This window comes from Paenibacillus allorhizosphaerae (assembly GCF_042659105.1).
In the GTDB taxonomy this organism is placed as follows: domain Bacteria; phylum Bacillota; class Bacilli; order Paenibacillales; family NBRC-103111; genus Paenibacillus_G; species Paenibacillus_G allorhizosphaerae.
Genome location: NZ_JBHSRV010000006.1, coordinates 170,516 through 226,388, shown reverse-complemented (window position 1 = coordinate 226,388; position 55,873 = coordinate 170,516). Strand labels below are relative to the sequence as shown.

Below are 55,873 nucleotides of genomic sequence, written 5' to 3'. Positions count from 1 at the left end.
AGAGTATTTCTCCAATACTTTTCTGTGGTTTCCTTTGTTTTGTTTGAGCAGAAGCAGCTCGTGTCTTCTTTTGCCGATGGCCAGAAACAAGGAGAGCAGCATCGTGCAAATGAGAAACCACGGCGTGATCGTAACATGAATGACGAGTCCGCCGGCAATGGCGCGAAGCACGAATCCGGCCGCGATGATCATGATATCGGCAATGACCACATGTTTCAGTTTGAAGGAATAAGCCACATTCAGTATAAAATATGCGGCTAGCAGCCCGGTGAAAAGCGGATTCATGAAATACGATACGATCATCGAAGCGAACAATATTATTCCGCCGCAGGCCAATGCTAACTGAGGGTGAAGCGCACCGGAAGCAATCGGTCGGTACTTTTTCACCGGATGGAACCTGTCCGTTTCCCGGTCCGCATAATCATTTAATATATAGACGCAGCCGGATATCAAACTGAACAGCAAAAATCCGGCAATCGTGTCCGATAGGGTCGAAAGCGATATTTTTTCGAAGGAAAAGAGCAATGCGGCAAAAACGAGCAAATTTTTGGTCCACTGCTTCGGCCGAAGCTGCGTGATCAACAGCTCTATGAAATGGGAGTCCTTCATCCTGATCTCCGGGTGAGCATGGCTAGTTTTCGTAGAATGCAACGGTATGTACCTCCTGCAATAATCTGTATGGCATACTTATGAACAGACGCAATGAAATTTAGGAATGTTGCACCAGATGATGAAAAATAATCCAGGTACAGCTCTCTGTAATCTTATATAATATAAACAGTCTCGTGTCTCAAAAAGTTCATGGCGATCATTAAAGAAATGAGGAATGTTCATGAGAATCGACTCGCATCAGCATTTTTGGCGTTTGGACCGTGGCGACTACGGCTGGATATCGCCTGACATGACGGCGATTTACCGCGATTTTTTGCCGGAAGATTTGGAAGCTCATCTGGATGCGAACGGCATCGACAAATCGATTGTCGTCCAAGCCGCGCCGACGCTGGGCGATATGGAGTTTATGCTCGAGCTGGCGGATCGCTCGGATCGCATTGCCGGCGTCGTCGGATGGATCGACCTTGCCGGGCCGCACTATCGCGAGCAGTTCGAGAAGTTTCGACGGCATCCGAAGTTCGTCGGCTTCCGTGTCATGATACAGGAGATGGAGCGGGCGGAAGACGTGCTGGAACCCGGCATCGTCGAAGCATTGCGCTATTTTGCCGCCGAGGATGTGCCCGTAGATCTGCTGCTGAAATCCAGCCAGCTTCCTGCGGTGCTTCAACTGCTGGAACGGGTGCCCGGACTGCGCGGCGTGATCGACCATATTGCCAAACCGCAAATTGCCCAAGGGCAATGGGAGCCTTGGAGTTCCCAAATGGCGCAGGCGGCGTCGCATCCGAACATCTTCTGCAAGCTGTCGGGTATGGTGACGGAAGCCGATGCGCAAAGCTGGGCGCCGGAACAGTTCGTCCGCTATGTGCGGCATATCGTTCAGGCGTTCGGTACGGATCGCGTCATGTTCGGAAGCGATTGGCCGGTTTGCTTGCTGGCCGCAAGCTACGATCAGGTGGTGGATGTACTCGAGCGGGCGCTTCCCGAAGAGCTGGGTGAAGCCGACAAAGCGAAAATATACGGCGGCAATGCGTTCAAATTTTATAAGCTCGGATGATCCGCTTGTATACAGCTCCAACCGATGATACCGATGATACCGTTGTCCCGTGTGCCGGGAGAGCGGTATTTTTTTTCAACGAGGCATAAACGGAAGTAAACAAAAATAAATATACAAAAACAAAGATAGATGATATGATGAACCTAAGCCATAATCATATAAATCCAACATATCGGGAGGAAACAGAAGTGGTTGCAAATTTGTGGGATAACGAAAAGGCGGCGCAGGCGGGCAAAGGGCTAGGCGAGCTCGTGTACCGTTCCAATCTGCTCGGCACCGACCGTTCCGTCGCAAACTGGGGCGGCGGCAACACATCGATGAAGACGGTGGAGACGGATTTCCGCGGCCGTGAAGTGGAAGTGATGTGGGTGAAGGGGAGCGGCTCCGACCTGGCGACGATGAAAGCCGGCAATTTCACCGGGCTTCGAATGGAAGACATTCGCCCGTTGATCGAGCGCGAATCGATGACCGACGAGGAGATGGTGGCGTATTTGGCCCATTGCATGATCGACGGCAAACATCCGCGCGCTTCCATCGAGACGCTGCTGCATGCTTTTTTGCCGTTCAAGCACGTCGATCACACGCATCCCGACGCGATCATCAGCTTGTGCTGCGCGGATAACGGTAAAGCGCTGGCGAAGGAGATTTACGGCGACCGTTTCGTATGGGTGCCTTACGTGCGTCCCGGCTTTACGCTGTCGAAGATGATCGCCGAAGGCGTGAAGGGCAATCCGAAAGCCGAGCTCGTGCTGATGGAGAAGCACGGTCTTGTCACTTGGGCAGATAACTCGCATGACTGCTACTTGAAGACGCTTGCCATTATCCAGGAGGCGGAATCGTTCATTGAAGCCCGCGTGCAGGAAAGCGCGCTTTACGGCGGCGCGAAATACGAAGCGCTGTCCAAGGATCATCGTCTCGATATTTTGGCGCAAATCATGCCGGCCGCCCGCGGCGCGGTAAGCGAAGGCCGTAAAATGCTCGTTACTTTCGACGATGCGGATGACGTGCTGCAGTTTGTGGGCAGCAAAGATGCGGCCGTTCTGTCGCAGGTCGGCGCCGCTTGTCCGGATCATCTCGTACATACGAAGATGAAGCCGTTGTTCGTGGATTGGAACCCGGCGACGGGGGACGTAGACGCGCTGCTGCAAGCGTTGAGAGAAGGCATCGCTTCCTATAAAGAAGAATACAAAGCATATTTCGAGCGCAACAAAAACGACGGAGACGAAATGTTCGAGGCGTCGCCGCGCGTTATTCTCATTCCGGGAATCGGGATGCTGAACACCGGCAAAAGCCGGGCGATGGCGCAGGTCAGCGGCGAGCTGTATCACCGGGCGATCGCCGTCATGCGCGGAGCGACAACGCTGGGGCAGTTCGTTTCGCTCAGCGAAAATGAATCGTACAACGTCGAGTACTGGCCGCTGGAGCTTTACAAGCTGACGCTCGCACCGGCGGAAGCGGAATTTTCGCGCAAGGTCGCGTTCGTTACCGGCGGAGCGGGCGGCATCGGGAGCGCCACCGTGCAGCAATTCCTGAAAGACGGCGGACATGTCGTCATCGCCGACCTGAACATCGAAGGCGCGCAGAAGCTTGCCGCCGAGTTGAACGCGCAATACAGAGACATGCGGGCGCTGGCGGTCAAGATCGACGTGACGAAGGAAGAAGAAGTCGCTTCGGCGTTCCGCGAAACGGTGCTTGCCTACGGCGGCGTCGATATCGTCGTCAATAACGCGGGATTGGCCACATCCAGCCCATTCGACGAAACGTCGCTGAAGGAATGGAACCTGAACATGAACGTGCTCGGCACCGGTTATTTTCTCGTGGCGCGCGAAGCGTTCCGCATCATGAAGAAGCAGGCCGTCGGCGGCAACATGGTGTTCGTCGGCTCTAAAAATTCCGTGTATGCGGGGAAAAACGCCTCAGCTTACAGCACCGCCAAAGCGGCCGAAGTACATTTGGCCCGCTGCATTGCGGCCGAGGGCGGCGAATACGGCATCCGCGTCAATTCGGTGCTGCCGGATGCGATCCTGCAAGGCTCGCAAATTTGGAATTCCAACTGGCGCAACGAGCGGGCCGCCGCTTACGGGATTCAGCCGGATCAATTGGAAGAATATTACCGCAAACGGACAACGCTGCTTGTCAACATTTACCCGCAGGATATTGCCGATGCGATCGCTTTCTTCGCTTCGTCGAAGTCGGAGAAAACGACAGGCTGCATGCTGACGGTGGACGGCGGCGTACCGGCGGCGTTCACAAGGTAACCTCAAGGAAGGAGCTGCTGCTCAAATGAGCGAATTACAAAAAGGCCACCGCCTATGGTACATTCCGGACGGATATATTCCGCCGGAAAGTACGGGCTCGCTGGAAAGTCATGAATCGATCTGTGTGCTCAACTGCCATCATGAAGACGCTCGTCTATGGATTACGGTATATTTCGAAGACCGCCCCCCGATTGAACGGATCGAGGTGCGGCTGGAAGGCCGGAGAACGAAACATATTCGCACTTCCGAACTTGCGAAGGATGGGGAGCGCATTCCCAAAGGCGTGCCTTATGCCATGGAAGTGGAAAGCAGCATCCCGGTCATCGTGCAGTACAGCCGTTTGGATTCGACGCAGGCAGCCAACGCCTTGATGTCGGTTATGGGCTATCCGCTGGTTCAACAATAAACAAGTAAAGGGTGAAGGATACAATGAGCTATAACGACCGCGCATATGCATTGTTTGAGGAACGTCAAAACGAAAGAGGCGTCCGCCTGGACGAAGTAAAGGCGAAGCTGAAAGCGTTGAAGGTGGAAACGCCCTCCTGGGGATACGGCGATTCCGGCACGCGCTTCAAAGTGTTCAAGCAGGCGGGCGTTCCGCGGAACGCGTTCGAGAAGTTCGAGGATGCGGCCCAGGTGCATAAATTGACCGGCATTTGTCCTTCCGTAGCGATACATATCCCGTGGGATAAAGTTGATGACTACAGCAAGCTGCAAAAGCATGCGGCCGAGCTCGGCGTATCGATCGGCGCAGTGAACCCGAATTTGTTTCAGGAAGACGAGTATATTTTCGGCAGCGTGACGAACTCCGACGCCGCCATTCGCCGCAAAGCGACCGATCATTTGCTCGAGTGCGTGGACATCGCCAAAACCGTCGGATCGCGCGACCTCAGCCTGTGGTTCGCCGACGGCTCGAACTACCCGGGTCAGGTCGATATCCGCAAGCGCAAAGCGTGGATGTTGGAGGCGCTCACGGAAATGTATCAGGCGATGGACGCCAGTATGCGGATGCTGATCGAATACAAGTTTTTCGAGCCTGCCTTTTATCATACCGATCTCGCCGATTGGGGCATGTCGTTCAATATGGCGAACAAGCTGGGACCGCAGGCGCAAGTGCTTGTCGATACGGGGCATCACGCACAGGGCACGAACGTGGAGCATATCGTCGCCTACTTGCTGGATGAGCAAAAGCTCGGCGGCTTCCACTTCAACAGCCGCAAGTATGCCGATGACGATCTGATTGTCGGCGCCCACAACCCGTATGAGCTGTTCCTGATTTTCTACCAAATTCTCGACGCGGCGTCGGATGCGGATGCAGGCGTGCGGTCGACGGCGGATCAAATCGCCTACATGATCGACCAAAGCCATGCCATCGAGCCGAAAATTCCGGCCATGCTGCGTTCGGTGCTGAATGTGCAGACGCAGTATGCCAAGGCGCTGCTGATCAATCTCGATGAAGTTCGGGCTGCACAGGAGAAGCAGGACGTACTCGCTGCCGAGCAAGCGGTCCGCGAGGCGTATGAGCAGGACGTGACGCCGCTGCTGCTTGCGCTGCGGGAGGAAATGGGATTGCCGGCCGATCCGATGAAAGCGTATTTGCAGAGCGGTTACGGCAGCGGCATACTGGCGCGCGGCAAGGGCGGTGCCAGCTGGTGAGCCGGAAGGTACTCGCTTTTGACCTCGGAGCGAGCAGCGGGCGCGCGATCGTAGGCATGCTGGAGCCGGGGGAAGACGGGGGTCTACCGAAGCTGACGGTGGAGGAAATTCACCGGTTCCCGAACGACCCGGTACAGGTGGGCAAACACTTGTACTGGGATATATTGCGCTTGCTGCACGAGATCAAGCAGGGCATCTTGAAGGCGGGTCATCTCGGCCATGCCGTCGAGAGCCTGGCCATCGATTCGTGGGCCGTCGACTTCGGGCTGATCGGCCGAAGCGGCGAGCTGCTCGGCAACCCGTACCATTACCGCGACCATCATACCGACGGCGTCATGGAACAGTTCGGCGAACGGCTTGGACGCGAACGCATTTTTCAAGCGACGGGCATTCAGTTTCTGCCGTTTAATACGATCTATCAGCTGGCGGCGCTGAAGCAAAGCGGCTCCGTGCTGCTGGAGCAGGCGGATAAGCTGCTCATGATCCCGGATTTGCTGCGCTACTTCCTCACTGGAGAAATGCGCAGCGAAGCGACGAACGCATCGACGACGCAGCTGTTGAACCCGCTGACCGGCGAGTGGGATCGCGGGCTGCTTGCGGCACTCGGCATTCCCGAGCGGCTGCTGCTCCCGCCGACGGCGCCAGGCACGCAGGTCGGCCGGTTATCGGCGGACGTCTGCTCCGAGCTAGGCGCGCCGCCGATTCCCGTGATCGCGGTAGGCGAGCACGACACCGCTTCCGCAGTCGTCGCGGTCCCGGCCGATAGCCCGGATTTCGCCTACCTAAGCTGCGGTACGTGGTCGCTGCTCGGCACGGAGCTCCGGCAGCCGGTGCTGACGGAGCAGGCGCTGGCGTGGAACTTCACGAACGAGGGCGGGGTGGACGGCACCCATCGACTGCTCAAGAACATTATGGGGCTATGGCTTGTGCAAGAATGCAAGCGCGCCTGGGACAAAGCGGGACGCAGCTTGTCGTTCCCGCAGCTCGTCGCGGCGGCGGAGCAGGCTGAACCGTTCCACAGCCTGATCGATCCGGACGACGATGCGTTCCTGAATCCGGTCAGCATGCCTGAAGCGATCCGCGACTACTGCGTGCGAACCGGCCAGCCGGCGCCCGAGACCGAAGGACTCATCATCCGCTGTGTCTTGGAAAGCTTGGCCTTGAAATACCGGCTCGTGCTCGAGCGGACGGAGACGCTGTCCGGCAAACGTTTTGCCGGGCTGCACATGGTCGGCGGCGGCATTCACAACGAGCTGCTGTGCCGGTTTACAGCCAATGCGATCGGCCGTCCCGTCTGGGCGGGTCCGGCAGAAGGTAGTGCGCTCGGCAATATTGTTGTACAATATATGGCGCTGGGTTATATTCGGGATGTACAGGAGGCGCGCGGCATCATTAGGCAATCGTTTCCACTTAAGACGTATGGACCGGAGGAAGCGGCGGCATGGCAGAGCGCTTATGAAAGGTTTTGCCGCATAATCGGGGAATAACGCGCTCGGCCGGGAACACAAGAAACAAGGTTCGATTGCCAAATATATCGATTGAATTTCGGAAGCGGGGTAGCTGTATGCTGGTGGCGGAGAGATGGCATAAAATCGTAAGCCTGGTCAATGAACGGGGGAGCATCCGGGTGACGGAGCTGAGCGACATATTCCAGGTGACGGAGGAGACGATCCGGCGGGATTTGGATAAGCTGGAGGGCGAAGGCAAACTGCTGCGCAGCCATGGCGGCGCCATCAGTTTGAAGCCGGACCAGGTGCAGGAAGTTCCTTATCCGGAGCGCGAGACGACGAATATGGAGCAGAAGCGCATCATCGCCGAGGAAGCGGTCCGCCACATTCAGGAGAATGACCGGATTATTCTCGATGCCAGCTCTACCGCGTGGTATATGGCGCAAACGCTGCCCGACGTGCCGCTTACGGTGCTGACCAATTCGATTAAAGTGGCGATGGAACTGAGCGGTAAGGAGAAGGTGCAGGTGATCTCCACCGGGGGCTTGCTTTCCTCACGGTCGTTGTCGTACGTCGGGCCGCTCGCAGAACGGTCGCTGCGCACATATCATGTCGACAAGGCGTTCATCTCCTGCAAAGGGCTTCACGTTCAACGCGGATTGAGCGAGTCCAACGAGATGCAGGCGCTGATCAAGCAAAAAATGATCGAAATCGCAGATCAAGTATTCGTTCTCGCCGACTTCAGCAAGTTCGGACAGCAGTCGTTCGCGCATGTCGGGGACTGGGCGCATATACATGCGGTCATTACGGACGGCGCGGCCGATGAACGCGAACTCGCGCTATTGCGGGAGCAAGCCGTCCGTATCATTCAAGCGGGTTGAAACAACAACAACAATAAAGCCTCCGGTTCCACTTGATGAGAGTGGTTCCGGAGGCTTTTTCGTTTAAGTTTGATACGGGGGAGGGGGAGCAAACGATATGACCGCTGCCTCTTTTCCCCGATGTTGTTGACGGACGGCGCAGTCGGTGTAGTGCAGCAGCTATTTTGTTGCACTAAGCCGCTTTGCTCCGGGCATTCGCAATGTCAATAGGAGCATCAGCACGCCGAGAGCGGCACAGATCCATGCCATGCTGTGCAGGTGCGAAGTGGTGATGTTTTTGCCGAACAAGGCGGCCAGCAGGCTGGACGAGAGGATCGTCCCGATAAAGCGCGATGTCATGAAGAGGCCTGAAGCGATGCCGGTTTCTTCTTTGGATACGAAATCGTACAGTGCGGTTTGCATCCCCAAGTTGTTGAAGCCGTTGGCGATGCCAAGCACGCACAGCACCAGGAAAATCGTTACGACACTCGCTTGATCCCGAATGAGCAACAGCAGCAGCGTTCCGATTACGACAGCCGACGTCCCTACGAGCAGCGAAGGCTTAGAACCGCTTCGGTCAATCCAGCGGCCGACAAGCGGCGTGACAACGACACTGAACCCGGCGATCGACAGCATGACCAGTCCTGTTTGCTGCGGGTCCATCTGCTGCACTCGCTGAAGGTAGGAAGGCATACCGAACATAATCGAATAAAATACCGCATTCGTCAAAATAAATTGTACATAAATGAGCGAGACGTTCGTATTTTTCCGCAAGAACACGACATCGATGAACGGTTTGCTTTTTCCAAGCTCGAACTTGTACAGCCCGACTGACAGCGCGACGCTGACGACAAGCTTCCACCAGCTGATTCCGTCCTCGAACGACAGGAAAAACAGCAGCCACATAAAGATCATGGCCGAGAACAACAGCACGCCCCACCAGTCCATATCCGCGATGCTGCCGTTTTTTTTCGGGTCGCGGGGGAACAGCTTCCAGGCCAGCACGAAAGAACCGGCGATGAACGGGAAATTAAATAGGAAGATCATCGGCCAATCTCCGTAATGCAGCAAAAAACCGCCCAGAGAAGGACCGAACGCGGCCGAGGTGCTGGAAAATATGGATAGTATGCCGAGTGCTCTTGCCTGATTCGATGTAATTTGGTTGCGAATCATTCCCATACCGGAGGGAAATATAGCGGAGCTACCTATCGCTTGGATCATGCGGAAGCCGATGAGCCAGCCGAAGCTCGGAGACAAAGGCGCAAGACAGGAGGAGACGGTAACGAGCAGCAGTCCCAGCATAAACACGCGCTTGCGGCCGAACAGGTCGCTCCATTTGCCCATGACGGGCTGACCTATGGCACTGGCCAAATAATATGTAGAAATCAACCAGGATACATCGGCAAAGGTGAGATGAAAGTCTTCTTGCAGCCTGGTTAAAGCAACGGAAATCATCGTTGTATTAAGCGGATTGAGCAATGTGCCTAATGCTACCGCGGTAATGAGCAGCAATTCTTTTTTTTGGATTCGTGCCGGTTCGTTGCTCAATGATGTCACCTCTTTCAATCAAAAGAGTAACACTATACGGTTAGTATGACAACTATTTATTTATGCTTATTTTTATGTAATAAAAGTCCGCCGTTGGATGGAGTGAATACCAATCGGCGGCGATATGATTCCCTATTTATTCCTGTGTTTCTTCATCGAACACATATGCCGGAATTACCAACGCGGAGGATTGCTCGCCTGCCTTGGTTGCGCCGTTTGCTTCATTCGTTCCGGCGACATAGGCATCGCTCATTTGCTCATGGGTTTCGGCCAAGCCTCGCGACGTTTCGTTTTCGCTTTTATAGTCGGAAATATCGTATCGATTTGCCGTAACTTGTTCGTAGCTGCGCTTCAGTGCTTTAGACGCTTGCTTCCCGCTCATGGAAACGGCCTCCCCTTATAAAAGGTTGTCTGATGATTATTTTATTTCACGCCGATTTCGAATCAGCCCCGTAAGTCCCAGCAAGCCGAGCAGCCCGAGCCATCCCCAGTTGGTGCGGCCTGTAGGTTCGGTGGCATAAGGCGTTACAATCCGATTGCCGTTATACGTGGAGCCGTTCCAATTGTTTTGCGCTCTTAGTGCGTTGCCTCGGGCCGTATTCGTTCCGTAACTTGGAACGGGCACATCGTCATTCGTATTGTACGCTCCAAAAAGGCTGGTGCTTCCATAGCCCGTTGTAGTCGTCGAGCTTGTGAATCCCTGGTTTCCGCTAATGTAGCTCGAAGAGCCTGCATTGATCGATGTCGATCCGGCACTGGTCACTCCGTTTGCTCCCATCGTGGGAGCTTGTGGATTGCCGCTTTCCGCACATACCGGGGCAGCCGCGATTACAGACGATAGGACGAGTGCCGACAATAGCTTGCAGCTAAAATTCATTAGTATTCTTCAACCTCCTTCGATCATTTGAACCGTCTAACGACAGTTTCCCTTCTTGTTTTGACTTTTTTCCGATCAACCTATGCATCCCGGCGCATGGCAGATTGATGATATCAGGGCGGATCTTGCCTCTGATGGATAATGCAGCGCGTTTGCGAGCCGCTTTCGCGCATAGTCAAAGGCCCGGCGTCAAATAATAAAGGTATGGATGCGATCACTAGGAGGGAAGCTATGAAGCGCTTATCGATGATTTGCTTAACGGCACTCTTACTTCTTCTTATAGCGGTACCGGTTCATGCCGATCATCCGATGCCTGTTCAGGGCGGAAATATGGCACCGGCGCCGGCTGCAAATCCCGATGTCGTGCAAGGGCCTTTGTCTGTGCAGCCGGCTCAGGATGGCGTGTATCAGGAAGCCGCTTATCGTTCCGGGCGTCGTCCTTATACGGGAGGAAGAACATCACCTGCACCGGGGGCGGGTGCGAGAACCGGAACACCGGCAGGCAATGTCAGAACGACACCCGGTACCAATCCGGCAAACCCGGCAACCGGCTATCCTAACAGAGGTACCGGCTTAGGAGGGCTATTCGGCGGATTTGCAGCAGGCGCGCTGCTGGGCAGTTTGTTTAATCCGTTCGGTTTATTCGGGGGTGGAGGTTACGGGACAGCTTATGGCGGAGGAATGTCTTTTCTAAGTTTGATTTTTTGGGGAGTGGTCATTTACTTTGTCATTCGGCTGTTTCGAAGAGCCAGAGATAATAAATCGTAAGGCGATGCGCAGCATGCCGTTATCAAACGTACGGAAGGAGTAGGAAGCTATGTCCAGAAGAAGAAGACCGGTCGTACCCGGTGCCGGCCACGGGCTGGATTTGTTCAAAGCGGAAGTGATGAAAAAACAAGGATATGCCACAAACGCGGAAAGACCGGACCAAGTGAAATATGAGGTTGCGCGCACGCTTGGCATTCCGCTTCAAGCTCCAGGCGCGAACGGGAATTTGACGACGGAGCAAGCGGGGAAAGTCGGCGGTCAAATCGGAGGAACAATGGTGCGGGAAATGATTCGCATGGCGCAAGAACAACTTGCTCGCGGAAAGCGGCAAACGTAAGCGATAGGAGACCCCGGAGCCGTGAGCGGCTTGCCGGGGTCTTTTCACATTACAGTTCGGTTTGTTGTGCGTCATACTCGTTCGCATATTCTGAAAGCGATTTGATTTTCCCGTGCGGTCGTTGCGTTTGCTTACGAATTTTCCACGCGTTTTCTTCGCGGCGCTTTGAATGGCTCATCGAGATTGCACTCCTTTTCCGAATGTGAATGGTGTTGCTCCTATAGCATGGCAGCCTTGTTCTTTTTTTATGCCGCAAGCGGCGGCTCCATTTTTTTAATGCACTGATGAACATTCCTCTCAGCTCGAGCCGGCAGCCGTTATATACGATTGGTATAACGTCAGCCATTGTGCCTGTTCCGGTTCGTCTGTATTATGGATAAATGAAGGCGGCCAACCGATCAATGTCACGCGAGGCTGTCAACTGATAATAATGGAGAGGTTAGGCGAATGAAAGCTTTTCTTTGGAACGGATATTTATCGTATTTATTGATCGGTTTGGCGCATGTCATCATGGGGTCGCTGCTGCCGGAAATGCTGGCTTTTTACGGCAAAGATTACAGCTCCGGCGGCCAGCTAGTATCGCTCCAGTTTCTCGGATTCCTGATCGGCGTACTGACTGGACCTTGGTGGTCGGGAAAACTCGGGAAACGCGGCGCCCTGTTTTTGTGCCTGGGATGTTTGAGCGCGGCCGAGCTTGTCTTTTTCATGCTGCCTTCCTGGACGATGGTGCTGGCTGTAGCGCCTTTCGCCGGTTTCGGATTCGGGATGGTGGAGACGATTATCGGAGCGTTGGTCATTCAATTTTTGGAGGGTAGCAGGAAAACGTTCGTGATGACGAGACTCGAGGTGTTTTTTGGCGTTGGCGCGTTGGGGATGCCGCTCGTCTCTTCCTTGTTCATTTCCGGCGGATGGTGGCGGGGCGCATTTCTTGCCCTAGGGTTATTGTCGCTTGCCATGATCGTTTTATGGGCGCTATTACCGCTCGGGCGGATGAATGCGATGATGCAAAAGCCAGCGGACGCCGGTTCCGCATCGGGAAATTCGCGGTCTTTCCGCAATAAGCCGATAGGCATGTTTGCCATATTTATTGCGGTATTCGCCATCTACGTGGGCACTGAAATGAGCATAGCCAATTTCATCCCTTCCATCCTTGTCGCGAGTGTTCAGTTGAAGCCGGAGATTGCCGTGCTCGGAGGAACCTGCTTCTGGGGAGCGATGGCGATTGGCCGATTGTTTGCGGCCGGCTTGGCGGAAAGGCTCGGTTATGTCGTTTACTTGCTGCTCAGCTGTGCCGGCGGCTGCGTCGTATTGGCGTGCTTTGCCATGGTCCAAGGAACGGTAGCCAGTTTTGCGCTCATTGCGCTGCTTGGACTCGTTCTGTCCGGGATGTTTTCCATTGCGCTTATTTATGCGAACAGCTTCTTTAAAGGACTGGAAGAGCGGGTAACCAGCGTATTAATCGCTTCGGGCGGCGTCGGCGGGGCGACCATTCCACTGTTTACAGGCTGGTGTCTCGACCGCTTGACGCTTCAACAATCGATCTGGATGCTGGTTGCGTTGTATGCCTTGATGCTCGTGCTGGTCTATCAGGCTTCACGCTCGCGAAGTGCCAAAGCTATGGCCGCACGTGCGATACCATCGGAAATTTCGGAAACATAGAGTCGTTGAATCGCTTGTCAAAAAGCCTTTTGCAGCCGCATGATCCCATCGCTGCCGAAGGCTTCTTGCACAATCATAAGTAACGTCTATCGATCCAAGTGCAATTCTTCTAACGTATATTGATGATTCCATAAAAATTCCATGTCGTATGCCGTAGAATCGTGAATGATAGCTTCAAGCAAAAACGTGCTGAAGGCAATGGTAATGGAAGCGAAGAGCGTCAGCCACATTAAAAACTCGACAACCATAACACTCGCTCCTTTCGTGTATCTGATGCTATCATTCTATGAATGCGTTCACAGAATGATGATAAGATACGCGAAACAATTTTAAGCGCGAATGGACGGGCGGAAGCCGAGTTGGTCCGAACTAGTCCGTCTCCTTCAAAATTTGTTTGAAAATACGGCTCAGATGCTGGACATCCTCCTCAGACAGCTTGCCGAAATAACTTTCGACCACCTTCTTGCGGTGGGCCCTGAGCGAGGCTAAAATTTCGCGGCCTTTATCGGTAACGCGAAGGTAAACTACGCGGCGGTCTGCTTCCGACCTTGTCCGTTCTGCAAAGCCGCCGGCGATCAGCTTATCTGACAACGAGGTGACGGCACCCGAGGTAACCCACAGCATCTCGGCGATCTGGGATACTTTCAAGGGTCCGTCGCACTCCAACTTCTCCAATATAACCGCTTGAGAGGCGGTTACGCCCTGGTCTTCGAATTTGGACCAGCTGGACTTCACTTTTCGAAACAATTGTCTGAACGTTTCTTCGAATTCATAGATGTCGTCTTCTTGATGCGACATGAAATTCCCCTCCAACTTTTTGGCCATAGTTATTATTACTATTTATTTCGCAATCGGTTTCGCGGTACAACCATTTTTGTTGCGCGAAAAATTGGTAAAATCATTTTCTCCCTATCGAAAAGAGACGGCGGATGACACAATGGGAACGATAACACGCGTAAAAAGAGGGATGCAGCGATGAACTATACGATTCGAAACGTACGGCTGCCGGACGATTACCGATCGATCGCGCGGGTGTTGAATAGTCATCTGTCCGAGCCGACAACGCCCGAGCGGCTGGAGGCCGAGAACGCGAAAATTTCCGCTCAAGGAAAATTGACGAAAGACGATGCAGGGTTTCTGACCGGATTTGACCGCTTGAAGCTGGTCGCGGAGGACAGAGAGGGTCATATCGTCGGCTACGGCATTTCGTGGCGTGCGCCCTGGACGCCGGCAGGGGAGCTTCATCATACGCTTGTCGTAGAGCCGAAGGCTCGAAAACAAGGTGCAGGCGGCATGCTTTACGAGAGGATGGCGCAGTGGGCACTGGAAGTGGGAGCGTCGCAAATCAACTACACCGTGAAAGATAACGATCCGGACGCGCTGCGGTTTGCCGAAACGCGCGGATTTCGCAAGATCCGGTACTCGTTCGAGTCGGTGCTTGATTTGCGAAAGAGGGGGAGCGCTTCTTCGTTGGATGCGGGTGCAAGCTTCCTCGAGGCTCAAGGCATTCGTCTTATGACGCTGAGCCAATTTCCTGGGGAAGCAAGTGAGCAAAAGCTGTATGCGCTGTATTGCAGCACGACACCGGACATACCGGGATACCGGGAATCGACCCCCGTCTTTCGGGAGTGGCGCAAATGGACGCTGGAGCTCCCGGGCGCCGCGCCGGAGCATGTTCTTCTGGCTGTCGCCGGGGATCGGTGGGTCGGCGCTGCCAATCTGTTGTATCAAGAGGAGACGAACAGTTTTTATCACGAATATACCGGTGTGGAAAGGGACTTTCGGGGCAAAGGCGTCGCCACGGCGCTCAAGCGGGAAGCGATTCGGCTTGCCCGTAAAGCCGGGGCCCGCTACTTGCGGACGAATAACGATTCAATGAACGAACCGATGCTGCGCATCAATCGGGATAAGCTCGGGTATGTCTCCGTTCCAGGCTTTTACCGGATGGAAAAAAGGTTGACGCCGCTTGAAACATAAGCGCGTTATGGTAAAATTTGATTTATGCTTACTAAAAGAAAAGGAGACGAGCTGCATTGAATATCGTCGTTCTGGACGGATATACGCTGAATCCCGGCGATTTGAGCTGGTCGGCGCTTGAACAGCTGGGAACCGTCACGTTGCATGACCGCACGCCCGAGCACGAGGTTGTCAGTAGGGCATCGGAAGCCGACATCGTGCTGACGAACAAGACGCCGTTGTCTGCGGCGTCGATCGCGCAGCTGCCAAAGCTGCGCTATATCGGGGTGCTGGCCACCGGCTACAACATTGTCGATATCGAAGCCGCCGCGAAGCGGGGCATCGTGGTTGCCAATGTGCCGTCTTACAGCACCTATTCCGTCGCGCAGCTGGTGTTCGCGCTGCTGCTGGAGCTGTGCCATCGTGTCGGCCGCCACGATGACGCCGTGAAGTCCGGCGCATGGGCCGCTTCGCCGGACTTTTGCTTCACGCGAGCGCCGCTCATCGAGCTCGCGGGCAAAACGATCGGCCTGATCGGCCTCGGCCGGATCGGCCGGCAAACCGCGCGCATCGCCCTGGCGATGGGCATGCGCGTCGTGGCCGTCGGCAGCGGACGCACCGCCCCCACTCCCGAGGAGGGGGTGGAGTGGGTGACGCTGCCGGAGCTGCTGCAGCAGGCGGACGTTGTCAGCCTGCATTGCCCGCTCACGCCCGCTACGCAAGGGCTCATCAACCGCGAACGCATCGCCTGGATGAAGCCGACGGCGATGCTGATCAACACCTCCCGCGGCCCGCTGATCGTCGAGGACGATCTGGCCGCGGCATTGCGCGAGCAGCGCATTCAGGGAGCGGGCCTCGACGTGCTGGCGGCGGAGCCGCCCCGCGCCGATAACCCGCTGCTCGCGCTGCCGAATTGCATCGTCACCCCGCATATCGCGTGGGCGACGAAAGAAGCCCGTGTCCGCTTGATGGACACGGCGGTCGCCAACTTGGCGGCGTTCCTCGCCGGCAAGCCGGTTCATGTGGTCGGCGGCTGAGAGTCCGCCGACGGGACGTTACATAGAAGGAGCGAAGAAATCATATGAAGCATTTTGTCGTGTTTTTACCGATGAAGGACGAAGAGAAAAGCCGGGTTTACCGTCCGGAGCATCTGGCTTATCTGGAGGCGCAGCGCGCCAAAGGGCGTATATTTGCAAATGGCAAGTTTGTCGACGGATGGGGCGGGATGGTCATTTACCGCGCCGAATCGATTGCCGAAGCGCAGCAGTGGGCGGAAGAAGATCCGTTTGTGGTGCAGGGTGCGAGAAGCTTCGAAATCCATGAATGGGATATGGTTCAATAATACAGTAGCGGCGCATCGCGGTCGCAGTCATAAGGCTGATGAGCGGGATTTCGGATTGCGTTCATCAGCCTTATTTGCCGTGTGATCTGTGCCGGTTTTCCTCAAATGGCCATTTCGTTGCCGGGGCGGACTTCTTTTCATTTTTATCCTTGTCGTCGCCGTGCGCGTCTTCTTCTTCCTTGTCTTCTTTATGTTCATGGAATTGCACGGTCTTCTGGCCCGTAATGTAATCGAACGGCGTGTAGCGGCTGTCGGGCACTTCTTTGTTCATGACCGCTTTGATCATAATGTACACGATGAGCACAAACACTGGGACGATGAGTGACAACACGAGAATAGCGGAATAATCCATTCGGGCGGCCCCCTTTGCGATCATTATGCCATGTCGGAACATAAAATGAAAATCATGTTGCACTGCATCGCCACGCGCTGTGTAGCCGAAGCTTCCGGTCGCTTCCGGCTTGATTTGGCAAACCGTACAAAAAACCGTTGAAATAAGTAATATTGTCCTTTAAAGTTGGGAATAGGTTGGAAGCTTGCTAATGAGAAGAGGAGAATCGAAAACGATGGAGCATTATGTTGGCGTAGATATCGGCGGGACCAATATCGTGTGCGGTTTGACGGACGGAACAGGAAACGTGCTGAAGACTTCTAAAATGGCTACGGAATCAGGTAAAGGCAGCGCACATGTCGTGCGCCGGATCGGGGAAGCGATAAGCCAGCTTGCAAAGGAAGCCGGTGTGTCGGTGAAGGCGGTCGGCATCGGTGTGCCCGGGTTCGTCGACCATAAACAGGGGATTTCCGTTTTGGCGGTCAATCTAGGATGGAAAGATCTTCCACTGGCAGACAACGTCAGTCGCGAATTGGACGGTATCCCGGTATTTGTGAACAACGACGTACGCATGTATACATATGGGGAAGCGGTCGCCGGAGCAGGCCGCGGCTATAGCCATGTGCTCGGCATTACGCTCGGGACGGGGCTCGCCGCTGCGATGATTAACGATGGCCAGCTGTATTACGGCGCGGGGGGACGCGCCGGCGAGCTTGGGCATATCGGGATGGAAAACATTCCTTACCGGTGCAATTGCGGGTTGACCGGCTGTCTGGAGACAGCCGTATCGGCGAGCGGCATCGCCCGTCAAGCGAAAGAAGCCGTTGCCCAAGGCAAACAAACGCTGCTCGCGCAGCTATTTCCTGGCGAACAACTGGACCGCCTGACGGCTGCGGACGTATCGCGTGCGTATGATCAGGGAGATGCTGTGGCCCGTGAAATTATGGAGCATACCGGCAAGCTGCTTGGCAAAGGGCTGGCTTCCGCCATCACTTTGTTCAGCCCGGATGTCATTGTAATCGGCGGCGGAGCGGCGCTTGCCGGAGATCGTCTGTTCCGGCCTATGCGAGAGGAACTGGAACGTTCGGCGCTTGATTTTTACTGGAAAGATCTTCACATCAAGGCCGCCGAGCGGAACGAGGATGCCGGCGTTGTCGGCAGCGCGCTTTATGCCAAAGAACGGGCAGAGGGGCAGCAGGCATAACGAACGGAAACACAAAAAGAAATGGAACCGTCACTGTCATGAATCGACCGGTTCCATTTCTTTTTGTGCTTTTGCTCGAGTTTTCGCGTCTTCTCGTGCAGTGTGGGCGTCGTTCGTTCCGCGGGTACAATCCCGTTCCAGCTGCCTCTTTTCCATTCCGGATTCAACTTGCCTTGCCTCTCCGCTTTCATTCTTTGCTTCTTGGACTCACTTCGTGCCATGTCCGGCACCTCCTATTAAAGTATCTCCCTTACTATAGCACGAGACGATTCGTTATGAAAACCGGCGCTTGCATCATATGACAGTTTTCGGACAAGTGTCGCCGCAGCGTTGTGCTGTTTATAGTCTTCATGGTAAGCTAGTGGTTGTGCCGGGGATGTGCCCGGTGCCCGGACAAGCCATTCACGCTTCGGCTGCCCGGAACATGGAATGTAATGGAGTGGTTCGCCTTGACATACGATACAATCTATTGGATGGTTTTGGGGGCATCGTTCGTGCTTACGGGAATCGTAGGCGTGCTCGTGATGCTCAAAACGGAAAAGCTGCTGTTGTCATTCATAGCCGGCTCGCTGATCAACATATTGATTATCGGCGCGGCCTGGTGGTGGTGGTCCACCATGTTCGCAGGAAATGAACAGCAATTTTCGCGACAGTTCGGGCTATTCGGCTTTGGGGTATGCTTCGTAAACAACGAGGTGCTGCTCTTTTTTGCCCAGTTGATTATGAAACGAAAAGTAGCGTTTACGTACAAGCCGGATAATCCGGACGATCTGTAACATAACTGTAATCTGATGTTCATCAGCCATTAATGTTGGAGGGATATAATCATAGTCGACCCCCTTTTTTAATATATATCCCTTGACAGCCTACAATCGACATGATTGTAGGTTTTTTGTTTTGCGATTCGCGCAGTCGCTTGAGGGGGGACAGCACAAAAAGACCGCAGGACTTGTCGAGCCCTGCAGTCTTTGTATCGCAACGGTTACATCAGCCTTGCAGATGTCAGTTGTCGAGTTATGTTTGGAAGGGAAGCTTAGAATTTGGCTGCGACTTGAGCCGTTTGTTTCAATCCTTCGCTTACAATATCCTTCGCACGGTCCGGGAATTGGTTATGTCCTTCGATCACGACGACTTCAGGGTTTTTGATGCCGATAAAGCCCATCATCGTTTTCAAGTAGTTAAGGGACATTTCAACGGAAGCCATCGGGCCTTCGGAATATACGCCGCCGCGAGCGTTCAGCAGGGCGACTTTTTTGTCACCAGCCAGACCAACCGGTCCTGTTTCCGAGTAGCGGAACGTTTTGCCGGATTGCGTAATGTAGAACAAGTAAGTCAGAAGCTGTGCCGGGATCGTAAAGTTCCACAGCGGGAACGCGAACACGACTTTATCAGCGGCGAGGAATTGATCCAAATAACGGTTGGCGAGATCCGCTGCTTTTTGCTCTGCGGCTGTCGTTTCGATGCCTTTGGCTTGCTTGAACAAGCCGGTCATCATCTCGGCGTCGAAGTACGGAAGCTCGGTCTCGAACAAGTCCAGCTCTTGGATTTGATCGTTCGGATTTGCTTCTTTATACGTATGCAGGAATGTTTCATACATTTGAACCGAGACCGCTTGCTCTGCAGGTCGGTTATTCGCTTTTACAAAAAGAACTTGTGACATTTGTAACATCCTCTCAAAATAATTTATTTACTTTATAATAACAACTTACTTTACGTAAGTAATGATATATAACCAACTTACAAAAGTCAAGTGAATATTTTTAAATTACTTAAATGGATTGTATATCAGAAATTCCCATTGCACCAAAGAACACTTTATGACGCTATACATTTCGGATCAACAATGGTTTAAAGGGGGAGGGAGCGGGTCATAACGATTTGACCCACGTGCAAAAAAGCAGGGAACCGGACCCGGAACATGCTACCGGGCAGCTCGCCTGCTTTTATCTTTCCCTTTATTGTCGAAATCGAGAAACTTGATTTCTTTCGCGTCCCAACGGAAATTGGCGATAAAAAAGCCGATACATCCGAATACGAAAAGGCGTATATATAACCATTCCTTCGTAAAGGTTTGTTGGGTTAGCCATTGGATGGCTGTGAACAGTACCGTCAGCGCGATCCCCCACAGCAGCACGCCGGATAAAAATACGTATCTGCCCTTGCCCTTCTTTCTCGTCTCCCGCCATTTGGCCGCTTGCACTTCAGTCATCGCACTCATTCGAAAGCCGATCCTCCCGTGGTTGTTGTAAGTCAATCCATTCAAGAACGTGTCCGCCATTTCCTGCTTGTTCGGAAATTGTTCACAAATATAAACGGTTCGCGGTCAACATGGCGAATATCGGATAGTGATATAGTAGTGGAAAACGTGCTTCGGCACAAACGGCAGCCGCAGCATGGGCAGGGCATTCGCATCGCTGACAGAATATTTTTCCAATTGTGACTGTTTCGCCGGATTTGGCTAATTATGGTACAATCTTTATGAATATCGGGAAAGGAATGAAGGCGGGTCATGAGCAAACTTATTTTGTTTCCCCTTCTATGGTGGATTACGGGGAATCCTTTTATCGCATTGGTTGTCTTATTGATCATTTTTTACGTGTTCGAGCGCCGGTTCATCGGGCTGACGCCAAGTGTGCTCAAACCGCTGCAGCGTGGCAGGCGGCTAGCAAGACTCAAAGAAGAGCTGCGGATGAATCCGCACCATACGACAACGAAGCTGGACATCGCGAGAATTTATATGGAGCAAAAAAAGTACGCCGCCGCGCTTGAATTGCTGCAGGAAGTGGCGGCCGTAATGGAAGAATCGGCGGAAGTTTTGTGCGAGCTCGGCATTTGCGAATTGCGGCTCGGCCGTCTTACGGAAGGAGAAACGTATCTTCTTGAAGCGCTGAATCGAAATCCGAGAGTGAAATACGGAGAGCCGTATTTGCGGCTTGGCGAAGCTTATGCCGCCACCGATCCGGAAAAAGCGATTCGTTACCTGGAGCAGTTCCGCGAGGTGCACTCCTCTTCCTGCGAGGCTTACTACCGCCTGGGACTGCTGTATCGGCAGTTGGGACGATACGAAGAAGCCCGCCGGGCGTTCCGTGAAACGGTGGAACTGTACCGGGGGCTTCCGAAATATAAGCGGCGTCACGAGCGCAGATGGGCGCTGCTCGCCAAATTCAAATCGTAGCGGTCGCCGCTTTGAGCACTCGGGATGGCGCATAAGGCGCCAAGTCCAGAAACGGCTGCTCGCTAAGCGCAAGCTGCTTCACGATGCGGCCGGTCACGGGCGCCAGCAAGATGCCGTTGCGGTATTGGCCGGTCGCGAACACGAGCCCGGGCGCTTCGTCCCATACGCCAAGGAAAGGCAGCGCATCCCGGGTTCCGGGCCGCAATCCTGCCCAAGTGCGGACGAACTCGGCTTCCGCCATCCGCGGAAGCAGCTCGACCGCTTTGGCATGCAGCTCGGCGATGGTCTGCACGTGGATGCGTTTGTCAAAGCCGGCCTCAAGCTGCGACGCTCCGATAATATAGCTGCCGTCCAGCTTTGGCACAATGTAGCAGCCTTTCGTGAACACGGTGGAGCGGATCAGCGGGGCATCGGTTCGAACCGAGATGCACTGGCCCTTTACCGGGAACATCGGAAGGGAGAGACCGATCGGTTCCGTTAAAGCAGGCGTCCAGGCGCCCGCAGCCAGGACGGTCAAGTCTGCATACAGCGGGCCTTCCGACGTTTGGACGCCGGTAACGCGTCCCGTACCCGGTTCCGAGAGCAGCCGGATCGCCGGGGTCCATTCGCGAATGCGGCAGCCTTGGTTCACGAGTGCCGCTTTCAGCGCTTCGGCGAGCCACACAGGCTGAACTTGATGGTCGGCAGGCAAATGCAGCCCGCCATGAATATCGGGCGATAATTCCGATTCCAGCCGCAGCATCTCGGACGGCTCCAGCCACTCCGCCTCCCGAATCCACGCCAATCGGCTGCGCAGCTCCTGTTCATCTTCTGCGGTCAGCGCTGCGCGCAATATTCCCTCCGCTCTGTATTGCACGGAAATTCCGCTCGCTTGTTCCAGTTCGTCCGTCCATTCGGTGTACATCCGCTGGCTGGCGCGGCACATTTCATAGAACGGCCCCGGCTGATGCGTTTCCACCTGTGCGCCGAGCATTCCCGCCGCTGCGGTAGAAGCTTCCTGAGCCAGGCCGCCTTTGTCGAGCACCGTGCAGCGGAAGCCCGCTTTACCGAGCTCGTAAGCGGCGGCGCAGCCGATCACCCCGCCGCCGATGATCAATGCCGAAGGCTGCGCGCCTGCGGCGGTTGTTTGATTCTTCTGTATCGTCATGGAAATTCTCTCCTTGGTCCGTTCGTTCGAGCCCGGCTGCCGCCGATCGTTCAATGGGCGGCAAGCCGAGCGTTGTCGAGCGCTTCGCGGAACGCGGCGATTTGTCCGGCCGGCTCGGCGTGACGCAGCACCGAGGACAATACGGCGATGCCGGCAGCCCCGGCGGAAATCACCGCCTGAACGCGCTTCGGTTCGATGCCGCCGATCGCAATGACCGGAACGGGCGACGCCTTTGCCGCTGCCGCTAGCTCGTCAAGGCCGCGCGGGGCAAGGCCGGGCTTCGAGCCCGTCGCGAATACGTGGCCGAAAATCACGTAGTCGGCGCCTTGCCGGGCGGCCTCCGCCGCTTCTTCGGCCGAGTGCACCGAGCAGCCGACAGCCATGCCGGGCGGCGCGATTCGCCGCGCTTGTGCGGCCGACAAGCTGCCGCCGGTCAGCTGCACGCCGTCGGCGTTCGCCGCCAGCGCCGCATCGAGGCGGTCGTTCAACACGACCGCCGTTTGCGGCAGCAGCGGCTTGAGCCTCGCGTGCCAGTCGACAAGCTCCCGCGCGCTGCGATGCTTCTCGCGCACATGCAGCACGTCGATGAGCGCGCCGGGGCAGCGCTCGAGAATTGCTGCGACCGCATCCAGCTCCTGCTGTCCGGTCGTAATGACATGAAGCTGAGGCCTCGCAATTCGCATCGTCCGGACCCTCCCGAAGTGTCGTTTTACCTCATCATACTGCTGCGCGGCGGTAATCGTCAAAGTGTTTGCGGAACTTGTCATAAAATGATCACGAACCATCCTGGACGTATCTGCGGATTGCCTTGACGCTGACGGAATGGAAGTAATAAACTTATAGGAAAAGAGACGTGCCCGAATGCGCTTGAACGATTCAGAAAGCAGGTGTGGAACGTTCATGATCAGGCTGCAAGGAAGTTCATAGCCATTCAGCGATTGCATCGGAACGATAAATAACAAGGAAATTCAGGAGGAATCGCATCGTCATGATATATAAAGCGTTAACGATAGCCGGATCGGACAGCGGCGGGGGGGCCGGCATCCAAGCCGATCTTAAAACGTTCCAAATGCTGGAGGTATACGGTATGTCGGCGCTCACCGCGGTGACGGCGCAAAATACGCTTGGCGTGCACGGCATTTACGATATGCCGCTCGAAGGAATTGCGAAGCAAATCGATGCCGTATTCGAGGATCTGGGCGTCGATGCCGCCAAGACGGGGATGCTTTCGCAGCCGCAGGTAATCGAGCTTGTGGCGGAACGGGTGCGCGCGCACGGATTGGAGCGGCTCGTCGTCGACCCGGTGATGATCGCCAAGGGTGGAGCCAGCCTGCTTGCAGAGAGCGCGCAGGACGCGCTGCGCGAGAAGCTGCTGCCGCTTGCGGCCGTCGTGACGCCAAACATCCCCGAAGCGGAAGTCATTACCGGACGGAAGATTTCGACGCTGGACGAGATGAAAGAAGCGGCGGTGTGCATTGTCAAGCAATTCGGCGCAGGAGCGGCGGTCGTCAAGGGCGGCCACAGCGAAGGAGCCCCGACCGACGTGCTGTACGACGGGGAACAATTTTACCTTCTCACCGCCGAGCGCTACACGACGCGTCATACGCATGGGACGGGCTGTACGTTTTCGGCTGCGATTACGGCGGAGCTCGCCAAAGGACGAACGCTGCTCGACGCAGTGCATACGGCAAAACGATTTATTACACTCGCCATCCGTGATGAGCTTGGCATTGGCGGCGGTCATGGGCCGACGAACCATTGGGCGTACTGGCGTGACGAACAGGTCAAGAAATAAGGGAGCATAATCTAAGATGAGCTATGAGTATTTGATGCAGGCGGTGCTGCTAATTTTTTTACTGATTGTATCCTTCCCGATCATCGTATGGTGGTCCAAGCGGAAAAACAGGAAACGGAGATAGCCCGATGTATTATGTGAACCATGAACAGATCGATTTGCGGCTGGCGCAGGTGCCGATGCTGCTTGACGCCTGCCGTGAGTTGCAGGAGGAATGGGGGGCTCTCGCTCTCCGTTCGGGAGAGCTGCTGCTGCATTTGGCGCAAGAAAGGCTGCTTCACCTGGCGATCGAGATTGTCACCGATGTCGGAAGCTTATTAATTGACGCGTTTATGATGCGGGACGCGAGCAGCTATGAAGATATTATCGATATACTGGAAGGGGAAGGCGTCTTCAGCGCAGAAGTAGCAGCCACCTTCAAGGACTTGGTACAGCTGCGCAGACCGCTCGTTCAAGACTACCCCGTTCTTCGGCGGGAAGGCTTGCATCCGCTAATCTCGCGCTTGCCGGCGGCGATGCAGTCGTTTGCCGATGCGGTTCCGGCTTTTATAAGCAAAGAGAAGCTGTAGCGGCTGACATGGAACCAAGGATTTTTGGATCGCTTGTTGACTAGGGTATTATCCTTCTCAACTTCACTCGCCGTTGCAACATGAGCTGCTCGGAGATCCTATCCCCGGCAGCTCACTGCTGCAACCTTCGCATGATTACCCCTGTCCGTTTAATGCCGCCTGCCTCCGTTTGCGAAGATTCCCCATTCGCCGTAAAGCATTCATTTCCACAGTTAGGATTTTACATACATTTTAGTATACTAATTTACTTATGATCTGTTTTCGTATACAATAATTTTATTCATAACGTTAATTATTTTCGAAAGAATGAATTCAAACGAGGCGGTGATACCGGTTGAACCAGGAACAGGATGTATCTACCCGTAAAGTCATACTGAATATGCTGAAAACAAGGGGCGCTTTAAGTGTAAACGATATGTCCAAGCAGCTCGGCATTACGGAAATGGCGGTTCGCCGGCATTTGAACACGCTGGAAAGAGACAGCCTCATCGATTCCAAGCTTGTTCGGCAAGCGATGGGGAGACCGACCCATATGTATTTTTTGACCGTTGCTGCGGATGAGCTGTTTCCGAAAAAATATCATCATCTGACGCTCGACTTGCTGGAGGAGCTTCAAGCTGTGGCAGGGGACGACAAGGTGGAGCTGCTGTTCGAGCGCCGTAAAGATAAGCTGATCAGCCGATACGAAGAACGCATGGCGGGCAAATCATTGGATGAACGCGTGCAGGCGCTTGCCGATATTCAGAATGCAAATGGTTATATGGTGGAGCTCGAGAAGACGGACGCCGGAAACTACGTGCTCAATGAGTACAACTGCCCGATCGCTCAAGTCGCCAATCAATACAATCATGCATGCAACTGCGAGCTGTCGATGTTCCAAAGCTTGCTTGGAACCGAAGTGGAGCGGACCGAGTGTTTGGCCAAAGGCGACAGCAAATGCACTTATAGGATACAGAAACAATAAACCCATCTTCTCCGCGTTCGTTCTCGAAGAAGATGGTTTTTTATTGCAAGAATCGGACCATTTGTACTTAGCAGCTTTTTATATGCGGCTACGGCTGCTTTGAAACATTTATTTTGTGTTTGTCGGCGTCAAGTCCGTTTCTCCGCTTTTGTCATGATCCGGCGGTGTGGCTTCGGTCTGTGGATTTTTTGCGGCCCATTTGCCGTTGATGTAGGCGATGCCGAACGTAATGATACCAAGCAGGAACAGGACGATGACTTTGTAGATCGTTTCGCTTCCATACAGATCGAAGAGCAGCGTTTTGACGGCTACGCCGACGAGAACGAAGGAGCCGAAAGCGCGATACATCGTCTGTCGGCTGTAGGCCCCCCAGAGGAACAGCAGCAGCGCATAGAGACCCCACGCGACCGAAAGCGTCAAGTTCAGGTCCATGATTCTGCCAAGCTCGTAATACGTGATCATGTTTTCCGCTTGCACGGTAAGCAGCCCGCCTACCACTAAATGGCTGAGTACCGAGAAGACGCATGCCATACTTCGGTTGTCGCTCTCCCGAAGCTGTCCGAACTTACCGGCCAGAGAAATGTAAAAGCCTACCGCAGCCAGCAGCTCCCAGGCAAGAGCGGCCCAGTTCAGGAATGGGATATATACCCCGAACCATATTCCCCAAGGCGTATCCCACGTGGTATAAAACCAGTAAATGCCGACGACGATCCAGATGATCATAGCCGCTCCCCGAAGAAGCTCCCATCGTTTCCATGCTCCGACGGCCAGAAGGATGATCGAAACGGCAAGCCAAAAATATACGTTTAACAGCGGCTTAACGGCGAGACCTTTGCCAAACTGGGTCGAGGCGACCAATATGAGCAGTATGCCCCCGAACAGCTTCGACATGACCGGTCCGGATATCGATACCGTCAATCGTCCGACGGCGAATGCCAGCGCTACATAGACGACACCCATCAGCATCAATGGATAAGCGAACGATGCTTGCCCCTCCAGCAAGATGACGGCCCATAAACCGAACAGGACGGCATTGACGAAACCGAGGTACAAGTTCAAACCGTCGAATTTCAAGTTGTTCTTCCACGAAGAGAAGAAGAAAGCCAGCATATAAAAGACGTAAGCGGCCAGTGCATAGCGGAACGGCAAGCTCCAGACGCGATCGATGAGCGGGTTCATCTGAATAAAATAGATCCAATAGAGCAGCCACGTTCCCGCAAAGCATATGAGCTTAAGTTCGGTCCAGGCTACCCGGATGCTGACGGTAAAATAAGTGCAGTTCAGCACAAGCAAATAAAGAAACAGGGTAAATACTTGATCCGTCTCCGGGCGCAAAATCATCGGGGACATCAATCCGCCGAGCAGTGCCATATTCATAACTAACCGCAGGCGCAGCTTGTAAGACAGCACAATCATTCCTATCGTCAACGCAAGCATGCATAAGAAGACGGTCATGGAATCCCACAGCGCGAAGTAAATGCCCGAGTAGGAGAAGGTAGTATAAAGAATGGCCGTGCCCAGTCCCGCGGCGATTTCTCCGGCCATTCTCTGTTTACCTAGCAGCTTCAGCCCGCCTATGGCGCAGCCGGCACCGACGGCAAGACCGAGTCCGATTTTGATCGTGTCCGTCATCCAGCCCTGCATCAGCGTATATTTGAACAAGTACGCAAAGGCGCAGAGAATAAACAGAGCTCCCAAAACGCTGATCCATGATTTACGCAAAAATTCATTCATTGTCAGTTCATCCCCTTAATCGATCGTTCGTCTTGCTTCCAAGTGTATATTCCGGCATCTGTTTCCGGTAAGTACTAACTTGCTCTAGTACCTTTACGCCGGGATCGAAACATTTAGACTTCGGACAAGAGCGAACGTGCCGACTGAACTGCATAACTTTCCATGTGTTTTAGTTCATAAGGAGGGACGCCGTGGAAACCATAACAATAAGAACGACGAAGAACATATGAGGAGGGATCGACTCGATGGAAAAGGAAGAAATTCAGAAACTTGAGCATAAATTCGACCGGCCGTTAACGGAAGGGGAAGCCGCGGAAATATTGAATGAGGAAATCATCCACCGCGACGATGAGGATTTGTACGATGATCCGGATGACAATTGGATCCCCGCAGCCATGAGCCGCTGGATGAGAAACGGACAGTAAGCGGACTATATGTCGATTATGGGGCGGTATGCCCATTCCATCCGCCCGTGCCAATGATAAAGCGGACTGAAGCCCGAAGCCCGCTAAATGGCTTGTACCATGCAGCTCCGGGTTCGGCGCGCCGCTTAAGCAATCAGCTTCAAGCCGATGGCGGCGACAAGCACCATAGCGATAAACATGATGCGTCTCCAATCTTTCGATTCCCCGTATACCAGCATACCCAGGAGAGCGCTGCCTACGGTGCCGATGCCGGTCCAAATGGCATAAGCGGTTCCCATGGAAATGGTTTTCATGGCGTATGACAATAACATCAGGCTGAACATAAATCCGCCGAATAAAATCAAATATGACGTAAAACTCTTCGATTGATTCACTTTATTAATGCCGGATACGCCGATGATTTCGCACACACCGGCCAATACGAGAGCTAACCAGGCCATCGTTATTGCACCTCCTTCGCGGATGTTTTGCCTGTGATCATCTTTAAGCCGATGACGCCGGAAATGAGCAGCAGGATCAGCAGCAGTTTTGCTATTTTAAACGGCTCGCCGAATACGAGCATTTCCATAATGACGGTTCCCGATGTGCCGATACCGGTAAATACGGCGTAGGTGGTGCCGACGGGCAGCCGTTTGGATGCCCGAATGAGCAAATCCATGCTGATCAGAATGGCGATAATCGTGCCTAACCAACCGATCAAGCTATTGGAATGCTTTAACCCTATGACCCAGGCGATTTCAAATAATCCGGCAATGAAGACCATTAACCAATTGCGATTCATCTTTCTTTCCTCCCCGTGAAGTGCATTGTATAAACCATTGACATTAATTTGCCCATTCGTTCAGAAAAGAAAAAGCCCGGGAAAGATATCACTTTCGTGATATCCTCCCGGGCTTTTGTCCCTCCGTGTCACAGGTTCGCGACCTGTGCGTTTTCCCTTGGACCAGACCGATCGAGCGAAATCGCGGAACCCTAGAAAACATAAGTATTTACTTTCTTCGAATGAACAAGGTATCCCAATAATAGCGCATACTATTGAATTAATCAACTGTTATTGCCCGGCCGATTTGGAATCAGAAGGGGGAGCGGCCGATTGTTCTTACGGTCGATGATGGAATGGGAACTTTCTTGTCCGGCTCCAGCCTGAATCGTTCCATCAGCCGGTCATAAGTCGCTTCGGTTACCGATGTCCCGCCACTGGACGGAAAGGTATCGTCTTCTTGCTCCGTTTGTGCCCGCAGTGCATTGATCGCAGCGCGCATATCCGACTCTTTCGGTATGATATAAGGGCTGGCCCATTCCCCGTTCAAATGGATGAAGTCGATCGTACTTGGCTTCAGCTTCGGGAAGGACAGAATGAAATTTCGCAGCTGATCGGCAGGAATGTCGGTTTTCACGTTGCGCCCCGCGATTTCCAGCAGGTCTCCCCACTGCGTGATGCCGCTAAAGGACGTCATTTTATCGAGCAGTTGGTTCAGCACTTCTTGCTGCCTCTGATTGCGGGCAATGTCGGACGACTCTTCCGTACCTCGATTCGATTTGCGGTATCGCAGGAAATCGAGCGTCTGCTTGCCGCTCAACGTTTGCAGCCCTTTTTTCAGATTGATGTTCGTCCCGTCCTCGTCGTCTACATACCGCATATCCATATCGACATCTACTTTTACGCCTTTCAGGGCGTCAACGACTTCCCGGAACCCGTCAAAATCGATCACGGCCATATAGTCGATCGGAATATCGAACATGCGGCTAAATAAAGCTTTTGTCTTGGGAATCGCCGTGTTTTTATCCTGGTTATAGTAATAGGCATAGTAGTAATTGATTTTATGCGAGGATAACCCGAATTCCTTCGGCTTTAGCTCCATATCCCGCGGGACGGAGACGATCGTGGCGGAGCTCGTCTGCGGGTTTAAAGCGACAAGCATCAATACGTCCGAGTTCATGCTTCCGCCGCTGCCTTCGCGATGGTCGACCCCGGTCAGCAAAAACGTCATCGGTCTCCACTCGTTCCCCGTCGATGCTTTCCCCGATATCGGAATGGTACTGATAGGGGGTGTTTCACTCAGATCAGCCGGTCCGGCAGACATTTGATTCAGCGCATGGTTCGCTTGATATACCAGATAGGCGCTATAGCCGCCGGCTCCGACGCATAATACGGTCAAACAGATCAAGGCGGTTTTCAGAAATTTCGGCCGCTTTTTTCGCGGTTTGGATACGGGCATGTCGAGCCTCCTTATCGTACCTGTCGAACACTGTCTAATATTATAACGCAAAATGAATGGCAAAAGGTTACAAGGAAATGGCGTATGTAAAGTAATTATACAATTTATTGTATAAATTGGCTTCTGTCTATGAGGACAAATTATCGACTTGGTTCGACACTTTTACATGAATAACTGACGAATTAAAAAGGGGAACGGTTCAATTTTTTCTAATAACATCCGCGCATCGAACTTGAACACGCCTTGATCGTATGCTTATTCCTGAATTTGACAACGGTTTCGAGATATCCGATAATGGACTTGACGTGTTCTTATCATATAAAAGCTGGTTATCATTCGTAACCAGAAATCTATTCCTGCCAGTGTTGCTCAGCGAATCTGCGCGGCTTCATGCGCGTTCGACATAATGGAAAGGGGAAGATGAACCATGTCTTATGATATTGCCATTGTCGGTGCCGGTCCGGCGGGAGCAAGCGCAGCGCTGTTTGCTGCAAAAGCCGGAAAGAAAACGCTTGTAGTCGACAGCGACCAAAGCATCACGAAGCGCGCCTGGGTTGAAAACCATTACGGCGTTTCCGAAATTACCGGCCCCGATCTGGTGGACATCGGCAAAAAGCAGGCATCCAAATTCGGCGCGGAGCTCGTTCAGGATAAAGTGGTGAACGTGACGAAAGCGGGCGAAGCATTTCAACTGCAAACCGAAAACGGCGGCAGCTATGAGGCAAAGCACGTCATTCTGGCAACTGGATTAATGGTTGACTTGGCTGAAACGATCGGTGTAAATACCAAACCCGGTACAGAGCCGCGGATTAAGACGGTATTGGATGTAGATGCCAGTGGCAAGACCAATGTCGCGGGGATTTGGGCGGCAGGAACTGCGGCAGGCGTATCCGTACATACGATCATCACGGCCGGCGACGGTGCGAAAGTGGCGATAAACGTCATTAGCGAGCTGAACGGCGAGCGTTACGTGGATCACGACGTTATGAAAAAAGAGTAAATTGCTAAAGGGCGGCTCCTCCGACTGTGAGGAACCGCCCTTGTTTGTAGCAACACGCTGCGATCAGCTTTTTGAGCGATCGATCAATCGGGAAGCTTTGTCGCGAACCCAGCCGAAATTGCCTGCCGCAATTTCCTTCAGGTTGACGAGCGAACCGCCGATGCCGACGCCATAACAGCCGATTTTCATAAAATCGCCAATGTTTTCTTCGCTCACGCCGCCGACCGCCATCATCGGAATATGGTTTAGCGGCGCCATTACTTCTTTGAGGTACCCGATCCCGAGGCTTGCTCCCGGGAATATTTTGATTGCCGTTGCACCGGCTTTCCACGCTTTGACAACTTCCGTTGGCGTCATCGCGCCCGGAAAGATCGGCGCTCCGCGTTCTACGGCATAGCGGATGACCTCTTCATCAATATTCGGCGTAACGAGATACGATGCACCGGCGTCAAGCGCGCGCTTCGCATCCTCAACATCGAGCACGGTTCCGGCCCCAATGTACATGGAATCGCCGTAAGCTTGCTGCAGCCGCCCGATCATCCCGAGCGCGCCTTCCGTATTCAGCGTTACTTCCATGATCGGGATGCCGCCGTCCCGCAAAGCTTCGGCCAGACTTGCAATATGTTGTTCTTGTACGCCTCGTACGATGGCGATGATTTTTACCGCTTCAATCAGCTTCAAGCCCTGTTCACGATTCATTGAATTACCCTCCGCCTTATTCTTAGTCGCATACGTTCATTATACCACCGGTTGGCAAGCAGCACCATGCTTAACGGGTATATAGGGGCAGCTTTTGTGCGGCATGGCGGCTCGCTTTTTTTTGTGGGCCATCTATGATAATCTGTAAGTTAGCGTAAATGTGGACAGATTTCCTTCCTATGAAAGCGATCTGGCATCCCTATTACTTATTGCAGTGCTGTTGAATGCATGCTTATCCGGAATGCAGGACCTTTGCAGGTTGATGCGAGTTACCGGTATCTTATAACAAAGGGAGACGATCTTCTAACATGACGATGAGCGAGAAAATCAAGCTGACTTCCTATTCCACCAAAGGCGGCTGCGGCTGTAAAATCGGTCCGGCCGATCTTCACCAGGTCATTCAAACGCTGCCTCCGGCCGAACCGGATCCGAACCTGCTCGTTGGGCTGGATACAAGCGACGATGCCGGGGTGTACAAGCTGACGGATGAACTGGCTTTGGTTCAAACGGTTGACTTCTTCACGCCGATTGTCGACGACCCGTATTCGTTCGGACAAGTGGCTGCGGCCAATGCGCTCAGCGACATTTACGCAATGGGCGGCAAGCCGTTAACCGTGCTGAACATTGTAGCGTTTCCTATCAAAAAGCTCGATAAAAGCGTGCTAGCCGATATTCTCCGCGGGGCGGGAGACAAAGTAAAGGAAGCGGGCGCGACGCTCGTGGGCGGTCACTCCATCGACGACAACGAGCCCAAATTCGGGCTTGCCGTAACGGGCCTCGTACATCCTGCCAAAGCCAAGACGAACACCGGCGCAAAACCCGGCGACAAGCTGATCCTGACGAAGCCGATCGGTGTCGGCATCTTGACGACCTCGATCAAGAAAGACGCCTTGAGCGAGGAAGAGATCGCCCGGGTTACGAAAGTGATGACTACGCTGAATAAAACGGCTGCCGAAGTGATGGAGCCTTACGACGTGCACGGCTGCACGGATGTAACCGGCTTCGGCCTGCTGGGCCACGCTGCCGAGCTGGCCAAGGGCAGCGGCGTCGGCGTACGCATCGGGCAAGCCCAAGTTCCGGTGCTGCCCCGCGTTCGCGAGCTGGCGGAAGCGGGCTTCGTGCCCGGCGGCACCAAGAATAATTACGCGCATCTGGAAGGCACGGTTACTTTCGCGTCGTCGATCGACCAGATCGACCAATGGATATTGTGCGACGCAGTCACGTCGGGAGGGCTGCTGATCTCCGTCGCCGCAGATCGAGCGGAGGCGCTGCTCGCCGATATGTACGGTGCCGGCGTTGAAGCAGCTATCATCGGAGAGACCGTTTCCGATCACCCTGGCGAGATCCGCGTGGAACCGTCATTGTAGTCCATTGGCCTGATTCGTTTCTTAGCACGCCACTTGTGAAACGAGTCGAACCCGAGCGTATTAGTTATATCACAAAGGAGCGAGCCTTTTGTTTCAAGACATCCATGTGCAGGAACTTCTGGAACTGCAGAGCAAGCGGGAACTGGCGCTTGTCGACGTCCGTTCCCCGGGGGAATATGAGGAATTCACCATCCCCGGCAGCAGCAACATCCCGCTCTTTACGAACGAAGAACGGGCGGAAATCGGGACGATCTATAAGCAGGTGAGCATCGAGGCGGCGAAACATCGCGGGCTCGAGATCGTCTCGGCCAAGCTACCGGCGTTTATCAAGCAATTCGAAGCGATTGAGCCGCGCAAAGCGGTGTTTTGCTGGCGGGGCGGCATGCGCAGCCGGACGACGGCAACGCTGCTCTCGCTGATGGGCATTCGCGTATACCGGCTAGGTGGCGGCATCCGCGCCTATCGGCAGTGGGTCACCGGCCTGCTGGAGTCCTTCGAGCTGAAGCCGGAGATGATCGTCATCGGCGGCAACACCGGGACGGGCAAGACGCTTATGCTGCGTAAGCTGGCCGAACGCGGCTATCCTGTCCTGGATCTTGAGCATCTCGCCGGACACCGCGGCTCGATCTTCGGTCAAATCGGACTCAAGCCGAACAACCAGAAGACGTTCGAATCGCTGCTGGCGCACGAGCTGCTGCGCCTAAACGAGAAGCCGTATATTTTGGTGGAGGCCGAGAGCAAGCGGGTCGGCAAAGCGGTTTTGCCCGAATTTCTGGCCCGTAAGAAAGAAGAGGGCAAACCGATCATCGTCGAGATGCCCTTGGAGGAACGGGTAAGGCATATTATGGACGATTATCATCCGCTTGAGCATAAGGATGAATGTATTGCGGCCTTCGAGCATATTCGAAGACGTATTCATACGCCGGTCGCTGCGGAGATTGAACGCCATCTGCTGCTGAATCAATTCGAGGAAGCAGTCGCGCTGCTGCTTCAGCATTACTACGATCCGCGGTATGAGCATGCCGAAAGCCGGTACGCCAAAGAGCCGGTTCGTCTGCAAGCCGACTCCTTGGACGATGCCGTTGAACAAATCATAGCCCAGTTAAAACAAGTCTAAGTCCCGGCTTTCACAGCGAGGCTTTTTTTCTTTCCCAAAAAAAATGATCGTTTCCTGTGTCAAGACAAGGCTTACCGTCTTATACTATATTATCTCAATTGGGCATTCGTCCAGAAGCAAGCTGCAGGGGACGGAGGTGGATGCATTTGTGGTGGCAATACGGTATAGCGGTGTGTATGGTTGCCTTCTTGATCCTGACGTTGTATGGGATTAGGCTGCTTCGCCGGGCGGATGCTGCCTTAAAGCAGGCGGAAGCGGCTCTCCGTGAGGTTCAGCAGCAGGTGACGCAAACGACAGGTGAATCGGAACGGCTGTTCAAGGCTTCTACCGTGCTGGTAGAGGATTTGCAGGGCAAGCTGACCGCTGCGGATGCATGGTTCAAGGCGGCCAACGAGACAGGGGAAGCGATGAATCGCGTTTCCCGCTCCGTCAAGGTCATGTCGCAAACGGTGGAACATTCGGTTCTCGAAGCTCGAAGAGCCGTACATAATAACCAGGATACCGTGAACGACCTGATGGAACTGACGACCGCCGGAATTCATCTCTGGCATCGCCTGCAAGCTTGCAAGCGATCAAAATCGAAGGAGTGAAGTGGGAATGGCACAACATAAAGGCAAAGATTTGTTGGTTGGTGCTGTGGTAGGTACGGTATTGGGGGCGGTATCCGCATTGCTGTTCGCTCCCAAATCGGGACGTGAGCTGCGCGCCGATATTGCGGAAGGATATCAGCAAGTCAGCGAGAAAACCCAGCAAATCGCCGGGGACGTCGCTCAAAAATCGAAACAGCTTGCCTCGAGCGTCGTAGAGACGACTTCCGATTGGGCCGGGAAAGCAAAGGACGCTGCCGTGCAGGCGGGGCAAGGGGTCAAATCGTTCGCCAAAAGCAAAGGAGCTGGCGACGAGGTGGCAGCCGCCGAAGCTTCCGTTGCGGCTACCGCGATCGACCGGGAAGAACAACAATAAACCAAACAACCCTGCTTGTGCGATCGCCGCGCAAGCAGGGTTGTTTTACCATTTGGAGGGGTCGATTTTGCTTGGATCGAGACCTTCCCAAATGTTCTTGATGTTGGCTTTCTCCGGTTCGTCGAATACGAGCCAAGCGGTAGGAAGATAGCGCTCTCCGTATTCGCTTGCCGGTTTGTTGACAATTTTATTGTCTTTGACAAGGACGGTCGAAGATCCCCCGTCCAAATTCGCGGCCGTGACGGCGCCGTGCTCGAGAAATATTTTTTGGATATCGAATAAGGTGGCTCCGATGCTATGTCCCGGCTGACGGCCGTCGATAATGGCGAACATAATCGTACCGTCTTCTTTTTGGGCCATGCTCGTACGCGGGGCGATCCCCCAGCCATCCGCCTGGTTTTTGATCTGGCCGACGCCGTTCACGATGAACTTGGGCGCAAAGGTGACCGCTTCTTGAACGCCCATCTTGATCAGTTCGTTGGGTGAATATTTTCCTGCTACCATGCGGCCTTCGTTATCGATACCGACGATATGGTTCGCCGTGTTCATGCCGCCGTCATTATAAAAGATTTTGCCACCCGACATGACAAGCCCGGTAGGTTGAAAGCCGTTGCCCATCCATTCGGGGTCTACGAAACCGCCGGCATTGACACCTGCCACCGCTCCGAGACGCGACACCATGGAGGACACTTTCTCCCCTTTGCCCACTTTGCCGGGAACGGCGATCCGCAGTTTCTTCGGATCATTGACGATGAGGAGATGGCCCTTGAAGTTCGTTCCTTGAATCGGTTCGATTTCAACGATCGGTTTTTTGACTTCTGCCACTACGGGAACGACCGGATCGGGGGCGATGTGGACAAGCTGTTTGTCCTCGACTTCCGAGTATTTGTCAAACTGTGCCCAATAGCGGTTCACGCGCTTATCCAGCTCTTCGCTGCCGATCAAATATTTGGCCCAGTGCCGATGCTGTGTCGTGATCAGAGTGTCGGCCATCAACAATCGGACGTTCGTTCCAGATTCGGTGAGAAAGAACCAGATGCTGCCGATTATGCCGAAGAAGAACATGAAGAATAAAGTATAAAAGAAAAGAGTAACGAGCGGTGTGGAAGTTTTGCGCTTCTTGCTCTTTTTCTTTTTGTTACCAAGAGCCGTCGCGGGTTGGGTGCGCGTGCTGTCGGATAAAGGTACGGACATAAGCGGTTCCTTTCTGAATAAAAGGTAATTGCCGGAGATCAGCTTATCATTAATAACGAAAAAAAAAGAAAAAAGTTGCAGAATTCTGCCGCTTTTTTCTAATTCAAGTACAGCTGTTTGTTTTCTTTGATCAAAAGCTCGAAGTCGGAGGCAGGCATCGGTTTACTGAATACGTATCCTTGAATTTCGTCGCAGCCTTGCGTAATGAGAAAATCAAGCTGCTCCTTCGTTTCGACACCTTCGGCAAGCGATTTGATTTTGAGACGGTGCGACATGGCGATTAATGCGGTGACGATGGCGGCGTTGTCTTCATCGGAAGTAATGTCGCGGATAAACGACTGATCGATTTTCAGCGTGTGCACCTGGAATCGCTTCAAATAACTTAACGAGGAGTAGCCTGTGCCAAAGTCATCGATGGAAATGCGTACGCCGAGCGCTTTTAGCTTTTGCATCGTATCGGTAATGTACGGGAGGTTGTTCATCGCAATGTTTTCCGTAATCTCCAGACACAGCTGATCCGGGGCAAGGCCCGACTCCTCCAGCGTCTCTGTGACGATCTGTACGAAATTTTGTTGATGGAATTGAATCGCCGAAATGTTGACCGATACGATTAACGGCGGATAGCCCATCTTCAGCCAAGTCCTATTCTGCAGGCACGATTGCTTCAGCACCCAGTTTCCGATCGGTACGATCAGTCCGGTTTCTTCGGCTAGCGGGATGAACTCCGCGGGCGATACGAGTCCCCACTCCGGGTGGAGCCACCGCACAAGCGATTCCATCCCGAACACGCTGCCGTTGCTCAGATTAACAAGAGGCTGGTAATACACTTGAAATTCGCCTCGCTCCAGCGCTTTCCGCAGCTGTATCTCCAGGTTGAGCCGTTGCATCGAACGTTTGTTCATATCCGGTTGGTAATAATGATACGCGTTCCCGCCTTTTTCTTTCGAACGGTACATGGCGATATCCGCATTTTTCAACAGCGTTTCTGTTTCGGCGCCGTCATTCGGATACACGCTGATGCCGATGCTTGCGGTTACGAATAATTCATGGCTCTCAATAACGAACGGTTCTTTAAGCAAGTCTGGGATGCCTCTGGCAAATTGGGCGGCTTCATCGACATGCGTCAGATTCGTTAATAATATGATGAATTCGTCCCCGCCGAAACGGGCTACGACGTCTTTGTCCTTTACATAAACTTGCAATTTGCGCGCCAGCAACTGAAGAAGCTGGTCGCCGACATGATGGCCGAGCGTATCGTTGATAACTTTGAATCGATCAAGATCAAAAAAGACGATAGCCATCATACTGCCGTTTCGCTGCGATTCCTCAAAGTGCGCTTTCAGCTTGTTGTCGAACAGCAGACGATTCGGCAAATTGGTGAGCGAATCGTGATAGGCCATATGTACGATCTTTTCCTCGGCCCGTTTGCGCTCATTCACCGCGCGAATGGTAGCGTAAGATCGAAGCAAATGGTAGTCGTTCGTTTCGCTAACAATTTTGGCGAACAGTTCTTCATGCAGCTCGGGATTGTGTTCGGTTGAAGCATAGTCGCCGGTCTTGATGAGTTGAACGGCGTTCTCGACATGCTCTTTGTGAATGCGGGCGGCAGAGGCCGTCTTGGCATGTTTACGATGATCCGAAGTGAGATAAATGGCCCCTTTCTTCGAATCGTAGGACTGCACATGATTCATATTGACGATATTCGTATTGTCCAGCAGGCGAAACCCGTCCTCAAACAACCATTCTTCCAAGCTGTCGAATGAAAAGTCAAGGTAATATTGCTCGTCTTTGGTATGGATGATCACTTCCCGGTCACGAATTCGGTCAATTTTCACGACGTCGCCAGCGTCAATAACCAGAAGTTCCGACCCTCTTTTGCCATCCCGAGTAACGGGGATTTTCTGCATGATTTCAGCTCCAAGGGATAAAGATTAGGCTGCCGAACGATGGCTCGGCAGCCGTCATTAAAAATATGTATTATTTTTTCAGCAGTTCCTGAGGAGTTTCAGGGCGATTCATGAACGCAGAATTAGTAAAGACAAACAGGGATGCTATGATCAAAAGCGCCACATTTGCAATCTTTGCAATTTTTCTTTTCATCTCCTCACCTCCTCTCAAGTAATATGAACAAGGAGTTGCCTATTCGTGTCAATGTCAGTGTTTGAACTAGAAATGTAGCTGAAAGTAAGGGGGAGTGAATAATGAAATTACTGGAAACAAAGAGAATGCAAAACCATTTTAAAACTGGATAATATTTTGGATTGATCCGGCTAACATCTTGTATGCCATGCGGCGCTTTAAGATACAAAATGATAATGCTGATAATATCAAAGATTAAACCTAGAAAAACATAGTTGAAACTTAAATGAGTTAAAACCGTCAAAACAAGGATGGTAACCAGACAACATGCTAATGAAGAGTTTAGATGCACTCCTCCGCTAAAATATCTCAGTAATAGGAAACATCCTATAGTGGTTATCGATTCCAAGAAATGGTTTGTAAAATAAGAGATAAACAAAGTAGTGCTTATTGCCAATATTGAGTTTATTGACAAGCTAAGCGCGTAAACTAAAACTTGTTCAGAAGCCGCCTGAGGGTAGTTCTCACGGATTGTCTTTGCTATTCTGGTTGCGGAACGATCGATCAAGTTCATCTTTAACAGGCCTCTCGTATTTATCTCTTATGATTTGTTTATTGTGCCGGTACGCGACAAATATACCTATCAAAAAGATAATAACCATAACGATAGTAATAATGTAACTGACTGAGTTCTGATACCAAGAAATTAATTCAAGCTGAATCAGTATGAGACTTAAAACGAGAACCGCTGACAATATGAAGTTGTAGCCTTTAAGTGCTGATTTCGAAGCCAAGTTCTTCGATTTAAATAAAAAACCGAACTTTCTTCGCTGAAGAAGATATATCAAAAAAATAATAATGATGGTTGCTGAGACTTGAACAGACCCGAGTAATAAAGCAGATTCGCGAACTTGGGACTCATCGAATAGTAAGAATTGCTTTCCTATTCCATATAACGCTAATTCGATTATTGAGACTGCTACAAAACCAGGAATACACATTAATAATGAGTAGAAGAAAGGGATTCTATATACTATCATTATAAGAATAATTTCAACTGTGAGAGCAGGTAAAATAGTCAAGTTGCTTACATGATTGATATCTCGAAAATAGAAACTAATAATAGACATTAATAACGCAATGCCGTAGATCTTATGTAAATAATAATAAAACTGAAACCGGAACATTGATAGAGAGAGTACGATCATTGCAGATAACTCGATTGAAGATAAAAGTATTTTAATTGCCAATGACATCGTAACATTTACTCCCTTTACAATATTTTATAAGGAAAAAAGAACCTAGTATATAGTTAAAAAGTCACGGTTTCTACAATTTTTTTATTTGCTTTCGAATTTGAAGGCTTTTTTTAGATTATTTTATCAGTTAATTTTAGTTTAGTATACTTTGATTTTGTACACAAGCACATTATGTCGAATTATGCAGATTTATATTTTAGCTGTCAATAAATTTTTTGATGTCGTATAGTAAAACCTGGCGATCTACGAGTCGCTAATACTAAATTTAGTTGTTGGAGAATTATTATGACCAGAAAAGAACTTTTTATATTAATCGCCTTTTTTGTGTTCATCGGACCGAGACCTTCGGACTTTTATTTACTTAACAATAAGTATTTTATCGGACTTGCTCCGATTATTGTAATTAGTTTGATCGGGTATTGTATGAGAGAGGATATAATACTAACCGACTATAATAAGATTTTAAAAAGTCGCCAGAATGTCATGGCCTATTTTAACTGTTTTCAATTCTCGATTTATGCCCAGGCGGCTACAAGTATTATCTTTGGCACTTCCGTGGGGGCGTACGACGGTATATTGGATTCTTTCGCGATAATGCCCGTATATGCAGTCATTATTGCACCGATCGCTGAAGAGATTGTTTATCGAAAAATTATTTTTTCCTTTTTGAGTAAATTTATGAATTTTTGGATTGCTTCTAGTATATCTTCTACCATATTTGCCTTAGGTCACTTTAATTTAAATCGATTTATCGGGTATTTCATTACCGGAATGATTTTTTGTTACTTTTATAAAAAATCCCAGTCAATATTGCCAATGATGGCAGCACACAGCTCTATTAACTTCATATCTCTACTGGTCACCACTCTAAGAGGTTGATTTAGTCGGTTAACTCTTTCACATAGAGCAAACGGAAAATAATAATTAATAACAACACATCTATAATAAAGTTCAGAATAAGCAGATGCTCAAAACGATATAAAGTAACACAGGCTACGGATACAAACAAAAACTGCACCACCAAAATAATGTTCATTTTCTTTTTAAATTTAATATCCATAATATCCAATCGTTTCTGCCGGGGGATAAATGTGAATCCTATTCGTGTCTTATTTAGTATGTAAGCAACGGCAAAATTGATAAGCGAGACGGCAACCGCCGGGAGTATGACTCCATTTTGCTGAGCTTCAAGAAACGCATCCCATTTAAAATTTGTTATCAATCCGTTAAAACAAATTTCTGTAACCGCACCGACAAAATATGTACTAAGCGCCATTATCGTGGAGTAAAAAAGCTTGAATTTGAATATAAAACTCAAACAAAAAATATAAAAAATAGGTTGAACCAATGTGATTGCGATTTGTAAGGGGTATAATTGCAGTAACAAAGCGATATGTCCCATAAGTATCGAACTGATGATCAGAGGTTTCACATGATCGTGTACTTTTTGTCTAAATAGAACTAAAGACATGATGAAAAATGAAGGCCAAGCTAAAAACATACCGCATATTAGTATCCAAAAATATTGCATAAATCCTCCTATTGATTTAAATTAAATACTCATTCTTCGATCTCACGAGTATAAAAATGATGGAATAATAGAATCATAAACGTGCTTACTGAAGTTAAACCAAACAATACGATTGTATGTAAGAAAAATAGAGTGGATGTCCCAAAGGTTACGATGAATAAACCTGATAATACCATGAAAGCAGTATTGCGTTTAATGTGAGATAGCTTAAAATTTGATATTTTTCGAAACGGAACAAATGTAAACCCAATTCTGAACTTATATAAAGCAATTGAAAGCAGGACATTGACTATCAAAAGATAAAAAAGAGGCAATATTTCATCTGCTTGAGCTAGTTCCAAAAATTTTTCTAAATGGAATCGGGTGTAAATCAAGTAGAGAGACGATTCTGCAATAAAATTAACCATATAAACAGCCAAGGTAACTGTTATTGTATGAAGGAATTGAATTCTGAAAATATAGTAATAAAAAATGATAAAACATATCGGCTGAAACAGAATCATATAATTAGGCAGTTTTAAGGATTGTAATGTAAAAGATATTATCGAAACGTGCGTCATTAAAAGCGAGCACATGATAATTTTGTATGTATGGTCCTTCATTTTTTGTCTAAACAGAATAAGCGTAAATATAAGCATTGAAACCCAGAACATAAAGAATGATACTAACAAAAACAAATAGTTAACCATGTTGCCCCCTAAGACTTAATTTGTCTAATCAAATGTACCGAGCTGTACTCCGCTAAGCTACCGATTCGTTCAAAAGTCGATCCCCAACGTATCAAGTTCATCTCCCAGATACACATAGATTGCATGCGAATTACTCTCTCATCTCCTTCTTAGTATAACGAATGAAATGTAAGGACCATTCGTAAAAAATTCTCTCCCAACAAATTTCCAAAACTGGATAAAGCGATGGTTGAAACCGAAAAAAAACCAGCCGTATCCCCATACTGGCTGTTACAAACGCTATTTCTATGATGTTTTTTTGTAGGATGTTCGAAACAGGCAGAAATGATCCTTATCGCCGGTTATCTTTCGTTCTTAAACGTTTTTCTCAGACGCTGTATACGAGATTTGCGTGCCGGATTTCCCAAACGAGAATTCGAGGCTCTTGCTCGTGTTGACTGCAACATTGCGGAGAATGAGGTCGTGATACTTGCGCTGCTTGATCGCCGATATCGTGACGCCCCGGCCGTTTCCGTCTTCATCGAAAAATAACATGCCGCGGCGTTCGTCGTAATAACGAATTTGATTGAAATTCACGTAAAGATCGGCATCCAGTTTCTTGAAATTGTGCTCCTCCAGCTTGTCCAAAAATGCGCTGAAATCCAGCAAGGATTCGATGCTGTGCACCAGCTTCTCTTGACTCGTATAATACGTCGCATCTTTATTCCCGATCTCGATGTAATGGACATGTTTCAGATCGAGATTCATTTCCGCTTCCGAGTCTTTGGTCGGATTAGGAGCAAGGTCTCCGTTGACAAGATGACCTGCTTTGATCATTAGATCCATATATGGATAACCGTATGCTACCGACAGTTTCTGAAGCGTGTCGGGCGAAGGGGTGATACGGTCATTGGTTGAACGGTTGCGCTCCAGCTCCAGGTCTCGGATATACGCATGAGACAGGCCGCTTTTTCTGGCTGCTTCTCGTAAAGACATGGAACCCCGCAGACTTTCCAGAAATTTTCCAAAATTAACAATAGGTTGTCCCACCAAAATCGACTCCTCTCATCATCTTCTATTGTACTGAACGGAAGGCGGAAAAGAAACAGCAAATCAAAAAGATTATTAATCTGACTAACCATCTATTGACTCCCCGTAATATAGATACTACATTAAAAGTAATATCTTTCAGAAAGTAGATAGAGGGGGGAGAACCGTTGAGAGACAAAAATATGAGCCGATTCAGCACCTATGAATCTTTTCACGTCGAATTGAATGGTTTTAAGATTGCAGATATCGTCCTCACAAGTCATGCCTTAAGCCGGTGGGACGAGCGCGTCGAAACGGATCAAGGCGGTGTCGAGCAGATTTGCGGCTATCTCTGGGACAAATTGAAGCTGAGCCGGGTCCAGCCGTATTATCCGAATGAAAACGACGTATTTTTGATCGATAACGACCTGGTCATGGTCGCCGAGTTCAAGGAACTGAAAGATGAAACGGACATCGCAGGCAATCCGCTTCATAAAATGATTGTAATTACGTTTCTTGGCCGCATATCCGAAGATATCGAACTTAGGGATTTGAAATCTTATTACGCCTGGCTCCGCCATACGCGGAGAATGACGCTGGTTAAGAATGCGCGCAAACGAAAATAACGGGATAAGGGTTCGTCTTTCCGGGCTGGCCCATGCCGGTCTTTTTGCCGTTCTCCAGTTTACCAAAATCATAATGCATAAATTGCTTCCACACGTGGGGAAATTAGGAAGAGCGAGGAAGGAGTTGAGCATTATGGCAAGGGATTTGCCCATTGGTAACGGAGAGGTGCTGATCAATTTTGACACGCACTATAATGTTCGGGATATTTACTATCCTTTTGTGGGTCAAGAAAATCAAGCGCTCGACCATTTGTCCCATTTTGGGGTGTGGACGGCAGAGGACTTTTTCTGGATTGATCATCCCGAGTTGAAAAAGCAAGGCGGATACTTGAACGATTCCATGGTGACGCATGTCGACTGCAAGCATGAGCGGTTAGGACTGACGCTTACGCTGCGCGACGGCGTAGATGTGCAGGAAAACGCATTCATTCGCAAAGTTGTGATCGACAATCATTGGGACCGCGAGCGAACGGTGAAGCTGTACTTCCATCTGGATTTGCACTTGTATGGAAACGGTGTGGGCGACACCGTCTACTTCGAGCCGGAGCTCCAATCGCTTGTGTTTTATAAGGGGCACCGGTATTTGTCGTTATCGTGTCTTTCGCCGGACAAGCCGGGAGCGGCGATATCCTCTTACGCGATCGGTCAAAAGGAAATGAACCGCTTGGAAGGCACGTGGCGCGACGCGGAGGACGGGCAGCTCGGACGCAACCCGATTGCGCAAGGCTCGGTCGACGGAACCGTCGAGCTGGAACTGAACGTCCCGGCGAACGGGTCGAAAGTGGCGTGGTTCTGGATTTGCTTCGGCAAATCGCTTCCTGACATCAGGAAACTCGAACAGAAGGTGCGGAGCGCAGGTCCGCATGCATTTTTGCAGCGTACGTACAACTACTGGCTGCAGTGGCTCGGGCAAGAGCGTCATGATCTGAACCTGCTGGATGAGGAGATGGCTTCCTTCTATAAGCGAAGCTTGCTGATCATTCGAACGAATATGGATAACCGCGGAGCGATCATCGCGGCCAACGACTCGGACATTATGAAATTCGCAAAAGATACGTATTCGTACATGTGGCCGAGAGACGGCGCCTTGATTGCGCACGCGCTGGACCGATCCGGGTACCATGCGCTAACCCGACGTTTCTTTCAATTTTGCAAGCGGGGGATTTCGGAAGAAGGTTTTTTGCAGCACAAATATAATCCCGACGGGTCGGCCGGCTCCAGCTGGCATCCGAGGATCAATGCGAAAGGCGAGAAGCAGCTCCCGATCCAGGAGGATGAAACGGCCCTTGTGCTGTATACGCTGTGGCACCATCATCAGCTGGCGCGTACGTTGGACGAGGCGCGCGAAGATTATGAGCAGCTGGTCGTTCCAGCGGCCGATTTCATATCGTCTTATGTGGACGCCTCCGGATTGCCGCTTCCTTCCTACGATTTGTGGGAGGAGCGTTACGGGGTGCATTTGTTTACGGCAGCGAGCGTATATGCGGGACTTCTGGCGGCGTCCGGATTCGCGAAGGCTTTCAGGGACAAACAGCGCTCCGGACGTTATAAAGAGCAGGCGGAGCGCGTGAAAAAAGCGGTAGAGGAGCAAATGTTCTTCGAAGCGGAAAACCGGTTCGTTCGGTCGCTGTATTGGAACGAGGAGAAGCAAGCGAATGATCAGGATTTGACGCTCGATGCGAGCATGTATGCGGTGTTCGATTTTGAGCTGCTTCCTGCGGAAGACCCGCGCGTCGTATCGACGATGAAGGCGATTCGGGAGCGGTTGTGGGTTCAGACGGACGTAGGCGGGCTGGCCCGCTACACGAATGATTACTACCATCAGGTGACGAAAGATACGGCGAAAGTGCCGGGCAATCCTTGGTTTATTTGCACGCTCTGGTATGCGGAATGGGTAATTGCCGTAGCAAAGAGCGAGGCGGAGATGAAAGAAGCGGCTGACCTTCTGAAATGGACGATACGGCATTCGCTCTATTCCGGCATCCTTGCGGAGCAGGTGAATCCGTTCACAGGCGAGCCGTTATCTGTATCGCCGCTGACGTGGTCGCACGCTTCGTTCATAAAGGTGGCGCAGGAATATATGGCCAAGCTGAAGCTGTTCCGGTATCAGGCGCGCGGCAAAGAGGACCAGAGCGATGCGAAACTGCTGCAAAAAGCGGGTGAGCGGAATTGAAGGCGGTGCGTGTAACCGGGCTGGCTGCGGAAGGCGCGGAGTCGGCCCCCGGGGCAAAGCGGCTCGAGCTGTGTGATGTGGCGCGGCCGGAGCGGCGCACGCCTTCGGACGTCTTGGTGCGCGTCCTGTGTGTTGGCCTGGACGGGACGGACCGCGAGATTGTAACGGAAAAGTACGGCGTTCCTCCGGCAGGGGAAACCGCGCTTACGATCGGGCATGAGTCGCTCGGAGTTGTCGTGGAAGCCGCCACGGACAGCTTCTTGAAGCCGGGGGATGCGGTTTGCGCCTTGGTACGCAGGCCGTGCTCCGATCCGGACTGTACGGCTTGCCGCAACGGCCAGCAAGATTTTTGCGAGAGCGGCAATTACGTGGAACGCGGAATCAAAGGCGCGAACGGCTATTTGTCGGAATATTACGTCGAAGACGCAAGATTCCTTGTTAAAGTGCCGGTCTCAGCGATGGCATACGGTGTGCTTGCCGAGCCGCAAAGCATTGTGGAAAAAGTGTGGGATGAGGTGCAGCGGATCCAGCAGCGTCTCGTATGGCAGCCCCAAACGGCGGTCGTGCTCGGTTCCGGGCCGCTAGGCTTGCTCGCGGCGTTCACTTGCCGGTGCCTGGGGCTGGAAACGATCGTCTGGTCGAAATCGCCGCAGGATTCGGCGGGAGCCGCGCTGGTTCGGGACTGCGGTGTGGTGTACAAGGAGGCGGAAAGCAACAGTGGCAGCGAATCGGCATCGCTGAACGACTACTTGCGCCAAGCGGGCAAGCGCGCAGATCTCATCTTCGAATGCACGGGCTACAGCCCGCTCGCCTTCGAGGCGATGACGGCGCTCGGGCCGAACGGCGTGCTCGCTTTGCTCGGCGTTACGCCGGGCAACCGAAGCATCCAGCTCCCCGCCGATCGGGTCAATCAGGGACTAGTGCTCGAGAACAAGTGCGTGCTCGGTTCAGTGAACGCGTCGCGCAAAGATTTCGAGACCGGACTGTTCCGTCTGCAGCAGATCGAAGCGAAGTTTCCGGGCCTGCTCCGGCGACTTGTGACGGACCGGTTGAAGCTGGAGGATGTATCCGGGCTGGACTTCAGCCGGATCGGCATCAAAGCGGTCATAGATCTTGTACCGCAGGAACAGTGGACGGAGCTCGTCAATCAAGCCGGCGGTGAAGCGGTTTACAGTTTTTCTGTCTAATTCCATTTGAACAAGCCCATTCCGATAGCGGATGGGCTTTTGTGTGTGCGATTTTTTAAAGGCAGCGCGATATGCCGGTTTGGAAAAAACAACGACGGCTAGGGGCGGCGATTCCGGGCATACCGAATATATAAGCCGGCGCCAATGCCGCTCAAGGTTACTACGGAAGCGAACAATGGGATGCCCCAGTGCAGTTCGGGATAGCGGGGCGGCGCCGGGAACGTGCTGCCGTTCGGGAACGAAGCGACATCCAGCTTACTCTTCTCCCAAAGGTCCGTTCTTCCGCACAAATTAGCGGTAAGCTTGCCTGATTGATCCGTGGCGTACACCAAGTACTCTTGGCCTCGTTGCATCGGAATCCAAATCGTGCTTACCTGTACTTGAATCCAGGAGCCGACAACACCTTTCCAGCTTTCCCGAACCTGAAACGTAAGCTTGTCGTTATTCTCTTTCACTACGGTGCCGCGAAACACGACCGTGCTCCGCTCGAATTCTTCAGCCACTGTCGGTCCTTTGGAGCATGAGAGCGCATGCACTCCGCGCGGCGAATAAGCCATAAGCAGCAAAAGAAGCGTCAGGAAGGCGGTCGTCCTTCTGGAAAAGAAATACGGTTTCTGACGCATAAGTGGTATCTCCCCCGGTCATGTCATGATTGTGCTACTCTTCAGACGGGGAGGTTTGACATAAAGTTGCACGCTTTACATACAGTCGTACGGATTATACCCCTGATCGTGACGATAATCGGTGGGCGACTTGCCGAACCACTTTTTGAACTGTTTCGAGAAGTATAGCGCATCGACGAAACCGACAGAGGATGCGACTTGTTCGACGGTCAGCGGTTCCTGCAGCAGCAGCTTGGCACGCTCCATGCGAATTTTGAGCAAATATTGCATGGGCGACAAGCCGGTGTGCTGCTTGAACATTTTGGATAAATGCGTTCGATGGTAGCCGAGAGACTGCGCCATCTGTTCGATTGAGATCGGCTGGTAATACTGCAACGTAAGCCAGCGAATCGCTTGTTCCACCTGCTGGCCGATCGCGGACGCTTCCTCGTTCGGCACGTCTTCCTCCGCCTGATCCTGGGCGTACTCAGCGAATAGCAGCCGCAAATAGCCTCCGGCTTGCATATCGGCGCCGGCAACGCCCGTCTGGAGCGTTCTCTCGATCCGGTGAAACAGCGCCGCCATCCTGCGCTGATGTCTAGACACAGTGACCGGCTGCTGCGGAGTTACGCCGAACTGCTGCACGAATTCATCCGCACGGGAACCTTTAAAGCCGATCCAGCGGTAACTCCAAGGCTCCGTCTCATCGGATGCGTAGCTGACAAGCTCTCCTGGCGAAATGAAGAAGCTGTGCCCCTTCTCCAGCCGATAATCCCGGCCCAGGCAGCGAAAGACGCCTTTGCCCGACATAACCAAATGTACCAAATGATAATCGAGCACCTGCGGCCCCACTTTGTGGGAAGGTTTGGTTTGGGCGTGTCCGCTGAATAAAACCGTCAGCTCTCCCCGATCCGGCTGTGGATTAAACGCGGAAAAATGATGAACATGTACCATATGGATCACCTCGCACAGTTCTGATATGATGGAAGAAGAAGGGAGAATCCTACATATGAATTGGAAAACATTTGTCCGGGAGAACGGACTGCATCTATCGTGGGTCGTAGCGCTTACGGCAACGCTCGGAAGTCTTTATTTTTCGGAAATCATGCATTACACGCCCTGCAAGCTATGTTGGTATCAGCGCATTTTAATGTATCCTCTCGTGATTATACTGGGCATCGCCGCTGTGCGCAAGGAACGACATATGTACTTGTACATTTTGCCGATGACGGTATGGGGGGCCGGCATTTCGCTCTATCACTATCTGATGCAAAAGACGGATTGGTTTAAAAGCGGCGCAGCCGCCTGCGGCCCGGTCCCGTGCGATGTCGATTTCATCAATTGGTTCGGATTCGTGACGATTCCATTCCTCGCTTTGACTGCCTTTGTGATCATTACGGTGCTGCAAATTTTGACTTGGGTAGCCAATCGGAAATAATCTAGCAGATGTAACGCACTACATTTGTCCATACATAAATGGTTTGTGTCCATATGCATTCCCGCGGAGTAGGAGTATAGTCAAATCGTGGCTTGATACTTACAATAACCCAAAAAACCGGGAGGCTAGGGACGAATGTCAAAAATTACTTTTTTAGGTGCGGGAAGCACGGTTTTCGCAAAAAATGTGCTGGGTGACGTGATGATGACCCCGTCGCTGCAAGAATTCGAGCTTGCTTTGTTCGATATCGATCCGGTGCGCCTGAAAGACTCGGAAAATATGCTGAACAACCTCAAATTATCGCTCGGCAGCGGCTGCAAAGTAAAAGCATACTCCGACCGTAAGGAAGCACTGCGCGGCGCGAAGTATGTCGTTAATGCGATTCAGGTCGGCGGCTACGATCCGTGCACGATTACCGATTTCGAGATTCCGAAAAAATACGGCTTGCGCCAGACGATTGCGGACACCCTCGGCATCGGCGGCATTTTCCGCAACCTGCGCACGATCCCGGTCATGCTCGATTTTGCCAAAGACATTCAGGAAGTTTGTCCGGATGCCTGGTTCCTCAACTATACAAACCCGATGGCTGTACTGACGAACGCCATGATTACATACGGCGGGGTGAAAACCGTCGGACTGTGTCACAGTGTGCAGGTGTGCATGCCGCATCTGTTCAAGACGCTGGGGATCGATACGGCCGGCGTACAGACGAAAATCGCCGGCATCAACCATATGGCCTGGCTGCTTGAAGTTACTAAGGACGGCGTCGATCTGTATCCGGAAATCAAACGTCTCGCCAAGGAAAAGCAGAAGGAAATTCACAAGGACATGGTTCGCTTCGAGCTCATGTTCCGCTTTGGATACTATGTAACGGAATCTTCAGAGCATAATGCCGAGTACCATCCGTATTTCATCAAGAAAAATTACCCGGAATTGATCGAGCGGTTCAACATTCCGCTGGACGAATATCCGAGACGCTGTATCCGTCAAATCGAAAAATGGAAGACGATGCGTGAAGAGCTTGTCAACAACAAAAATTTGGAGCACAACCGTTCGAAGGAGTACGCATCCTTTATCTTCGATGCGATGGAAACGAACGTGCCGTACAAAATCGGCGGCAACGTCATGAACACTGGTCTGATCACGAACTTGCCGAAGGAAGCTTGCGTGGAAGTTCCATGCCTGGTCGATTCCAGCGGGGTAACTCCGACCTACGTCGGCGATTTGCCGCCGCAGCTCGCCGCGCTGAACCGCACCAACATCAATACGCAGCTGCTTACGCTGGAAGCGGCGATTACGAAGAAGAAAGAGCATATTTACCACGCCGCGCTGCTGGATCCGCATACTGCAGCGGAGCTGTCGATCGACGATATCGTTGCACTTTGCGACGATTTGATCGAAGCGCATGGCGACTGGCTGCCGAAATTTCACTAAGAGGATGATATCGAAGAGAACCGCTGCCGCGGTTCTTTTCGGCGTTTATGCAATCATGCGACCGGACGGCAGCGTATGATGCTTAACGGTTTGTCGCGCTTTTTTTTAAAAGGAAGCGCTTTCATTTGGAATGGATGCATAGTAACTCCTAATGCTTTGGTATATAATAGATAATATAATATATATCCATCTCGTTCCAGTTTATACATCATCCGTGCAACCGCCGCCAGGGTACGATTTTAAATTCGAAGTTGATATCCTGCCGTCCCACGGCAGGATTGTACTATGTTATCCGCTGTTTTTAGTTCCGTTTCATGAAGCGACTTCAAATTACAACGGATGGAAGATCGGCAATGGTGGTCGCGCGCTTGGCGATCGCCTTGCTATGGCATGAGGATGAGGGCTTGGTGCCCAAGGCAATCCGTTAACGGACGAGACGCTTATCGAATCTTCAATGAAAGGAGCGATGACATGCAACGAAACGATACGTCTGACGAACAAAACAATCATTTAACGCGGCTTGCGTCGGTCGGGCAAATTGCGGCGGGAATCGCCCATGAAGTTCGCAATCCGCTCACGGCGGTTAAAGGGTTCCTGCAGCTGCTGCAGGAACAATCTCCTCATACATACTTAGATATAGCCCATCAGGAATTGGATAACGCCATTTCCACCTTGCAAGATTTGCTTAACGTCTCCAAACCGGACCTGGATGACGAACCGTATCAAAGGATGAGTCTGTGCGTGGAGCTGGACGCTTTGTTGAACTTATTTCAAGACAAAATGTATAAGATCCGGGTCGAACGGAAGTACGAGGATGTTGAGCTGGAAATTATGGGGAGGAAAAATCAGCTTAAACGTGCCATTTTCAATGTTATAAAAAATGCATTCGAGTCGATTCAAGATAAAGGGACCGTTGTCGTCCGTCATCGTTTGGATGTAGACGGGAAGCACGTCCAGATCGTGATCTCCGATACGGGGAGCGGCATTCCGAAAGAGAAGCTGATGCTGCTGGGGACGCCGTTTTTTTCAACGAAATCGGAAGGTACGGGTATGGGTCTCGTGCAAGTGTTCTCAACCATTTATCAGCATGGCGGGACGATTGATGTAGACAGCGTCGAGTCCCAAGGAACCACTTTTCGAATTAGAGTTCCGATTGAAATATCGAGGGTAACGGGAGTGGTTGAATTGGACTTGGTATATCATTCGGAGATGAGCCTGGAAGAATTCATGCTCCACAACAAAGAAGTGTTCGAAGAATCATTGCTGGACGAGGCCGTTAATCTTCGAGAACTGCTTGTCGATATCAAAACCATCGGCAACATCGACCTTTTGCAAAATGCCCATAAACTGGTCATCTATCTGATTCGCAACCAGCATTACGAAATTATGAATTTCGCCAAAGAAGAAGGGGAGTTATGGGCCAAACAGCCGTCGCTCAATCTGTCCGTCAAATTGGAATGGTTTCAATCGATTCGTCAGGTGCTCTGGAGCTTCCTGTACAATTTTGACCGATTGAGCGGGGCCGCCGTTACAAGGGAGAGCTATTATTCGCAGGAAAGGCAGATCAACAGCATGCTGGATATATTTCTACGGCAATTTGTCGTCAGCTATACGACCATCAAAGATGAGTTGATCCAAGCCCACAAGGAGATGATTGACGATCTCTCCGTACCGATCATCCCGCTGTCTTCTTCCATTTCCATCTTGCCTTTGCTGGGGGCGGTGGATGCGCACCGGGCAAAGATGATCCGTGAGAAAGTGCTGGAGCAAATCGGGAAGCTGCAAATCCAGACGTTATTGATCGACATGTCAGGCGTAGCGTTCCTGGATGCGACCGTTGCCGATCATTTGTTTAAAATATTGAACGGAATCGGCTTTATGGGATGCAACGCCGTCATTACAGGGATACGTCCCGAGATTGCAAATACGATGGTTGAGCTCGGCATTCAATTCAATGACAGAATCAAAACGAAGGCAACGCTGCAGCAGGCCTTTGAAGAAATCAACTCATCTGCCATGCTATAGGTCCCAGGATCGGCTTGTGAGTCTGTCTTGATGCAGCCCATCTCCTGGGCAGCCGGCAGTTTTCGTTGCCAGAACATGCGTCGTTTGGTAAAATTATAGATACGAACAGGAATTCGCTTTGCGCACAGGCTAAGCTTACTGACCTTCAGTGGACGGTAAAGCGCTGAATCGTTGGCAGGATGGACAAGCGATGAAGCTTGCAGCCGCACCGGCGAGGTTGCGCGATTGTCGGAAGGGGACATACGATGAAGAAAACGGCCAGAAGCTTCATATTGACAGCGACGATTGCCGCGCTGCTCGTTTCCTGCAGTTCGAACCGGGAACAAGCCGCTCAAGTTTCGAAGGATACGCCAGGCCATTCGGTGAACAACCAAGTTCATCCGCCGGATCCGGTCATTCCCTCGCCTCCGGCAACTTCGATCAATACGGAGACGCCGAAGGATGACAAGGCGAAGGAACCGCCGATGAAGGAACCGGTGCAAGAACCGGCCAAAGAGCCAAGCAAAGAGCCGGTAAAGACGGCCCCTGCGCAGACGGCGACGAGCTCCGTATACGGGGGCTCGAAGGAATCGTCGAAATCCGATCCCGGCAACCGGAAAGAACTTTCCTGGTACTATATGAAGAAGAAGAAGGGACAAGTTCCCGATTTTCCGCACGAAACGAAATCGTTTACCAAAGATATGAAGGCATTGTGGGTAGGGACCGGGAAGAAAGTATATTTGACGATCGATACGGGCGGTCCGCTCGGAGACACCGCTACGCTGGTGAAGTCGCTCAAGGATAACGACGCCAAAGCCAACTTTTTCATTGCCGGATACAACGTGAAGAAAGATCCGGATTTCGTTCGCACGTTAGTGGCGGACGGCCATTTGGTGGCGAATCATACGATGACGCATACCGATATGAATCTGCAAACGGACGAGCAGATTCGCAAAGAGATTCAAGATTACGAGAAGCTGTACAAAGAAGTGACAGGCAAAGACATTCAGCCTTATTTCCGTTTTCCTTACGGAAAATATAATACGCATATATTAAAGCTGGTTTCGGACATGGGATACTCCTCGGTCTTCTGGTCGACTGCGATGCGCGACTGGGAACCGCGCAAGAACGGAGCTGAAGATCCGTATAACGATATTATGAATAATTTGCATGACGGCAATATTATTTTGATGCACCAGGGTTCTCCCGAAAATATTGAGGCGCTTGATCGGATTATTAAAGCCGTAAAAAAGGCCGGTTACGAATTCGCGCTGTTAACCGACATCGATCCGCCCAAATAATCGATTGTGCACTCATTTGAAAATACATCATCCGCTGCTGCAACAGCGGGTTTTATTTTTTACCCGGTTTTGATAATATGATAAGATTCGGGCATGTCTACCGTCCCGATCGTCATGGTACCTTTCGTTTCAATCGTTCATAACTTATAACTATAATGGTTTCATTACTTCTAAGACAAAGGAAGCGAATATGTCGTGCAGCAAGCCATTGCCATACTGGATTCAGGAGTCGGCGGATTGACCGTGGCCAAAGAGGTCATGAGACAACTGCCGCAGGAAAAAATCATATATTTCGGCGATACAGCGCGGACGCCGTACGGGCCTAGACCGGCTGAGGAAATTTCCCGTTTCACCCATCAAATCGTAGATTACTTGCTGCAATTTCATCCGAAAATGATCGTAATCGCCTGCAACACGGCTACGGCCATCGCGATCGAAGAAATCCGGGCCAGGCTCACCATCCCGGTGGTCGGGGTCATTCATCCCGGAGCGAGAGCGGCGATCAAGTCGACAAGAAATCAGCAGATCGGTGTCATCGGGACCGAAGGGACGATCAAGAGCAGTGCATATGAAATGGCATTGCGCCAAATCTCCCCGCAAATTCAGGTCGTCAGCCTTGCCTGCCCGTCCTTTGTGCCGCTTGTGGAACGCGGGATGTTCCGCACGGATGAGACAACAAGAGTCGTGGAAGAATCGCTGTCGGAGCTGCGAAATTATCCGATCGATTCTTTAATATTGGGCTGCACGCATTATCCGTTCCTGGCCGATATTATCGGATCGGTGATGGGATCGCATGTGACGCTGATCAGCTCGGCGGACGAGACGGCAAGGGAAATCAGTACGATTTTGTACCATAAAGGCATGCTGGCTACCTCAAACGCAGTGCCAGTGCATCAGTTTTTTTGCAGCGGCGACCCGCGCCTGTTCAAATCGATTGCGCAAACATGGTTAAACGAGCAAATTAAAGTAACACCGGTCGTCTGGCAAGTCCCGAATATTATATAATGGTCCGGCATACACATAAGCACACCTGAGGGCATAAGCCCAAGGTGCTTGCTGCAGCCGGTTGATCTATCGCGTTTAGGTTCCCTGCAGCGAATATGTTCGGGAGGGTTGTCATGAACCGTTACCCTATTCAAGCAGGAGACAGCTTCGCACAACTTGCAGGTCGCTTCGGCATATCCATTGCGGATCTTATGACGGCTAACCCCGGCATAGATCCGCGAAGGCTACGTATCGGACAAACCGTCATGATCCCGGCAGGCCCTCATGCTTCCATTATCGATACGACCAAGGCGTACGGATACTGCGACTTGACGAGGGATTTGGCGGCCTTGGGCACCGCATATCCTTTCCTGCAAATCGGCTCGATCGGTTACAGTACACTGGGAAGGACGATTCCTGTGGTCCGGATCGGATCGGGGACGAAGGAAGTGCATTACAACGGGGCGTTTCACGCCAATGAATGGATCACGAGCTTGCTGCTCGTCAAGTTTGTGGAAGATTGCGCCAACGCGTGCTGTAATTCAGGTCAACTTCGAACATGCAATGTGAAAGAGCTTTTCGGGCACGTCTCGTTATTCGTCGTACCCATGGTAAACCCTGACGGTGTGGAATTGGTGCATGGGACGCTTTGTGCGGATGAAGCACTCTATGAGCGTCTGCTGCATTGGAACAGGGGGAGCCGAGATTTTTCCGGATGGAAAGCCAATGTTCGCGGGGTGGACTTGAATGACCAGTTTCCCGCATTCTGGGATGCGGAACGCGACCGCCGGGATGTTCCAGGCCCGGGTCCGCGGGATTACACGGGAGAAGCGCCGCTAACGGAGCCGGAAGCGCAAGCGATGGAAGCTTTTACCCGCAGCCGGGACTTTCATCTGGTGATGGCCCTCCATACGCAGGGGCAGGAAATTTACTGGAACTACCGGGACATGGAACCGGAAGGGGCGGAAAAGGCTGCAATCCGATTAGGCGAAGCAAGCGGCTACCGGCCGGTCAAGTTGTTCTGCAGCGACGCGGGGTACAAGGACTGGTTCATTCAGGAGTACCGGCGTTATGGCTTTACGGTCGAGGCCGGCATCGGGGTCAACCCGCTCCCGATCGAGCAGTTCGATGCCATCTACGAAGATATGATCGGCTTGCTGTTGGAAGGACTTCAAATATAAAGCGGGAACGATAAAGGCGGCGGTTCTTCGGGGATTTCTCCCGGAGGATACCGCTTTTTTGTTATCTGCTTTGATCTTACGATAAGCGACATTTCGCAT

At 51.8% G+C, this 55,873-nt stretch carries 60 protein-coding genes and 1 riboswitch (1 of these 61 only partly in view); of the genes, 34 read left to right on the top strand and 26 right to left on the bottom strand.

The window, feature by feature from the left end:
* On the bottom strand, positions 1-609 hold the 5' portion of the coding sequence (locus tag ACFQI7_RS22475; RefSeq protein ID WP_218102887.1) for a decaprenyl-phosphate phosphoribosyltransferase. The gene continues 267 nt to the left of window position 1, outside the view; 609 of the gene's 876 nt are visible here — the first part of the coding sequence; its start codon is at positions 607-609; its stop codon lies beyond the left edge, outside the window.
* Positions 610-832: 223 nt separating this feature from the next.
* On the opposite strand from ACFQI7_RS22475, the gene ACFQI7_RS22470 reads away from it, so the two are divergent.
* The 6 genes from ACFQI7_RS22470 to ACFQI7_RS22445 all read left to right on the top strand — a co-directional run bounded on the left by ACFQI7_RS22470 (position 833) and on the right by ACFQI7_RS22445 (position 7,909).
* Positions 833-1,666 (top strand): amidohydrolase family protein, encoded by an 834-nt coding sequence (locus ACFQI7_RS22470; RefSeq protein ID WP_218102843.1) that lies wholly within the window; start codon positions 833-835, stop codon positions 1,664-1,666.
* 188 nt (positions 1,667-1,854) lie between these two features.
* On the top strand, positions 1,855-3,924 hold the full coding sequence (locus ACFQI7_RS22465) for a bifunctional aldolase/short-chain dehydrogenase (protein WP_218102844.1): 2,070 nt from the start codon (positions 1,855-1,857) through the stop codon (positions 3,922-3,924).
* A 25-nt stretch (positions 3,925-3,949) separates the two neighbouring features.
* Complete coding sequence (locus ACFQI7_RS22460; protein ID WP_218102845.1) at positions 3,950-4,330, top strand: sensory rhodopsin transducer; 381 nt, start codon at positions 3,950-3,952, stop codon at positions 4,328-4,330.
* A 23-nt stretch (positions 4,331-4,353) separates the two neighbouring features.
* Positions 4,354-5,580, top strand: coding sequence for an L-rhamnose isomerase (rhaI, locus tag ACFQI7_RS22455; protein ID WP_218102846.1), 1,227 nt, complete (start codon positions 4,354-4,356; stop codon positions 5,578-5,580).
* Positions 5,577-7,067: a rhamnulokinase gene (gene rhaB / locus ACFQI7_RS22450; RefSeq protein WP_218102847.1), complete on the top strand. Its 1,491-nt coding sequence runs from the start codon at positions 5,577-5,579 to the stop codon at positions 7,065-7,067. Before rhaI ends, rhaB begins: the two co-directional genes overlap by 4 nt.
* Positions 7,068-7,144: 77 nt before the next feature.
* Positions 7,145-7,909: a DeoR/GlpR family DNA-binding transcription regulator gene (locus ACFQI7_RS22445; RefSeq protein ID WP_218102848.1), complete on the top strand. Its 765-nt coding sequence runs from the start codon at positions 7,145-7,147 to the stop codon at positions 7,907-7,909.
* A gap of 159 nt (positions 7,910-8,068) precedes the next feature.
* On the opposite strand, the gene ACFQI7_RS22440 is transcribed toward ACFQI7_RS22445, so the two are convergent.
* The 3 genes from ACFQI7_RS22440 to ACFQI7_RS22430 form a co-directional block, all read right to left on the bottom strand.
* Complete coding sequence (locus ACFQI7_RS22440; RefSeq protein WP_218102849.1) at positions 8,069-9,436, bottom strand: MFS transporter; 1,368 nt, start codon at positions 9,434-9,436, stop codon at positions 8,069-8,071.
* Positions 9,437-9,572: 136 nt separating this feature from the next.
* Complete coding sequence (locus ACFQI7_RS22435; RefSeq protein ID WP_218102850.1) at positions 9,573-9,818, bottom strand: YozQ family protein; 246 nt, start codon at positions 9,816-9,818, stop codon at positions 9,573-9,575.
* Between the two features lie 36 nt (positions 9,819-9,854).
* Positions 9,855-10,313, bottom strand: a complete 459-nt coding sequence (locus ACFQI7_RS22430) for a WGxxGxxG-CTERM domain-containing protein (protein WP_218102851.1) — start codon at positions 10,311-10,313, stop codon at positions 9,855-9,857.
* A 231-nt stretch (positions 10,314-10,544) separates the two neighbouring features.
* Here ACFQI7_RS22430 and ACFQI7_RS22425 point away from each other — a divergent pair, with 231 nt between their 5' ends.
* Together ACFQI7_RS22425 and ACFQI7_RS22420 are read left to right on the top strand one after the other, a co-directional pair.
* Complete coding sequence (locus tag ACFQI7_RS22425) at positions 10,545-11,081, top strand: hypothetical protein (RefSeq protein WP_218102852.1); 537 nt, start codon at positions 10,545-10,547, stop codon at positions 11,079-11,081.
* Between the two features lie 49 nt (positions 11,082-11,130).
* On the top strand, positions 11,131-11,418 hold the full coding sequence (locus tag ACFQI7_RS22420; RefSeq protein ID WP_218102853.1) for an alpha/beta-type small acid-soluble spore protein: 288 nt from the start codon (positions 11,131-11,133) through the stop codon (positions 11,416-11,418).
* Between the two features lie 49 nt (positions 11,419-11,467).
* On the opposite strand, the gene ACFQI7_RS22415 is transcribed toward ACFQI7_RS22420, so the two are convergent.
* Complete coding sequence (locus tag ACFQI7_RS22415) at positions 11,468-11,596, bottom strand: DUF6254 family protein (protein ID WP_230415649.1); 129 nt, start codon at positions 11,594-11,596, stop codon at positions 11,468-11,470.
* A gap of 269 nt (positions 11,597-11,865) precedes the next feature.
* On the opposite strand from ACFQI7_RS22415, the gene ACFQI7_RS22410 reads away from it, so the two are divergent.
* A complete protein-coding gene (locus tag ACFQI7_RS22410; protein WP_218102854.1) occupies positions 11,866-13,077 on the top strand; it encodes an MFS transporter in 1,212 nt (403 codons plus the stop codon).
* An 86-nt stretch (positions 13,078-13,163) separates the two neighbouring features.
* Here the strand turns inward: ACFQI7_RS22410 and ACFQI7_RS22405 are convergent, their stop codons facing one another.
* The gene (locus ACFQI7_RS22405) at positions 13,164-13,325 is read right to left on the bottom strand and encodes a hypothetical protein (RefSeq protein WP_218102856.1); all 162 of its coding nucleotides are present in this window, start codon (positions 13,323-13,325) and stop codon (positions 13,164-13,166) included.
* A 121-nt stretch (positions 13,326-13,446) separates the two neighbouring features.
* A complete protein-coding gene (locus tag ACFQI7_RS22400) occupies positions 13,447-13,875 on the bottom strand; it encodes a MarR family winged helix-turn-helix transcriptional regulator (RefSeq protein ID WP_218102857.1) in 429 nt (142 codons plus the stop codon).
* 177 nt (positions 13,876-14,052) lie between these two features.
* Here ACFQI7_RS22400 and ACFQI7_RS22395 point away from each other — a divergent pair, with 177 nt between their 5' ends.
* From ACFQI7_RS22395 to ACFQI7_RS22385, 3 genes are read left to right on the top strand one after another with little or no spacing between them, the layout of a single operon-like run.
* On the top strand, positions 14,053-15,054 hold the full coding sequence (locus ACFQI7_RS22395; RefSeq protein ID WP_218102858.1) for a GNAT family N-acetyltransferase: 1,002 nt from the start codon (positions 14,053-14,055) through the stop codon (positions 15,052-15,054).
* 56 nt (positions 15,055-15,110) lie between these two features.
* On the top strand, positions 15,111-16,070 hold the full coding sequence (locus ACFQI7_RS22390; RefSeq protein WP_218102859.1) for a D-2-hydroxyacid dehydrogenase: 960 nt from the start codon (positions 15,111-15,113) through the stop codon (positions 16,068-16,070).
* Between the two features lie 44 nt (positions 16,071-16,114).
* Complete coding sequence (locus tag ACFQI7_RS22385; RefSeq protein WP_218102860.1) at positions 16,115-16,375, top strand: YciI family protein; 261 nt, start codon at positions 16,115-16,117, stop codon at positions 16,373-16,375.
* Positions 16,376-16,445: 70 nt separating this feature from the next.
* Here ACFQI7_RS22385 and ACFQI7_RS22380 read toward each other — a convergent pair whose 3' ends face one another.
* Positions 16,446-16,727 carry a DUF3951 domain-containing protein gene (locus tag ACFQI7_RS22380; protein WP_218102861.1) on the bottom strand — a complete coding sequence of 94 codons (282 nt, stop codon included), beginning with the start codon at positions 16,725-16,727 and terminating at the stop codon, positions 16,446-16,448.
* A 214-nt stretch (positions 16,728-16,941) separates the two neighbouring features.
* Here ACFQI7_RS22380 and ACFQI7_RS22375 point away from each other — a divergent pair, with 214 nt between their 5' ends.
* Positions 16,942-17,910 (top strand): ROK family protein, encoded by a 969-nt coding sequence (locus tag ACFQI7_RS22375; RefSeq protein WP_218102862.1) that lies wholly within the window; start codon positions 16,942-16,944, stop codon positions 17,908-17,910.
* Here the strand turns inward: ACFQI7_RS22375 and ACFQI7_RS22370 are convergent.
* Positions 17,874-18,131: a hypothetical protein gene (locus ACFQI7_RS22370; protein WP_218102863.1), complete on the bottom strand. Its 258-nt coding sequence runs from the start codon at positions 18,129-18,131 to the stop codon at positions 17,874-17,876. The genes ACFQI7_RS22375 and ACFQI7_RS22370 overlap by 37 nt on opposite strands.
* Before the next feature lie 228 nt (positions 18,132-18,359).
* Between ACFQI7_RS22370 and ACFQI7_RS22365 the strand changes: the two genes are divergently transcribed.
* Entirely contained in the window at positions 18,360-18,686 is a 327-nt protein-coding gene (locus ACFQI7_RS22365; RefSeq protein ID WP_218102864.1) for a hypothetical protein, read from the top strand.
* 257 nt (positions 18,687-18,943) lie between these two features.
* Here the strand turns inward: ACFQI7_RS22365 and ACFQI7_RS22360 are convergent, their stop codons facing one another.
* Together ACFQI7_RS22360 and ACFQI7_RS22355 are read right to left on the bottom strand one after the other, a co-directional pair.
* Positions 18,944-19,570, bottom strand: a complete 627-nt coding sequence (locus ACFQI7_RS22360; protein WP_218102865.1) for an FMN-dependent NADH-azoreductase — start codon at positions 19,568-19,570, stop codon at positions 18,944-18,946.
* A gap of 261 nt (positions 19,571-19,831) precedes the next feature.
* The gene (locus ACFQI7_RS22355; protein ID WP_230415651.1) at positions 19,832-20,128 is read right to left on the bottom strand and encodes a hypothetical protein; all 297 of its coding nucleotides are present in this window, start codon (positions 20,126-20,128) and stop codon (positions 19,832-19,834) included.
* 291 nt (positions 20,129-20,419) lie between these two features.
* Here ACFQI7_RS22355 and ACFQI7_RS22350 point away from each other — a divergent pair, with 291 nt between their 5' ends.
* Positions 20,420-21,085, top strand: coding sequence for a tetratricopeptide repeat protein (locus ACFQI7_RS22350; protein ID WP_218102866.1), 666 nt, complete (start codon positions 20,420-20,422; stop codon positions 21,083-21,085).
* Here the strand turns inward: ACFQI7_RS22350 and thiO are convergent.
* Together thiO and ACFQI7_RS22340 are read right to left on the bottom strand one after the other, a co-directional pair.
* Positions 21,075-22,232, bottom strand: a complete 1,158-nt coding sequence (thiO, locus tag ACFQI7_RS22345) for a glycine oxidase ThiO (protein ID WP_218102867.1) — start codon at positions 22,230-22,232, stop codon at positions 21,075-21,077. The genes ACFQI7_RS22350 and thiO overlap by 11 nt on opposite strands.
* A gap of 50 nt (positions 22,233-22,282) precedes the next feature.
* Positions 22,283-22,999, bottom strand: coding sequence for a thiamine phosphate synthase (locus ACFQI7_RS22340; protein WP_230415653.1), 717 nt, complete (start codon positions 22,997-22,999; stop codon positions 22,283-22,285).
* Between the two features lie 221 nt (positions 23,000-23,220).
* Here ACFQI7_RS22340 and thiD point away from each other — a divergent pair, with 221 nt between their 5' ends.
* From thiD to ACFQI7_RS22325, 3 genes are all read left to right on the top strand, one after another.
* The gene (gene thiD / locus ACFQI7_RS22335) at positions 23,221-24,027 is read left to right on the top strand and encodes a bifunctional hydroxymethylpyrimidine kinase/phosphomethylpyrimidine kinase (RefSeq protein WP_218102868.1); all 807 of its coding nucleotides are present in this window, start codon (positions 23,221-23,223) and stop codon (positions 24,025-24,027) included.
* Positions 24,028-24,155: 128 nt separating this feature from the next.
* Complete coding sequence (locus ACFQI7_RS22330; RefSeq protein WP_218102869.1) at positions 24,156-24,596, top strand: DUF86 domain-containing protein; 441 nt, start codon at positions 24,156-24,158, stop codon at positions 24,594-24,596.
* Between the two features lie 334 nt (positions 24,597-24,930).
* The gene (locus ACFQI7_RS22325; protein ID WP_218102870.1) at positions 24,931-25,560 is read left to right on the top strand and encodes a helix-turn-helix transcriptional regulator; all 630 of its coding nucleotides are present in this window, start codon (positions 24,931-24,933) and stop codon (positions 25,558-25,560) included.
* A gap of 108 nt (positions 25,561-25,668) precedes the next feature.
* Here ACFQI7_RS22325 and ACFQI7_RS22320 read toward each other — a convergent pair whose 3' ends face one another.
* The gene (locus tag ACFQI7_RS22320) at positions 25,669-27,294 is read right to left on the bottom strand and encodes a DUF2339 domain-containing protein (RefSeq protein ID WP_218102871.1); all 1,626 of its coding nucleotides are present in this window, start codon (positions 27,292-27,294) and stop codon (positions 25,669-25,671) included.
* A gap of 245 nt (positions 27,295-27,539) precedes the next feature.
* Between ACFQI7_RS22320 and ACFQI7_RS22315 the strand changes: the two genes are divergently transcribed.
* On the top strand, positions 27,540-27,719 hold the full coding sequence (locus ACFQI7_RS22315; protein ID WP_218102872.1) for a hypothetical protein: 180 nt from the start codon (positions 27,540-27,542) through the stop codon (positions 27,717-27,719).
* Positions 27,720-27,844: 125 nt separating this feature from the next.
* Here ACFQI7_RS22315 and ACFQI7_RS22310 read toward each other — a convergent pair whose 3' ends face one another.
* The 3 genes from ACFQI7_RS22310 to ACFQI7_RS22300 all read right to left on the bottom strand — a co-directional run bounded on the left by ACFQI7_RS22310 (position 27,845) and on the right by ACFQI7_RS22300 (position 29,938).
* Positions 27,845-28,159 carry a DMT family transporter gene (locus tag ACFQI7_RS22310; RefSeq protein ID WP_218102873.1) on the bottom strand — a complete coding sequence of 105 codons (315 nt, stop codon included), beginning with the start codon at positions 28,157-28,159 and terminating at the stop codon, positions 27,845-27,847.
* 2 nt (positions 28,160-28,161) lie between these two features.
* The gene (locus ACFQI7_RS22305) at positions 28,162-28,500 is read right to left on the bottom strand and encodes a DMT family transporter (protein ID WP_218102874.1); all 339 of its coding nucleotides are present in this window, start codon (positions 28,498-28,500) and stop codon (positions 28,162-28,164) included.
* 102 nt (positions 28,501-28,602) lie between these two features.
* Positions 28,603-28,706: riboswitch (guanidine-I (ykkC/yxkD leader) on the bottom strand.
* 86 nt (positions 28,707-28,792) lie between these two features.
* The gene (locus ACFQI7_RS22300; RefSeq protein ID WP_218102875.1) at positions 28,793-29,938 is read right to left on the bottom strand and encodes an LCP family protein; all 1,146 of its coding nucleotides are present in this window, start codon (positions 29,936-29,938) and stop codon (positions 28,793-28,795) included.
* Positions 29,939-30,365: 427 nt separating this feature from the next.
* On the opposite strand from ACFQI7_RS22300, the gene ACFQI7_RS22295 reads away from it, so the two are divergent.
* Entirely contained in the window at positions 30,366-30,938 is a 573-nt protein-coding gene (locus ACFQI7_RS22295; protein WP_218102876.1) for an FAD-dependent oxidoreductase, read from the top strand.
* 63 nt (positions 30,939-31,001) lie between these two features.
* Here the strand turns inward: ACFQI7_RS22295 and ACFQI7_RS22290 are convergent, their stop codons facing one another.
* On the bottom strand, positions 31,002-31,637 hold the full coding sequence (locus tag ACFQI7_RS22290) for a bifunctional 4-hydroxy-2-oxoglutarate aldolase/2-dehydro-3-deoxy-phosphogluconate aldolase (RefSeq protein ID WP_218102877.1): 636 nt from the start codon (positions 31,635-31,637) through the stop codon (positions 31,002-31,004).
* 314 nt (positions 31,638-31,951) lie between these two features.
* Here ACFQI7_RS22290 and selD point away from each other — a divergent pair, with 314 nt between their 5' ends.
* The 4 genes from selD (at position 31,952) to ACFQI7_RS22270 (ending at position 35,084) form a co-directional block, all read left to right on the top strand.
* Complete coding sequence (gene selD, locus ACFQI7_RS22285; protein ID WP_377517668.1) at positions 31,952-33,004, top strand: selenide, water dikinase SelD; 1,053 nt, start codon at positions 31,952-31,954, stop codon at positions 33,002-33,004.
* 88 nt (positions 33,005-33,092) lie between these two features.
* Entirely contained in the window at positions 33,093-34,121 is a 1,029-nt protein-coding gene (gene mnmH, locus ACFQI7_RS22280; RefSeq protein WP_218102879.1) for a tRNA 2-selenouridine(34) synthase MnmH, read from the top strand.
* 140 nt (positions 34,122-34,261) lie between these two features.
* Entirely contained in the window at positions 34,262-34,711 is a 450-nt protein-coding gene (locus ACFQI7_RS22275) for a DUF948 domain-containing protein (RefSeq protein WP_218102880.1), read from the top strand.
* A 7-nt stretch (positions 34,712-34,718) separates the two neighbouring features.
* Positions 34,719-35,084 carry a YtxH domain-containing protein gene (locus ACFQI7_RS22270; protein WP_218102881.1) on the top strand — a complete coding sequence of 122 codons (366 nt, stop codon included), beginning with the start codon at positions 34,719-34,721 and terminating at the stop codon, positions 35,082-35,084.
* A 45-nt stretch (positions 35,085-35,129) separates the two neighbouring features.
* Here ACFQI7_RS22270 and ACFQI7_RS22265 read toward each other — a convergent pair whose 3' ends face one another.
* From ACFQI7_RS22265 to ACFQI7_RS22250, 4 genes are all read right to left on the bottom strand, one after another.
* Complete coding sequence (locus tag ACFQI7_RS22265; RefSeq protein WP_218102882.1) at positions 35,130-36,278, bottom strand: phosphodiester glycosidase family protein; 1,149 nt, start codon at positions 36,276-36,278, stop codon at positions 35,130-35,132.
* A gap of 98 nt (positions 36,279-36,376) precedes the next feature.
* A complete protein-coding gene (locus ACFQI7_RS22260; RefSeq protein WP_218102883.1) occupies positions 36,377-38,185 on the bottom strand; it encodes a putative bifunctional diguanylate cyclase/phosphodiesterase in 1,809 nt (602 codons plus the stop codon).
* 70 nt (positions 38,186-38,255) lie between these two features.
* Positions 38,256-38,378: a cyclic lactone autoinducer peptide gene (locus ACFQI7_RS22255; protein WP_218102884.1), complete on the bottom strand. Its 123-nt coding sequence runs from the start codon at positions 38,376-38,378 to the stop codon at positions 38,256-38,258.
* A 4-nt stretch (positions 38,379-38,382) separates the two neighbouring features.
* Positions 38,383-38,931, bottom strand: a complete 549-nt coding sequence (locus ACFQI7_RS22250) for an accessory gene regulator B family protein (RefSeq protein ID WP_218102885.1) — start codon at positions 38,929-38,931, stop codon at positions 38,383-38,385.
* Positions 38,932-39,901: 970 nt separating this feature from the next.
* Between ACFQI7_RS22250 and ACFQI7_RS22245 the strand changes: the two genes are divergently transcribed.
* Positions 39,902-40,495, top strand: a complete 594-nt coding sequence (locus ACFQI7_RS22245; protein ID WP_377517615.1) for a CPBP family intramembrane glutamic endopeptidase — start codon at positions 39,902-39,904, stop codon at positions 40,493-40,495.
* Position 40,496: 1 nt separating this feature from the next.
* Here ACFQI7_RS22245 and ACFQI7_RS22240 read toward each other — a convergent pair whose 3' ends face one another.
* Both ACFQI7_RS22240 and ACFQI7_RS22235 read right to left on the bottom strand, forming a co-directional pair.
* The gene (locus tag ACFQI7_RS22240; RefSeq protein WP_377517613.1) at positions 40,497-41,147 is read right to left on the bottom strand and encodes a hypothetical protein; all 651 of its coding nucleotides are present in this window, start codon (positions 41,145-41,147) and stop codon (positions 40,497-40,499) included.
* A 1,043-nt stretch (positions 41,148-42,190) separates the two neighbouring features.
* Positions 42,191-42,865 (bottom strand): helix-turn-helix domain-containing protein, encoded by a 675-nt coding sequence (locus tag ACFQI7_RS22235; protein WP_218101001.1) that lies wholly within the window; start codon positions 42,863-42,865, stop codon positions 42,191-42,193.
* 167 nt (positions 42,866-43,032) lie between these two features.
* Here ACFQI7_RS22235 and ACFQI7_RS22230 point away from each other — a divergent pair, with 167 nt between their 5' ends.
* The 3 genes from ACFQI7_RS22230 (at position 43,033) to ACFQI7_RS22220 (ending at position 46,830) form a co-directional block, all read left to right on the top strand.
* Positions 43,033-43,470: a hypothetical protein gene (locus tag ACFQI7_RS22230; RefSeq protein WP_218101002.1), complete on the top strand. Its 438-nt coding sequence runs from the start codon at positions 43,033-43,035 to the stop codon at positions 43,468-43,470.
* Positions 43,471-43,603: 133 nt separating this feature from the next.
* A complete protein-coding gene (locus ACFQI7_RS22225) occupies positions 43,604-45,643 on the top strand; it encodes a glycoside hydrolase family 15 protein (RefSeq protein WP_218101003.1) in 2,040 nt (679 codons plus the stop codon).
* Positions 45,644-45,648: 5 nt separating this feature from the next.
* On the top strand, positions 45,649-46,830 hold the full coding sequence (locus ACFQI7_RS22220) for a glucose 1-dehydrogenase (RefSeq protein WP_230415325.1): 1,182 nt from the start codon (positions 45,649-45,651) through the stop codon (positions 46,828-46,830).
* Positions 46,831-46,928: 98 nt separating this feature from the next.
* Here ACFQI7_RS22220 and ACFQI7_RS22215 read toward each other — a convergent pair whose 3' ends face one another.
* A complete protein-coding gene (locus ACFQI7_RS22215; protein WP_218101005.1) occupies positions 46,929-47,453 on the bottom strand; it encodes a hypothetical protein in 525 nt (174 codons plus the stop codon).
* A 75-nt stretch (positions 47,454-47,528) separates the two neighbouring features.
* The gene (locus ACFQI7_RS22210) at positions 47,529-48,386 is read right to left on the bottom strand and encodes an AraC family transcriptional regulator (protein ID WP_218101006.1); all 858 of its coding nucleotides are present in this window, start codon (positions 48,384-48,386) and stop codon (positions 47,529-47,531) included.
* Between the two features lie 55 nt (positions 48,387-48,441).
* Between ACFQI7_RS22210 and ACFQI7_RS22205 the strand changes: the two genes are divergently transcribed.
* The 6 genes from ACFQI7_RS22205 (at position 48,442) to ACFQI7_RS22180 (ending at position 55,774) form a co-directional block, all read left to right on the top strand.
* The gene (locus ACFQI7_RS22205; protein ID WP_218101007.1) at positions 48,442-48,870 is read left to right on the top strand and encodes a disulfide oxidoreductase; all 429 of its coding nucleotides are present in this window, start codon (positions 48,442-48,444) and stop codon (positions 48,868-48,870) included.
* Positions 48,871-49,005: 135 nt separating this feature from the next.
* Positions 49,006-50,304 carry an alpha-glucosidase/alpha-galactosidase gene (gene melA, locus ACFQI7_RS22200; protein WP_218101008.1) on the top strand — a complete coding sequence of 433 codons (1,299 nt, stop codon included), beginning with the start codon at positions 49,006-49,008 and terminating at the stop codon, positions 50,302-50,304.
* A 471-nt stretch (positions 50,305-50,775) separates the two neighbouring features.
* Entirely contained in the window at positions 50,776-52,329 is a 1,554-nt protein-coding gene (locus ACFQI7_RS22195; protein ID WP_218101009.1) for an ATP-binding protein, read from the top strand.
* Between the two features lie 245 nt (positions 52,330-52,574).
* Positions 52,575-53,609, top strand: a complete 1,035-nt coding sequence (locus ACFQI7_RS22190) for a polysaccharide deacetylase family protein (protein ID WP_218101010.1) — start codon at positions 52,575-52,577, stop codon at positions 53,607-53,609.
* A gap of 195 nt (positions 53,610-53,804) precedes the next feature.
* Positions 53,805-54,614: a glutamate racemase gene (gene racE / locus ACFQI7_RS22185; RefSeq protein WP_218101011.1), complete on the top strand. Its 810-nt coding sequence runs from the start codon at positions 53,805-53,807 to the stop codon at positions 54,612-54,614.
* 113 nt (positions 54,615-54,727) lie between these two features.
* Positions 54,728-55,774, top strand: a complete 1,047-nt coding sequence (locus tag ACFQI7_RS22180) for a M14 family metallopeptidase (RefSeq protein WP_230415298.1) — start codon at positions 54,728-54,730, stop codon at positions 55,772-55,774.
* Positions 55,775-55,873 lie beyond the last annotated feature (99 nt).

Coding starts and splice junctions, on each gene's coding strand:
- ACFQI7_RS22425 (WP_218102852.1), top strand. CDS start 10,545: ATGAAGCGCTTATCGATGATTTGCTTAACGGCACTCTTACTTCTTCTT.
- ACFQI7_RS22380 (WP_218102861.1), bottom strand. CDS start 16,727: ATGGATTATTCCGCTATTCTCGTGTTGTCACTCATCGTCCCAGTGTTT.
- ACFQI7_RS22395 (WP_218102858.1), top strand. CDS start 14,053: ATGAACTATACGATTCGAAACGTACGGCTGCCGGACGATTACCGATCG.
- rhaI (WP_218102846.1), top strand. CDS start 4,354: ATGAGCTATAACGACCGCGCATATGCATTGTTTGAGGAACGTCAAAAC.
- ACFQI7_RS22415 (WP_230415649.1), bottom strand. CDS start 11,596: ATGAGCCATTCAAAGCGCCGCGAAGAAAACGCGTGGAAAATTCGTAAG.
- ACFQI7_RS22245 (WP_377517615.1), top strand. CDS start 39,902: ATGACCAGAAAAGAACTTTTTATATTAATCGCCTTTTTTGTGTTCATC.
- ACFQI7_RS22410 (WP_218102854.1), top strand. CDS start 11,866: ATGAAAGCTTTTCTTTGGAACGGATATTTATCGTATTTATTGATCGGT.
- ACFQI7_RS22240 (WP_377517613.1), bottom strand. CDS start 41,147: ATGCAATATTTTTGGATACTAATATGCGGTATGTTTTTAGCTTGGCCT.
- ACFQI7_RS22265 (WP_218102882.1), bottom strand. CDS start 36,278: ATGTCCGTACCTTTATCCGACAGCACGCGCACCCAACCCGCGACGGCT.
- ACFQI7_RS22340 (WP_230415653.1), bottom strand. CDS start 22,999: ATGACAAGTTCCGCAAACACTTTGACGATTACCGCCGCGCAGCAGTAT.
- ACFQI7_RS22290 (WP_218102877.1), bottom strand. CDS start 31,637: ATGAATCGTGAACAGGGCTTGAAGCTGATTGAAGCGGTAAAAATCATC.
- ACFQI7_RS22295 (WP_218102876.1), top strand. CDS start 30,366: ATGTCTTATGATATTGCCATTGTCGGTGCCGGTCCGGCGGGAGCAAGC.
- ACFQI7_RS22255 (WP_218102884.1), bottom strand. CDS start 38,378: ATGAAAAGAAAAATTGCAAAGATTGCAAATGTGGCGCTTTTGATCATA.
- ACFQI7_RS22320 (WP_218102871.1), bottom strand. CDS start 27,294: ATGAATGAATTTTTGCGTAAATCATGGATCAGCGTTTTGGGAGCTCTG.
- ACFQI7_RS22430 (WP_218102851.1), bottom strand. CDS start 10,313: ATGAATTTTAGCTGCAAGCTATTGTCGGCACTCGTCCTATCGTCTGTA.
- ACFQI7_RS22315 (WP_218102872.1), top strand. CDS start 27,540: ATGGAAAAGGAAGAAATTCAGAAACTTGAGCATAAATTCGACCGGCCG.
- ACFQI7_RS22385 (WP_218102860.1), top strand. CDS start 16,115: ATGAAGCATTTTGTCGTGTTTTTACCGATGAAGGACGAAGAGAAAAGC.
- ACFQI7_RS22420 (WP_218102853.1), top strand. CDS start 11,131: ATGTCCAGAAGAAGAAGACCGGTCGTACCCGGTGCCGGCCACGGGCTG.
- ACFQI7_RS22305 (WP_218102874.1), bottom strand. CDS start 28,500: ATGAATCGCAATTGGTTAATGGTCTTCATTGCCGGATTATTTGAAATC.
- ACFQI7_RS22355 (WP_230415651.1), bottom strand. CDS start 20,128: ATGAGTGCGATGACTGAAGTGCAAGCGGCCAAATGGCGGGAGACGAGA.
- ACFQI7_RS22375 (WP_218102862.1), top strand. CDS start 16,942: ATGGAGCATTATGTTGGCGTAGATATCGGCGGGACCAATATCGTGTGC.
- ACFQI7_RS22360 (WP_218102865.1), bottom strand. CDS start 19,570: ATGTCACAAGTTCTTTTTGTAAAAGCGAATAACCGACCTGCAGAGCAA.
- ACFQI7_RS22310 (WP_218102873.1), bottom strand. CDS start 28,159: ATGGCCTGGTTAGCTCTCGTATTGGCCGGTGTGTGCGAAATCATCGGC.
- ACFQI7_RS22405 (WP_218102856.1), bottom strand. CDS start 13,325: ATGGTTGTCGAGTTTTTAATGTGGCTGACGCTCTTCGCTTCCATTACC.
- ACFQI7_RS22460 (WP_218102845.1), top strand. CDS start 3,950: ATGAGCGAATTACAAAAAGGCCACCGCCTATGGTACATTCCGGACGGA.
- ACFQI7_RS22190 (WP_218101010.1), top strand. CDS start 52,575: ATGAAGAAAACGGCCAGAAGCTTCATATTGACAGCGACGATTGCCGCG.
- ACFQI7_RS22330 (WP_218102869.1), top strand. CDS start 24,156: ATGTATTATGTGAACCATGAACAGATCGATTTGCGGCTGGCGCAGGTG.
- ACFQI7_RS22195 (WP_218101009.1), top strand. CDS start 50,776: ATGCAACGAAACGATACGTCTGACGAACAAAACAATCATTTAACGCGG.
- ACFQI7_RS22350 (WP_218102866.1), top strand. CDS start 20,420: ATGAGCAAACTTATTTTGTTTCCCCTTCTATGGTGGATTACGGGGAAT.
- thiD (WP_218102868.1), top strand. CDS start 23,221: ATGATATATAAAGCGTTAACGATAGCCGGATCGGACAGCGGCGGGGGG.
- ACFQI7_RS22270 (WP_218102881.1), top strand. CDS start 34,719: ATGGCACAACATAAAGGCAAAGATTTGTTGGTTGGTGCTGTGGTAGGT.
- ACFQI7_RS22275 (WP_218102880.1), top strand. CDS start 34,262: ATGCATTTGTGGTGGCAATACGGTATAGCGGTGTGTATGGTTGCCTTC.
- ACFQI7_RS22205 (WP_218101007.1), top strand. CDS start 48,442: ATGAATTGGAAAACATTTGTCCGGGAGAACGGACTGCATCTATCGTGG.
- ACFQI7_RS22225 (WP_218101003.1), top strand. CDS start 43,604: ATGGCAAGGGATTTGCCCATTGGTAACGGAGAGGTGCTGATCAATTTT.
- ACFQI7_RS22400 (WP_218102857.1), bottom strand. CDS start 13,875: ATGTCGCATCAAGAAGACGACATCTATGAATTCGAAGAAACGTTCAGA.
- ACFQI7_RS22210 (WP_218101006.1), bottom strand. CDS start 48,386: ATGGTACATGTTCATCATTTTTCCGCGTTTAATCCACAGCCGGATCGG.
- ACFQI7_RS22435 (WP_218102850.1), bottom strand. CDS start 9,818: ATGAGCGGGAAGCAAGCGTCTAAAGCACTGAAGCGCAGCTACGAACAA.
- thiO (WP_218102867.1), bottom strand. CDS start 22,232: ATGACGATACAGAAGAATCAAACAACCGCCGCAGGCGCGCAGCCTTCG.
- ACFQI7_RS22260 (WP_218102883.1), bottom strand. CDS start 38,185: ATGCAGAAAATCCCCGTTACTCGGGATGGCAAAAGAGGGTCGGAACTT.
- ACFQI7_RS22445 (WP_218102848.1), top strand. CDS start 7,145: ATGCTGGTGGCGGAGAGATGGCATAAAATCGTAAGCCTGGTCAATGAA.
- ACFQI7_RS22250 (WP_218102885.1), bottom strand. CDS start 38,931: ATGAACTTGATCGATCGTTCCGCAACCAGAATAGCAAAGACAATCCGT.
- melA (WP_218101008.1), top strand. CDS start 49,006: ATGTCAAAAATTACTTTTTTAGGTGCGGGAAGCACGGTTTTCGCAAAA.
- ACFQI7_RS22470 (WP_218102843.1), top strand. CDS start 833: ATGAGAATCGACTCGCATCAGCATTTTTGGCGTTTGGACCGTGGCGAC.
- selD (WP_377517668.1), top strand. CDS start 31,952: ATGAGCGAGAAAATCAAGCTGACTTCCTATTCCACCAAAGGCGGCTGC.
- ACFQI7_RS22215 (WP_218101005.1), bottom strand. CDS start 47,453: ATGCGTCAGAAACCGTATTTCTTTTCCAGAAGGACGACCGCCTTCCTG.
- ACFQI7_RS22300 (WP_218102875.1), bottom strand. CDS start 29,938: ATGCCCGTATCCAAACCGCGAAAAAAGCGGCCGAAATTTCTGAAAACC.
- ACFQI7_RS22370 (WP_218102863.1), bottom strand. CDS start 18,131: ATGGCACGAAGTGAGTCCAAGAAGCAAAGAATGAAAGCGGAGAGGCAA.
- ACFQI7_RS22180 (WP_230415298.1), top strand. CDS start 54,728: ATGAACCGTTACCCTATTCAAGCAGGAGACAGCTTCGCACAACTTGCA.